General features: G+C 52.0%; 49 protein-coding genes and 1 tRNA gene. 47 read left to right on the forward strand and 3 right to left on the reverse strand.

All coding sequences use genetic code 11. From position 1 onward, the window contains the following. Window positions 1-183: 183 nt before the first annotated feature. Window positions 184-257 (reverse strand) — tRNA-Gly (locus NOS26_RS05280). A gap of 146 nt (window positions 258-403) precedes the next feature. On the opposite strand from NOS26_RS05280, the gene NOS26_RS05285 reads away from it, so the two are divergent. From NOS26_RS05285 to NOS26_RS05295, 3 genes are all read left to right on the forward strand, one after another. Further along, entirely contained in the window at window positions 404-1,051 is a 648-nt protein-coding gene (locus tag NOS26_RS05285) for a cupin domain-containing protein (RefSeq protein ID WP_014015716.1), read from the forward strand. 35 nt (window positions 1,052-1,086) lie between these two features. Next, the gene (locus tag NOS26_RS05290) at window positions 1,087-2,418 is read left to right on the forward strand and encodes an anaerobic nitric oxide reductase flavorubredoxin (RefSeq protein WP_014015717.1); all 1,332 of its coding nucleotides are present in this window, start codon (window positions 1,087-1,089) and stop codon (window positions 2,416-2,418) included. 110 nt (window positions 2,419-2,528) lie between these two features. Then, window positions 2,529-3,758, forward strand: a complete 1,230-nt coding sequence (locus NOS26_RS05295; protein WP_072982264.1) for a [Fe-Fe] hydrogenase large subunit C-terminal domain-containing protein — start codon at window positions 2,529-2,531, stop codon at window positions 3,756-3,758. A 131-nt stretch (window positions 3,759-3,889) separates the two neighbouring features. Here NOS26_RS05295 and NOS26_RS05300 read toward each other — a convergent pair whose 3' ends face one another. Further along, a complete protein-coding gene (locus tag NOS26_RS05300) occupies window positions 3,890-4,552 on the reverse strand; it encodes a uracil-DNA glycosylase (protein ID WP_074787079.1) in 663 nt (220 codons plus the stop codon). Between the two features lie 109 nt (window positions 4,553-4,661). On the opposite strand from NOS26_RS05300, the gene NOS26_RS05305 reads away from it, so the two are divergent. The 3 genes from NOS26_RS05305 to NOS26_RS05315 are packed head-to-tail and all read left to right on the forward strand — an operon-like array spanning window position 4,662 to window position 7,602. Continuing rightward, window positions 4,662-5,456 carry a carbon-nitrogen family hydrolase gene (locus NOS26_RS05305; RefSeq protein WP_074787081.1) on the forward strand — a complete coding sequence of 265 codons (795 nt, stop codon included), beginning with the start codon at window positions 4,662-4,664 and terminating at the stop codon, window positions 5,454-5,456. A 1-nt stretch (window position 5,457) separates the two neighbouring features. Continuing rightward, on the forward strand, window positions 5,458-6,405 hold the full coding sequence (locus tag NOS26_RS05310) for an AEC family transporter (protein ID WP_014015721.1): 948 nt from the start codon (window positions 5,458-5,460) through the stop codon (window positions 6,403-6,405). Between the two features lie 18 nt (window positions 6,406-6,423). Beyond that, window positions 6,424-7,602, forward strand: a complete 1,179-nt coding sequence (locus NOS26_RS05315) for an amidohydrolase (protein ID WP_255917366.1) — start codon at window positions 6,424-6,426, stop codon at window positions 7,600-7,602. Window positions 7,603-7,695: 93 nt separating this feature from the next. On the opposite strand, the gene gdhA is transcribed toward NOS26_RS05315, so the two are convergent. Beyond that, a complete protein-coding gene (gene gdhA / locus NOS26_RS05320; protein WP_014015723.1) occupies window positions 7,696-9,045 on the reverse strand; it encodes an NADP-specific glutamate dehydrogenase in 1,350 nt (449 codons plus the stop codon). Window positions 9,046-9,498: 453 nt separating this feature from the next. Between gdhA and NOS26_RS05325 the strand changes: the two genes are divergently transcribed. The 41 genes from NOS26_RS05325 (at window position 9,499) to rplQ (ending at window position 43,351) form a co-directional block, all read left to right on the forward strand. Continuing rightward, window positions 9,499-11,412, forward strand: coding sequence for a fructose-bisphosphatase class III (locus NOS26_RS05325; RefSeq protein ID WP_014015724.1), 1,914 nt, complete (start codon window positions 9,499-9,501; stop codon window positions 11,410-11,412). 146 nt (window positions 11,413-11,558) lie between these two features. After that, on the forward strand, window positions 11,559-12,674 hold the full coding sequence (nhaA, locus tag NOS26_RS05330; RefSeq protein ID WP_014015725.1) for a Na+/H+ antiporter NhaA: 1,116 nt from the start codon (window positions 11,559-11,561) through the stop codon (window positions 12,672-12,674). 804 nt (window positions 12,675-13,478) lie between these two features. Then, the gene (gene tyrS, locus NOS26_RS05335; RefSeq protein ID WP_014015726.1) at window positions 13,479-14,735 is read left to right on the forward strand and encodes a tyrosine--tRNA ligase; all 1,257 of its coding nucleotides are present in this window, start codon (window positions 13,479-13,481) and stop codon (window positions 14,733-14,735) included. Between the two features lie 237 nt (window positions 14,736-14,972). Then, window positions 14,973-18,734, forward strand: a complete 3,762-nt coding sequence (rpoB, locus tag NOS26_RS05340; protein WP_027895364.1) for a DNA-directed RNA polymerase subunit beta — start codon at window positions 14,973-14,975, stop codon at window positions 18,732-18,734. A gap of 26 nt (window positions 18,735-18,760) precedes the next feature. Next, on the forward strand, window positions 18,761-23,017 hold the full coding sequence (gene rpoC, locus NOS26_RS05345; RefSeq protein WP_014015728.1) for a DNA-directed RNA polymerase subunit beta': 4,257 nt from the start codon (window positions 18,761-18,763) through the stop codon (window positions 23,015-23,017). A gap of 441 nt (window positions 23,018-23,458) precedes the next feature. Next, window positions 23,459-23,704, forward strand: coding sequence for a ribosomal L7Ae/L30e/S12e/Gadd45 family protein (locus NOS26_RS05350; protein WP_014015729.1), 246 nt, complete (start codon window positions 23,459-23,461; stop codon window positions 23,702-23,704). Between the two features lie 80 nt (window positions 23,705-23,784). Continuing rightward, on the forward strand, window positions 23,785-24,156 hold the full coding sequence (rpsL, locus tag NOS26_RS05355) for a 30S ribosomal protein S12 (RefSeq protein ID WP_014015730.1): 372 nt from the start codon (window positions 23,785-23,787) through the stop codon (window positions 24,154-24,156). 56 nt (window positions 24,157-24,212) lie between these two features. Further along, window positions 24,213-24,683, forward strand: coding sequence for a 30S ribosomal protein S7 (gene rpsG / locus NOS26_RS05360; protein WP_014015731.1), 471 nt, complete (start codon window positions 24,213-24,215; stop codon window positions 24,681-24,683). 39 nt (window positions 24,684-24,722) lie between these two features. After that, window positions 24,723-26,795 carry an elongation factor G gene (gene fusA / locus NOS26_RS05365; RefSeq protein ID WP_014015732.1) on the forward strand — a complete coding sequence of 691 codons (2,073 nt, stop codon included), beginning with the start codon at window positions 24,723-24,725 and terminating at the stop codon, window positions 26,793-26,795. Window positions 26,796-26,826: 31 nt separating this feature from the next. Then, complete coding sequence (tuf, locus tag NOS26_RS05370) at window positions 26,827-28,020, forward strand: elongation factor Tu (RefSeq protein ID WP_014015733.1); 1,194 nt, start codon at window positions 26,827-26,829, stop codon at window positions 28,018-28,020. Between the two features lie 617 nt (window positions 28,021-28,637). Further along, on the forward strand, window positions 28,638-28,949 hold the full coding sequence (gene rpsJ / locus NOS26_RS05375; RefSeq protein WP_014015734.1) for a 30S ribosomal protein S10: 312 nt from the start codon (window positions 28,638-28,640) through the stop codon (window positions 28,947-28,949). Window positions 28,950-28,963: 14 nt separating this feature from the next. Beyond that, window positions 28,964-29,602, forward strand: a complete 639-nt coding sequence (rplC, locus tag NOS26_RS05380) for a 50S ribosomal protein L3 (protein ID WP_014015735.1) — start codon at window positions 28,964-28,966, stop codon at window positions 29,600-29,602. A 30-nt stretch (window positions 29,603-29,632) separates the two neighbouring features. Then, window positions 29,633-30,256, forward strand: coding sequence for a 50S ribosomal protein L4 (rplD, locus tag NOS26_RS05385; protein WP_014015736.1), 624 nt, complete (start codon window positions 29,633-29,635; stop codon window positions 30,254-30,256). After that, complete coding sequence (gene rplW, locus NOS26_RS05390; RefSeq protein WP_014015737.1) at window positions 30,256-30,540, forward strand: 50S ribosomal protein L23; 285 nt, start codon at window positions 30,256-30,258, stop codon at window positions 30,538-30,540. Before rplD ends, rplW begins: the two co-directional genes overlap by 1 nt. A 30-nt stretch (window positions 30,541-30,570) precedes the next feature. Next, entirely contained in the window at window positions 30,571-31,398 is an 828-nt protein-coding gene (gene rplB / locus NOS26_RS05395; RefSeq protein WP_014015738.1) for a 50S ribosomal protein L2, read from the forward strand. Between the two features lie 24 nt (window positions 31,399-31,422). Then, on the forward strand, window positions 31,423-31,698 hold the full coding sequence (gene rpsS / locus NOS26_RS05400) for a 30S ribosomal protein S19 (protein ID WP_014015739.1): 276 nt from the start codon (window positions 31,423-31,425) through the stop codon (window positions 31,696-31,698). A gap of 13 nt (window positions 31,699-31,711) precedes the next feature. After that, window positions 31,712-32,047, forward strand: coding sequence for a 50S ribosomal protein L22 (rplV, locus tag NOS26_RS05405; protein WP_014015740.1), 336 nt, complete (start codon window positions 31,712-31,714; stop codon window positions 32,045-32,047). Window positions 32,048-32,060: 13 nt separating this feature from the next. Next, window positions 32,061-32,729: a 30S ribosomal protein S3 gene (gene rpsC / locus NOS26_RS05410; protein ID WP_014015741.1), complete on the forward strand. Its 669-nt coding sequence runs from the start codon at window positions 32,061-32,063 to the stop codon at window positions 32,727-32,729. Continuing rightward, on the forward strand, window positions 32,729-33,154 hold the full coding sequence (rplP, locus tag NOS26_RS05415) for a 50S ribosomal protein L16 (protein ID WP_014015742.1): 426 nt from the start codon (window positions 32,729-32,731) through the stop codon (window positions 33,152-33,154). The genes rpsC and rplP overlap by 1 nt, the downstream gene beginning before the upstream one ends. A 1-nt stretch (window position 33,155) precedes the next feature. Next, on the forward strand, window positions 33,156-33,356 hold the full coding sequence (gene rpmC / locus NOS26_RS05420) for a 50S ribosomal protein L29 (protein ID WP_014015743.1): 201 nt from the start codon (window positions 33,156-33,158) through the stop codon (window positions 33,354-33,356). Between the two features lie 43 nt (window positions 33,357-33,399). Continuing rightward, complete coding sequence (rpsQ, locus tag NOS26_RS05425) at window positions 33,400-33,654, forward strand: 30S ribosomal protein S17 (protein WP_014015744.1); 255 nt, start codon at window positions 33,400-33,402, stop codon at window positions 33,652-33,654. 25 nt (window positions 33,655-33,679) lie between these two features. Further along, entirely contained in the window at window positions 33,680-34,048 is a 369-nt protein-coding gene (gene rplN / locus NOS26_RS05430) for a 50S ribosomal protein L14 (RefSeq protein WP_014015745.1), read from the forward strand. Between the two features lie 25 nt (window positions 34,049-34,073). Next, window positions 34,074-34,382, forward strand: a complete 309-nt coding sequence (rplX, locus tag NOS26_RS05435; RefSeq protein ID WP_173364624.1) for a 50S ribosomal protein L24 — start codon at window positions 34,074-34,076, stop codon at window positions 34,380-34,382. Window positions 34,383-34,403: 21 nt separating this feature from the next. Next, entirely contained in the window at window positions 34,404-34,943 is a 540-nt protein-coding gene (gene rplE, locus NOS26_RS05440) for a 50S ribosomal protein L5 (protein WP_014015747.1), read from the forward strand. A gap of 18 nt (window positions 34,944-34,961) precedes the next feature. Next, window positions 34,962-35,231: a 30S ribosomal protein S14 gene (gene rpsN, locus NOS26_RS05445; RefSeq protein WP_014015748.1), complete on the forward strand. Its 270-nt coding sequence runs from the start codon at window positions 34,962-34,964 to the stop codon at window positions 35,229-35,231. Window positions 35,232-35,262: 31 nt separating this feature from the next. Next, a complete protein-coding gene (rpsH, locus tag NOS26_RS05450; RefSeq protein ID WP_014015749.1) occupies window positions 35,263-35,655 on the forward strand; it encodes a 30S ribosomal protein S8 in 393 nt (130 codons plus the stop codon). Between the two features lie 20 nt (window positions 35,656-35,675). After that, entirely contained in the window at window positions 35,676-36,218 is a 543-nt protein-coding gene (gene rplF, locus NOS26_RS05455) for a 50S ribosomal protein L6 (protein ID WP_014015750.1), read from the forward strand. Window positions 36,219-36,248: 30 nt separating this feature from the next. Then, window positions 36,249-36,611 carry a 50S ribosomal protein L18 gene (rplR, locus tag NOS26_RS05460; RefSeq protein ID WP_014015751.1) on the forward strand — a complete coding sequence of 121 codons (363 nt, stop codon included), beginning with the start codon at window positions 36,249-36,251 and terminating at the stop codon, window positions 36,609-36,611. An 18-nt stretch (window positions 36,612-36,629) separates the two neighbouring features. After that, entirely contained in the window at window positions 36,630-37,130 is a 501-nt protein-coding gene (rpsE, locus tag NOS26_RS05465) for a 30S ribosomal protein S5 (RefSeq protein ID WP_014015752.1), read from the forward strand. Between the two features lie 18 nt (window positions 37,131-37,148). After that, a complete protein-coding gene (gene rpmD / locus NOS26_RS05470; RefSeq protein ID WP_014015753.1) occupies window positions 37,149-37,328 on the forward strand; it encodes a 50S ribosomal protein L30 in 180 nt (59 codons plus the stop codon). A 21-nt stretch (window positions 37,329-37,349) separates the two neighbouring features. Next, on the forward strand, window positions 37,350-37,814 hold the full coding sequence (gene rplO / locus NOS26_RS05475; protein WP_014015754.1) for a 50S ribosomal protein L15: 465 nt from the start codon (window positions 37,350-37,352) through the stop codon (window positions 37,812-37,814). Between the two features lie 12 nt (window positions 37,815-37,826). Further along, the gene (gene secY / locus NOS26_RS05480) at window positions 37,827-39,089 is read left to right on the forward strand and encodes a preprotein translocase subunit SecY (RefSeq protein ID WP_014015755.1); all 1,263 of its coding nucleotides are present in this window, start codon (window positions 37,827-37,829) and stop codon (window positions 39,087-39,089) included. A 16-nt stretch (window positions 39,090-39,105) separates the two neighbouring features. Then, entirely contained in the window at window positions 39,106-39,756 is a 651-nt protein-coding gene (locus NOS26_RS05485; protein ID WP_014015756.1) for an adenylate kinase, read from the forward strand. 2 nt (window positions 39,757-39,758) lie between these two features. Beyond that, complete coding sequence (map, locus tag NOS26_RS05490) at window positions 39,759-40,511, forward strand: type I methionyl aminopeptidase (RefSeq protein WP_014015757.1); 753 nt, start codon at window positions 39,759-39,761, stop codon at window positions 40,509-40,511. Between the two features lie 2 nt (window positions 40,512-40,513). Continuing rightward, on the forward strand, window positions 40,514-40,783 hold the full coding sequence (locus tag NOS26_RS05495) for a KOW domain-containing RNA-binding protein (protein WP_014015758.1): 270 nt from the start codon (window positions 40,514-40,516) through the stop codon (window positions 40,781-40,783). A gap of 14 nt (window positions 40,784-40,797) precedes the next feature. Further along, the gene (gene infA / locus NOS26_RS05500; RefSeq protein ID WP_014015759.1) at window positions 40,798-41,016 is read left to right on the forward strand and encodes a translation initiation factor IF-1; all 219 of its coding nucleotides are present in this window, start codon (window positions 40,798-40,800) and stop codon (window positions 41,014-41,016) included. 23 nt (window positions 41,017-41,039) lie between these two features. Then, window positions 41,040-41,153 carry a 50S ribosomal protein L36 gene (gene rpmJ, locus NOS26_RS05505; protein WP_007391661.1) on the forward strand — a complete coding sequence of 38 codons (114 nt, stop codon included), beginning with the start codon at window positions 41,040-41,042 and terminating at the stop codon, window positions 41,151-41,153. Window positions 41,154-41,175: 22 nt separating this feature from the next. Next, window positions 41,176-41,544 (forward strand): 30S ribosomal protein S13, encoded by a 369-nt coding sequence (gene rpsM / locus NOS26_RS05510; RefSeq protein WP_014015760.1) that lies wholly within the window; start codon window positions 41,176-41,178, stop codon window positions 41,542-41,544. Between the two features lie 28 nt (window positions 41,545-41,572). Continuing rightward, window positions 41,573-41,962: a 30S ribosomal protein S11 gene (gene rpsK / locus NOS26_RS05515; protein WP_014015761.1), complete on the forward strand. Its 390-nt coding sequence runs from the start codon at window positions 41,573-41,575 to the stop codon at window positions 41,960-41,962. A 52-nt stretch (window positions 41,963-42,014) separates the two neighbouring features. After that, complete coding sequence (locus NOS26_RS05520; RefSeq protein WP_014015762.1) at window positions 42,015-42,995, forward strand: DNA-directed RNA polymerase subunit alpha; 981 nt, start codon at window positions 42,015-42,017, stop codon at window positions 42,993-42,995. Between the two features lie 17 nt (window positions 42,996-43,012). Continuing rightward, on the forward strand, window positions 43,013-43,351 hold the full coding sequence (gene rplQ / locus NOS26_RS05525) for a 50S ribosomal protein L17 (protein WP_014015763.1): 339 nt from the start codon (window positions 43,013-43,015) through the stop codon (window positions 43,349-43,351). Window positions 43,352-43,397: the final 46 nt, after the last annotated feature.

Here is a 43,397-nt window from a genome sequence, read left to right on the forward strand (position 1 = left end):
TTCAGTGGCTAGCGGCTAGTAGCTTGTAGAGGCTGGCTTCAAGGCTCTCATAATAGGAGAGCTGGCCGCCGGAGGCGGTCTGAGAGGTTGCTGTTAAATTTAAAACCATCCGCTAACAACTAACTGCGAGCCACTAACAACTTAAAAGGGCTTGTCGTCGTGCGACAAGCCCTTTTCATCTTTTGGAGCGGATGAAGGGGATCGAACCCTCGTACCAAGCTTGGGAAGCTCGTATTCTACCACTGAATTACACCCGCATGAACTTTTACTTGTCCATTTTACCAGTATTCCGCAGTTTTGTAAAGGTTTTTCTTTTAGCGTATATTTTTTTTAATGTGTTGGAATTGCAACAGCTCTTTCATCGGTATGACGGTATACTAAGGCCATGAAAGGGAGGGATACCATGAAAGAACGAAAAGGTTGTGTTTTTTCTATCAGCCAGGACAATGAACCCGTTGCAGGCTGCACGATTTCTAAGGACGTAGTCCATCAGGCTGACTGCCAGGTCCTTTATTTTTCCCTGGCTGCTCAGACGGACATCAGTCCTGAAACGTATGACCAGGTCAAGATACTTTATGTCACCGCTGGGATGCTGTGCCTCTATGGTCCGGAAGGCGAACGGGAAGTTCCGCAAGGCCAGGTTTACATCGCCCGGCCCGGTATCCCTGTCGGCATGAAGAGCCTTCACGGGGCTGTTTATGTAGAAATTACGGTTAAGGAGGAAACTCTTATGAATATCGATACAGGAAAACTCTTTTCCCTGGCCGGTCTCGTACCTTGCCAGGACGGGAAAATCATCAATCGCGACATCATCCAGTCGCCTAAAGTCAAATTCGTCGTCATGAGTTTCGGTGCCGGTACGGGCCTTTCGGAACATGCCGCACCGGGCGAAGCGCTGATCTTCGCTTTGGAAGGGAAAGCCGTCATCCGCTATGAAGGGGAAGATCATGAAATCAAGGCCGGCGAAAACTTTGCCTTCGCTAAAAACGGCCGCCATGCCATCACTGCCGATGGGCCCTTCAAAATGGCTTTGCTGCTGACATTAGAATAATTTAAATAGAAGATTAAGAAGAGGAGAGAATCATCATGGGTAAAAAAATTACAAACAAAGTAACTTGGGTAGGTAAAATCGACTGGGAATTGAACGAATTTCACGGCCACGAATATTCCACAGAAAAGGGTTCTTCGTATAACTCTTATTTGATCCGCGATGAAAAGACGGTCCTCATGGATACGGTCTGGAAACCTTTCGACGATGAATTTGTCGCCAACTTGAAAAAAGAAATCGACCTCAAAGACATCGACTATATCGTCATGAACCACAACGAAAATGACCACAGCGGCGCGTTGCCGGCACTGATGCGGGAAATCCCGGATACGCCGATTTACTGCACCAAGAAAGGGGAAGCCATCCTGCGCGGCCTCTATCATCAGGACTGGAACTTCGTCAACGTCAAGACCGGCGATACCCTGGATCTGGGCGGCAGCCAGCTCGTCTTCATCGAAGCCGCCATGCTCCACTGGCCGGACACGATGTTCACCTATATGACCGGTGAAAACATCCTTTTCAGCAACGACGGTTTTGGTCAGCACTATGCCAGCGAAAGAATGTACAACGACTGCGTCGACCAGGCTGAACTCTATCAGGAAGCCATGAAATACTATGCCAACATCCTCAACCTCTACAGCCCCATGGTTACGCGGAAAATCGACGAAATCCTCAAGATGGATGTTCCGGTCAGCATGATTTGCCCGAGCCACGGTGTCATCTGGCGCAAAGATCCCCTGAAAATCGTCGCGAAATACCAGGAATGGGCCAAAGCCTACCAGGAAAACCAGATTACCATCATCTACGATACGATGTGGAATTCCACGCGCCGCATGGCTGAATGCATCGCCGAAGGCCTGCGCGAAACGGACCCGACGCTGACGGTGAAACTCTTCAACTCCGCTGTCGACGACAAGAACGACATCGTTACAGAAGTCTTCAAATCGAAAGCCATCCTCGTCGGTTCGCCGACCATCAACTACGGCTTCCTCTTCTCCATCGGCGGTATCATGGAAATGATCCGCGGCCTGAAATTCAAGAATAAGAAAGCCGCTGCTTTCGGCAGCTACGGCTGGAGCGGCGAAGCAGTCAAACAGATTACGGCTCTCCTTCAGGGCGCTGGCTTCGACGTCGTCAACGACGGCCTGCGCTGCCAGTGGAATCCGGACCAGGCTACGCAGGATACGTGCCGTCAATACGGCCGGGATTTTGCAGCTGCCGTCAGCGCTTCCGAAGCCAAAGAAGATGAAGTACCGACTGAACTGGGCGATTACAACAACGACGAACAGATCGGCCAGGCTGCTAAAGAACATTTCAAAGATTGGGAAAAAGACGCTCGCGAAGGCGTCAAAGGCGGCTTTGCTGGCTAAGTTGTTTCCTGTATTTGTATTTTAATGCTGTTGCGATGACAAAAAATCTGCTACAATGGAAGTGCATCAATCCGTTATAGCAGATTTTTTTTGTAGAGGAGGCTGTTTTCATGAAAACATTAGATGAATTATATCAGCAGATGCTCAAGCGGGCTGCGGAAGGCAAACCGGTCGGTGTCGATGGCGACCCGAAATTGATTGACTGTCTGGCTCATCCCGATGACCATCCCCTGATCTGGCGGGTCAAACCCTGTCTCTGTCCGCCTGATGAACCGCATCACTGCCAGGAAGCCTGCGATTGGGGCGCCATTACGTCTGGTCCCGACGGCATTGCCATCGACGACAGCCAGTGCGTCGGCTGCCAGGCCTGTGTCGATGCTTGTAAGCTCGATACCCTGAAGACACGGAAAGACATCATCCCTGTCGTTCAGGAACTGCATGATTACGACGGCCCTATTTACGCCATGGTCGCCCCTGCCGTATCCGGCCAGTTCGGTCCCGATATTACCATGGGGAAATTGCGGACGGCTTTCAAGCGCCTGGGCTTTACGGGCATGCTGGAAGTCGCTGTCTTTGCCGATATCCTGACCTTGAAAGAAGCTCTGGAATTTGACAAGAACATCAATAGCGAAGATCAGTTCCAGCTCACCAGCTGCTGCTGCCCCATGTGGATCGCCATGATCAAGAAACTCTATCACCAGCTCCTGCCTAACGTGCCTGGCTCTGTTTCGCCCATGATTGCCGGCGGCCGCACGGTGAAAGCCCTTCATCCCAAAGCCAAGACCGTCTTCATCGGACCCTGCCTGGCTAAGAAAGCCGAACGGAAAGAACCGGACCTGGTCGGTGCTGTCGATTACGTCCTGACCTATCAGGAACTGCGCGACCTCTTTTCCGTCACCAATATCGACCTGGCATCCCTGCCGGAAGATAATCTGCCTCACGCTTCGGAAGCGGGCATCAGCTATGCCTATGCCGGCGGCGTCTCCGAAGCCGTCACGGAAACGGTCCATCAGCTGAATCCGGACCGCCAAGTCGATATCAAGACCCGCAAAGCCGATGGCGTTCCAGCTTGCAAAGCTATGATCAACGATATCCTGGCCGGCAACCGCGACGGAAACTTCTTTGAAGGTATGGGCTGCATGGGCGGCTGCGTCGGCGGTCCTCGGGCTATCATCAAGAAAGAAGAAGGCAAAGCCAATGTCCAGGCCTATGGGAAACAAGCGGTCTACAAGACGCCGATGGAAAATCCGTATGTCATCGAACTCTTGAAAAAATTAGGCTTCCCGACGGTCGAAGAATTCCTCGAACGGAGCCACCTGTACGATCGTAAGTTTGACTAAATCGTTTTTTGTTCATAGTTCATCGTTCATCGCGATGGATTGATATTTTTAATTTATAGTTTGTAGCCACTAACAACTTTAAAGGGGCTGTCGCACGTGCGACAGCCCCTTTTTTCACGGCCTGCGGCCGCCTACAGATGCCGGGTCTCTTTCAGTGCCGCATATTCTGTCAGGAGGTCCGGCTTTTCCGGGCTCTGGTAGATATAGTCGGGCATGGCGGCCTTGGCTTTTTCTACGGCGGCTTTGAAGTCGTAGTAGACCTGCCATTTCGATTCGACCAGTTCGTGGCCGGTCTGGCGCAGGAGGAAGGCCGGGTGATACGTCGGCATGATGTCATAGCCGCGCCATGTGAACCACTTGCCGCGGTTGCGCATGATACTGGCGGCACGGCCGTAGAAATATTGGAAAGCGACTTTGCCCAGGCAGACGATGACCTTCGGCTGGACCAGCTCGATTTCTTTGACTAAATGGATATCTGCGCAGTGACGCCCTTCTTCCAGCGTCGGCGTGCGGTTGTTCTTGGGACGGCATTTGACGATGTTGGTGACGTAGACGTGGTCCCGCGTGAGGCCGACGCTCCACAAGGCCTTGTCCAGGAGCTGCCCCGACGGGCCGACCAGGGGAACGCCGTATTCATCTTCCACACCGCCAGGTCCTTCGCCGACGAACATCAGCGGCGAAGCGCAGTCGCCGGAATAGCGCGTCGGCCCGCGGTTGCCTTCATCTCGCAAGTGACAGGACGTACAGTTCATGAGCCCTGCCAGCCAATCCTTCATCTTTTCATTTTCTTCCATAATACCCCTTCTTTTTGTACATGTTAATTTTACTATAGCAAGAAGGATGATTCTTTTCAAGTCTATGGTATAATAAAACTAATATATATGCTAACAGGGGGGGAGTACCGTGAAAATTTCGCTCATCCAATTTCCCATCGTCACCGGCGACAGGCTGGCCAATTTCGCCCAGGTCCGCAGCCATGTCCATACGGCAGCTGCGGCTGGTTCCGACTTGGCCGTCTTGCCGGAACTATGGGATTTATCGTTCTATCCGCCTGATGTCTTCGACCTGGCCGATGAAGGCGGCCGTCAGGGACGGGAGTTTTTACAGGACCTGGCCGCTTCCTGCCATATCCAGCTTGTCGGCGGGTCCCTGGTCCGGCGCCAGCAGGGAAAATTATACAATACGACGTATATTATCGACGAAGAGGGGAACCTCGTTTCATCGTATGACAAATGCCACTTATTTACGCCTGGTGGGGAAGAGAAAGTCTTCACGCCGGGAGACCATTTGAATACCTTCTTTTTAGGCGATGTGCCGATGGCATCCATCACTTGTTATGACCTGCGTTTCGGTGAATGGGTCCGCATGGCTGCCCTGGCCGGTGCCAAGATCCTCTTTGTCCCGGCCGCCTGGCCTCATCCCCGCCTGGCTCATTGGCAGATCCTCAATCGGGCCCGGGCCATTGAGAACCAGCTTTTCGTCGTCGCCGTCAACAGCTGCGGTACCTGTGGGGATTACCACTTCTGCGGCCATTCCATGATCATCGACCCGTGGGGCGAAGTCCTGGCCGAAGGCGGTGACGGGGAAGTCGTTGTCACCGGGGAAATCGACTTGTCCGTCATCGACGACATCCGCAGCCGCATCAACGTCTTTCGCGACCGGCGGCCGGAATTATACCAGTTAGAAGGGAAGCGGTAACGTGGAAGGGGTATTGCACGGGTTACAAGGGATTTTTGAGGTGTTGTTCATCATCTCTATCGGTTTCATCTTGGCTAAGAAGGGCTGGTTCGGCCCGGACATGAGCGCCGTCTTTACCAAGCTGGTCATGAAGATAAGCCTGCCCTTATACATGCTCTGCCAGCTGGAAAAGGATTTCACCCACGATTCGCTGATCCGCATTGCGCCGGACCTGCTCCTGCCCTTTGCCTCCATCCTTTTGGCCTATGCCGTCGGCCGCGTGGCAGCCAAAGTCCTGCACATCCGACAGGAACGGCAAGGCGTCTTCATTACGTGTTTCTTCATTGCCAATACCATCTTCATCGGACTGCCCGTCAACCTGGCCCTGTTCGGGACGCAGAGCGTGCCGTCAGTTATGCTCTACTACATGGCCAATACGACGATGTTCTGGACCCTCGGCGTCTACCACATCGTCAACGACAGCCTGGGCGGCAAGGGGAGTATGCCCCTGTTTTCCCTGCAGACCCTGAAGAAAGTCTTTTCGCCGCCTCTCCTGGGCTTTTTAGCCGGCCTGGCCCTGATCATGGCCAATATCAAGCTGCCCGATTTCCTGCTGACGTCGTTCCAATACGTCGGCAATATGGCGACGCCACTGTCGCTCATGGTCATCGGCATTGAAATGACGGGCATCTCTTTGGCTTCGGTCCGTTGGGACCGGGATATCATCGGCGCCCTCGTCGGCCGCTTCCTGGTCTGTCCGGCCTGCGTCCTGGTATTGCTGCCCTTCATCCCGGTCACGCCTATGTCGGCCCAGGTCTTCACCATGCAGGCCAGCATGCCGGCCATGACTCAGATGACGGTCGTCGCCAAATCCGTCGGTGCCGATGTCCGCTATTCGACGGAAGTCAGTTTCATCACCGTCGTCATGGGCATCATTGTCATCCCTTTATATATGTTCATCATTGGATAGAAGGAGTTTTTTTAGATTATGAATACACTCGAAGATTTGAAAAAAGCCTTGAAGGCCCATGAAGCCCAGGCTTTTCAGCTCAATTATACCATTGCTGACGATCCGGAATTATCCGGCGAAGAATACCATGCCTGCCAGCATTACGTCGATTTGTGCCGTTCCCTGGGCATGGAAGTGGAAGAACAGTTCACCGGTCAGCACACGGCCTTCCGCGCCGTTGCCCATCGGGCTGATAAGCCTGTCTTCAAGATGGCTCTCCTGGCCGAATACGATGCCCTGCCCGGCGTCGGTCACGGCTGCGGCCATTCGGCCAACGGTGCTATGAGTTTCCTGGCAGCGGCTGCTTTGAAAGATTTGGCCGATTTGCCTGTCGACGTCGACCTCATCGGGACGCCGGACGAAGAACTGCGCGGCGGCAAGGTCATCATGTGCGACCAGGGCGTCTTCAAGGATTATGATTTCGCCGTCATGGTCCACATTTCACCGACGAAGACCAATGCCAATTCCCATTTCCTGGCTCTTGACGACTACCGCGTCGCCTTCCACGGCCAGACAGCCCATGCCGCCGGTGAACCCTGGAATGGCCGTAATGCCCTGAACGGGGCCATGCTGGCCCTTCACGCCATCGATATGCTGCGCCAGCACGTCCGTCCGGAAACACGCATCGGCTCGTATATCGTCAACGGCGGCATGGCTTCCAATGTCGTTCCCGATTACGCCGAAATCGAATGCTGTATCCGCCACAGCGAACGGGAATACCTCGATACGGTCGTAGCCAAAGTCATGAACTGCTTCAAAGGTGCGGCCATTGCCACGGAAACGACGTACGATGTCAGCCAGATGGGCTGCAAATTCGACAACATGGTCTGGAACGAAGCGGCGACAAAGGCATCGGAACAAGTCCTTCAGGCCATGGATATCCCCTATGAATATCCGACAGACTGCGGCAGCTCCGACGTCGGCAACGTCAGCCACCAGTGCCCGGCCGTCCACGTCCACCTGGCCTTAGGCGACGTCCCCATGCCGGAACACTCGACGGATATCGCCAATGCCGTCAAAGCCAGGACCATCGAACCAACTATCGTCAAAGGCGCCGAAATCATGGGCCGCCTGGCCCTCCTCTTTGCTCAGGACAGCGCCCTGCGCCAGCAGATGAAAGACGAGTTTATGTCGAATGGCCTTTCCTGTAACCACTAGCCACTAGCCACTAACCACTAACCACTTAAAAGGAGCTGTCGCGATGCGACAGCTCCTTTTTTCACGCTCTATATATTCAGTTTCAGGTATAACTTAGAAGACACCTTGTGCCAGCATTGCATCGGCGACGCGTTCGAACCCGGCGATGTTTGCACCGGCTACGAGGTTGTAGCCCAGGCCGTTGCGGGCAGCTGCGTCTTTGCAGTTCTGGTAAATCGTGTTCATGATTTCATGGAGACGGTCGTCGACTTCTTTGGCAGTCCATACCAGGCGTTCGCTGTTCTGGCTCATTTCCAGGGCCGATGTAGCGACACCGCCGGCGTTGACGGCTTTCGACGGAGCGACGATGATGTCTTTCTGGTCGAGTAAGAATTTCAAAGCATCGTTGGTCGTCGGCATATTGGCGACTTCGATGTAGTAGCGGATCTTGTTGGCGGCAATCTGTTTAGCCTGTTCCAGATGGACGTCGTTCTGCATAGCCGACGGCATGATGATGTCGACTTTGCGGCCCCACGGTTTTTCACCCGGGAAGAATTCGACGCCGAATTTATCAGCATAGTCCTGGACGCGGTTGCGGCCGCTGTTGCGCATTTCGAGGAGGTAGTCGATTTTTTCCTGCGTAGCGACGCCGTCCGGGTCATAGATGTAGCCGTCCGGACCGGACAGGGTAACGACTTTGGCGCCGAGTTCCGTAGCTTTCTTGCAGATGCCCCAGGTTACGTTGCCGAAGCCGGCAGCGGCAATGGTCTTGCCTTTGATGTCCTGGCCGTCATCTTTGAGGACGTTTTCCAGATAGTAGACAGCGCCGTAGCCCGTAGCTTCCGGACGGATGCGGGAACCACCGAAGCTGAAGCCTTTGCCCGTGAGGACGCCGTTTTCGAAGCAGCCTTTCAAACGGCGGTATTCACCGAAGAGGTAGCCGATTTCACGGCCGCCGACGCCCATGTCCCCGGCCGGTACGTCGATATCGGGACCGATGTAGCGATAGAGGGCCTGCATGTAGCTCTGGCAGAAACGCATGATTTCGGCGTCGGACTTGCCTGTCGGGTCGAAGTCAGCACCGCCTTTAGCACCGCCGATGGGCAGGCCGGTCAAGGCGTTCTTGAAGATCTGTTCAAAGCCCAGGAATTTGATGATGCCTGAGTATACGTTTTTCTGGAAACGGAGGCCGCCTTTGTAGGGCCCGATAGCGCCGTTGAACTGGAAGCGGTAGCCCGTATTGGTGTGGTATTCGCCTTTATCGTCCTGCCAGACGACGCGGAATGTGAATTGCCGTTCCGGTTCGACAAGACGGTTGAGGAGGTCGAACTTTTCATATTCCGGGTGGCGTTCAACGACGGGGTCCAGGGAGCTCAAGACTTCTTCGACGGTCTGGACAAATTCCGGTTCGTTTGCGTGTTTCGTACGTACATTTTCGATAACAGATTCCAAATACTTATTCATATGTAATCACCTCATTTAAAATTAATTATACCTAAAACTGATTTCTACAATTACATAATAGCATGTTTTTCTGCCCTTGAAAATACCACAATGAGGAAAAGATTTTTCCATGCTGGCACCGCATTGCCGTTATGTGAAAAAGGACATCAAAATTCAAGGATTTTTATGGCACAGGATAAACGTTATAGTAGGTTAAAAGGACATATTCGTTAAAAATAATTGCAATATGAATCAAAATCATGGTATAAATAGAACTATACTGATTAAAGATGAAAAGGGAAAATCATGTGTTGTCTTCTGCTAAAAGGGTAATTGTATATGCGGAATGAACAAAATAGAGCCAAAGTTGGTAAAAAGCAGAAAAAGAATCTAGCCACTCTGACAATGATGATATACAATAGAAATTAAATAAGCCATACTATATATACTATATAAGAAAGCGAGGTACGCAACATGGAAACGTACGATACTTATTCTCCCGAATATCTGCGCTATTTGGAGCTCTTGTCCAAGGAGTATCCGACACAGGCTGCGACGTTTACGGAAATCATCAACCTGCAGGCGATTGTCAATCTGCCCAAGGGGACGGAACACTTCATGAGTGACCTGCACGGCGAATATGAAGCCTTTTATCACATCCTGAACAACTGCTCCGGCGTCATCCGGGAAAAAGTAGAAATGATTTTTTCTGACAAGATGAGCAAGGCCGAACAAGATGACTTATTGACGCTCATTTACTATCCGAAAGAAAAACTGAACATGCTATACCGAGAAGGCAAGGTCAACGATGACTGGGCCCGGACGACGCTGGAACGGATGATTGACCTGGCCAAGCTCTTGTCTTCGAAGTACACGCGGTCGAAGGTCCGTAAAGCCATGCCGGAAGTCTTCCGCTTCGTCATCGATGAACTCTTGCATGCCCAGCCCGATGAAGACCAGAATCAGCTGGTCTACCATATGAAAATCCTCGATACCATCTTAGAAACGGGCAGTACGCGGCAATTCATCTACGCTTTGGCCAATCTCATCAAACGCCTGGCTGTCGATCACTTGCACATCATCGGCGATATTTACGACCGCGGCGCTCATGCCGATAAGATCATGGATACCCTCATGCACCATCATTCCCTGGACATCCAGTGGGGCAACCACGACGTCCTTTGGATGGGGGCCGCTGCCGGCAATGCCGCCTGCATCGCCAATGTCCTGCGCAATAACATCCGTTACCATAATATGGAAATATTAGAAAGCGGTTATGGCATCAGCCTGCGCCCCTTTGCCCTGTTCGCCTTGGATACGTATAAACAGGACGACGGCATGGAACCGATGGTCAAGGCCATCAACGTCATCGTGGCTAAACTGGAAGGCCAGACGATTTACCGTCATCCCGACTATAATATGGACGACCGCCTGTTGTTCCATAAAATCGATTGGGAAAAAGGCGTCATCACCCTCGGTGGCAAGACGTATGAACTGAAGACCAAAGATTTCCCGACCGTCAACCCGCAGGACCCGTATACACTGTCGCCGGAAGAACATCAGCTCATGAATGACATCCAGGTTGAATTTACCGAAAGCGAACGCCTTCAGCGCCATATACGCTTCCTCTACAGCCACGGTTCTTTATACCGCTGCATGAATAACAACCTCTTGTTCCACGGCGGCCTGCCCCTTAATGAAGACGGCAGTTTCAAGGAAATCTACCTCGACGGCAAGCCGTATAAGGGCAAGGCATTCATGGATAAAGCGGAACACCTCATCCGCCGGGCTTACGACCAGCGCGATACGGACAGCCTGGATTATATGTGGTATCTCTGGTGCGGTGCTGATTCTCCCGTATCCGGCCGTATCGTCAAGACTTTTGAACGGAGTTACATCATCGATGAATCGACGTGGAAAGAGCCGCAGAATGCTTACTACCGCCTGAATCGCGATAAAGATGAATGTATCAAGATCCTTCACGAATTTGGCATCGACTCGCCCCAAGGCCACATCATCAATGGCCATACGCCGGTCAAGGTCAAGAAAGGCGAAAGCCCAATCCGTGCGGAAGGCAAGGAAATCTGCATCGACGGCGGTTTCTGCAAAGCTTATCAGGGCTCTACGGGCATTGCCGGTTACACGCTCATCTTCAACTCCCATGGTATCCGCATCAAATCCCACTATCCCTTTGAAGACGTCTATCAGGCCCTCATGAACAATGTCGACATCGATTCCGAATCGACACAGGTCGAATTGGAACCGAAGCGGGTCATGATCGGCGACACGGATAACGGTAAGAAACTCCTGCAGATGATCCGCGACTTGAAGGCTCTCTTGGAAGCCTATCGTCAAGGCGTCATCCTTGAACGTCGCCCGAATCCGTAGGGGCCGTCCCAAAAGGCGGCCCGCCAATCCCGTAGGGGCCGTCCCCAAGGGCGGCCTGCCAATCCCGTAGGGGCCGTCCCAAAGGGCGGCCTGCCAATCCCGTAGGGGCCGTCCCAAAGGGCGGCCCGCCCAATCAAGGAGGAAATATGAAACGAGAATCGTTAAGCGGACTGTTACTCATCGCCTGTGCCATCCTGGCCATGGCCATCTCTAATTCTCCCTTCGGTCCCGTTTATGACCACTGGCTCCAGGCCCCGCTGCCGGCAGGGACACATATGTCTCTGCTGCACTGGATCAACGACGCCGTCATGGCTGTCTTTTTCTTCGTCGTCGGTGCCGAAGTGAAGCGGGAGTTCCTCTACGGAGAACTGAAATCCCGGTCGGCAGCGATGCTGCCCATGGCCGCTGCCTTAGGCGGCATGCTGGCGCCAGCGGCTATTTATAGTGTCTTTAATGCCGGCCTGCCGACGGCGGGCGGCTGGGGAATCCCCATGGCGACGGACATCGCCTTTTCCCTGGGCGTCCTGTCCCTGGCGGCTCCCAGAGCGCCGCGGAGCCTCGTCGTCTTCCTGACGGCCCTGGCCATCGTCGATGACCTCGGCGGCATCGTCGTCATCGCTGTCTTTTATGCCGGGGCCCTCAACGCCCCGGCCCTGGCTGGAGGCCTCGTTGTCTGGCTGCTGATGCTGGCAGCCTGCCGCCGGAATTGGCAGCAGCCCTGGCTTTACGCAGCCGGTGGCATCCTCATCTGGCTGGCCTTTTTCTACGGCGGCATCCATCCGACCATGGCCGGTGTCCTGACGGGCTTTGCCATGCCGGCAGTGCCTGGAAAGGATGGGCGGGAAGGCCTGCTGCTGCGGGCGGAACACGCCTTGACGCCGGTTTCGGCTTTCCTCATCATGCCCATCTTCGCCTTGGCCAATGCCGGTATCCGCCTCGACCTGAGCGGCTTGTCCGGCCTGTTATCCGCACCGGGCCTGGGGATTTTTGCCGGGCTCGTCCTGGGTAAGCCTTTAGGTATCGGCCTGGCTGTCTGGGTATTGGTATCCTTGAAAAAGGCATCTCTCCCAGACGGATTGACGATGCGCCACTTCTGGGCCGTCGGCCTCGTAGCCGGCATCGGCTTCACCATGTCCCTGTTCATCGCCGGCCTGGCCTTTCCTGCAAGTCCTGTCCTGATGACGGCCAAAACGGCCATCATCGCTGCGTCCCTCACAGCAGCCGTACTGGGCGGCTTCATCGTGAACCGGATCAGCCAGTAGCCTCTCGGACTCCAATGCGGCGGTGACGCCGCGATGAGCTCAAACTGACAACGACGCTTCGGGAAACCCTCAGCGCGTAGCGGGCCGCCTTCCCAGGACGGCCCCTACGGAATCGCAGCCAGGCGATAAAAGAATCCACGGCCTATGGCCTCGTGTGTAGGGGCCGACCCGGCTAGGGCAGCCCGCTGCGACCAGGTGGCCATATGCTCAAGGGGCTAATGTGGCATGGTTTTGCGAACGGCGACCTGTGACCGGCCGTTTATCTCGGATTCAGATGCGGCGGTGACGCCGCGATGAGCTCAAACTGACAACGACGCTTCGGGAAACCCTCAGCGCGTAGCGGGCCGCCTTCCCAGGACGGCCCCTACGGAATCGCAGCCAGGCGATAAAAGAATCCACGGCCTATGGCCTCGTGCGTAGGGGCCGACCCGGCTAGGGCGGCCCGCTGCGACCAGTTGGCCATATACTCAAGGGGCTAATGTGGCATGGCTTTGCGAACGGCGACAAACGGCACCTTAAAATTTAAATCCATCTGCTAACAACTAACAACGTAAGGGACTGTCGCACGAAGGCTTCTACTATTATGCGAGGTCCCTTTTACTTTATAGTTTGTAGTACGGAGTTTGTAGTTTGTAGAAGCTGGTTTTAAATTTTTTACTATTTGCTGCAAACTAAAAACTACAAACTTAAAACTCAAAAAGGCGCTGCCTTCATGCGACAAGCCCTTACGCACATTGACGTAACCCGTTCAGGTCGCTATAATGGAGTGTAACTTATCATTTTTTATATAAAGGAGCGAATTCGATGAATATCATTGATGAATTGTCTTGGCGCGGTGCCGTCAATCAGATGACAGATGAAGAAGGGTTGCGGAAGCTTACGGAAGAAAAGAGCATTTCCCTCTATTGCGGTGTCGACCCGACAGGCGACAGCATGCATATCGGCCACTTGATTCCCTTTATGATGCTCAAACGCTTTGCCAACGCCGGCCATCATCCTTATGTCGTCATCGGCGGCGGCACCGGTGCTATCGGGGACCCGAGCGGCCGCAAGACGGAACGCCAGCTCCAGACTCTCGATAAAATCAAGGCCAATGCCGAAAAATTGAAAGCCCAGTTCATGCATCTCTTCGGCGATTCGGAAAACATCACTTTTGTCAATAACTACGACTGGCTCAGCCAGATCAGTCTTCTCGACTTCCTCCGCGATTACGGCAAATTGTTCAGCGTCAACATCATGCTCAGCAAAGAAGTCGTCGCCAGCCGCCTGGAAGCCGGTATTTCCTTTACGGAATTTTCCTACCAGATTCTCCAGTCCATCGATTTTGAACACCTCTTCGCTCACAACGATGTCCAGCTGCAGATCGGCGGCGCCGACCAGTGGGGCAACATCACGGCTGGTATCGACACGATCCGCAAGATCCACGGCAGCGAAGCCAAAGCCTATGGCCTGACCATTCCCCTCATGCTGAAATCGGACGGCACCAAGTTCGGCAAGACTGCCGGCGGCGCTGTCTGGCTCGACCCGGAAAAGACGTCGCCTTTTGAATTTTATCAGTTCTGGCTCAACCAGGACGATGCGGACGTCGTCAAATACTTGAAATACTTCACCTTCCTCAGCAAGGAAGAAATCGACGCCCTGGCTGAATCGGTCGAAAAAGAACCGGAAAAACGCCTGGCCCAGCGCCGCCTGGCTGAAGAAGTCACAAAATTCGTCCACAGCCCGGAAGCTTTGAAAGAAGCTCAGAACATCACGGAAGCCCTGTATCACGGAAGCATTGCTGATCTGTCGGAACACGAATTGGAACAGGCCTTCGGCAAGATGCCGACAGTAGACGTTTCCAACGAAGAAAAAGACGTCGTCAACTGGCTCGTCGATTCCCAGATTTATAAATCGAAGCGCCAGGCCCGCGAAGACATCACCCACGGTGCGGTCACCATCAACGGCGTCAAAGTGACGGCTCTCGACGAAATCGTCAAACCCCATAAGAACTCCAATGGCAAATTCGTCATCGTCCGCAAGGGGAAGAAGAAATACACCCTGGCCCGGGTCCATCAGTAATTGGAAATTTTAGGAATTTGTTAAAATTAAATATTGACAGAAGCAACTTCATATGCTATAATAACTCATTGCAAAATGTTCAATTGATATTATGAGATACATGGAGGAAGCGCTTCCGGTGAGCAAAAAATTAAGCAAGGTTCAAATCGTCTGAGAGCCTTGCTTTTTTGTCGCTTTACACAGCGCTGTACAACGCTATCATAATGGTTTACTTTTTATAAGGGGTGAAGAATCAGCATGTTCAAACCTGTACAAGTAGGGAAAAGGACTCGATACACGTATGCTAAGATTAACGAGGTCTTGAAAATGCCTCATTTGTTGGATTTACAGAATAAATCCTACGAATGGTTCCTGGAAAAGGGACTGAAAGATATCTTCAAAGACATTTCTCCCATCGAAGATGCATCGGGTAACCTGTCTTTATCCTTCGAGGATTTTAAGTTAGGGGAACCGAAGTACGACATTCGTGAATGTAAGGAACGCGATACGACATACGCCGCACCGCTCCGTGTCCAGATCCGTCTTGTCAACCACGAAACAGGTGAAATCAAGGACCAGGAAGTATTCATGGGTGACTTCCCACTGATTACCGATACAGGTACCTTCATTATCAATGGGGCAGAACGCGTTATCGTCAGCCAGCTCGTCCGTTCTCCTGGCGTCTACTATGGCCGCGAAATCGACCCGATGGGCATCCGCCTGTACAATTCAACGGTCATCCCGAACCGCGGGGCCTGGATCGAATTGGAAACCGATGCCAATGACATCGTCTATGCCCGCATCGACCGCAACCGCAAAATCCCTGTTACGGTACTCATCCGTGCCCTGGGCTGGTCGTCCAACGCCGATATCCTGCAGCTCTTCTTCGACGATAAGCGCCTGAAGGCTACGTTTGAAAAAGACACGACAGAAAATCAGGACGAAGCCCTCGTTGAAATCTATAAGAAACTTCGCCCCGGTGAACCGCCGACTGTCGAAAGCGCCCGCAATCTCTTTGAAGGTCTGTTCTTCGACCCGCGCCGTTATGATATGGCCCGCGTCGGCCGTTATAAAGCCGGCAAGAAACTCGGCTGGGAACGCCGTCTCTTCGGCCTGACCCTTCACGAACCGATCGTCAATCCGGAAACAGGGGAAGTCATCGTCGATGCCCATACGGAAATCGGCTCGGCTGAAGTCGAAAAGATCCGCGAAAGCGGTGTCTTCCACCGTGAAATTGCTGATGGCGCTCCGGCTGGTGATGGCGGCGGCTTCGTCGAAGCTTTCGTCGAAAAGCCCGACGGCTCGGTCTATAAGATTATCTGCAACAACAGCGACCTTCCCTATGACCATCGCACCATTACCCGCGAAGACATCATCGCCCACATCAGCTATCTCCTCAACCTCATGGACGGCTTCGGCACTGTCGACGACATCGACCATCTGGGCAACCGCCGCCTGCGCTGCGTCGGCGAACTCCTGCAGAACCAGTTCCGCATCGGCCTGACCCGTATGGAACGCGTCGTCCGCGAACGCATGACCATCCAGGATGCCGAAAGCATTACGCCCCAGGTCCTGATCAACATCCGTCCTGTCGTCGCTGCTATTAAAGAATTTTTCGGTTCCAGCCAGTTGTCCCAGTTCATGGACCAGACCAACCCGCTGGCCGAAATCACACATAAACGCCGTCTGAGCGCCCTTGGCCCTGGCGGTTTGTCCCGTGAACGTGCAGGCTTCGAAGTCCGCGACGTCCATCACTCCCACTACGGCCGTATGTGCCCGGTAGAAACGCCTGAAGGCCCGAACATCGGCTTGATCTCGTCCCTGGCCTGCTTCGGGAAAGTCAACGAATTTGGCTTCATCGAAGCTCCGTACCGCCGCGTCGATAAAGAAACGGGCGTCGTCACGGAAGAGGTCCACTACATCACGGCTGACGAAGAAGAACAGTACGTCATCGCCCAGGCTAACGAACCGCTGACCGAAGACGGCCATTTCGTCCACGAACGCGTTGCCTGCCGTCACGGTGAAGATACCCGCGAATTCCGGGCTGACCGCGTCGACTTCATGGACGTATCGCCTAAGGAAGTTGTCTCCGTCGGTACTTCCATGATCCCCTTCCTGGAAAACGATGATGCTAACCGTGCCCTCATGGGTGCGAACATGCAGCGCCAGGCTGTGCCTTTGCTGCGCACACAGGCTCCGCTCGTCGGCACCGGCATGGAATACAAGACGGCTTGTGACTCCGGCGTCTGCGTCCTGGCTAAACACAGCGGCGTCGTATCCCGCGTTACGGGCGACACGATCCAGGTCCGCACGGATTCCGGTTCTGTCGATACGTATAAACTCATCAAATTCGTCCGCTCCAACCAGAGTACCTGCATCAACCAGCGTCCCTTGGTCTATAAGAACGAAAGGGTCGTAGAAGGCCAGGCCCTGGCTGACGGCATGGCTACCGATGGCGGCGAATTGGCTCTCGGTTACAATATCCTCGTAGCCTATATGCCTTGGGAAGGCTATAACTACGAAGACGCCGTTCTCCTCAGTGAAGAACTCCCGAAGAACGACCTCTACACATCCATCCACATCGAAGAATACGAATGTGATGCCCGCGATACGAAACTGGGCTCGGAAGAAATTACCCGCGAAATCCCCAACGTCAGTGAAGAAAGCACGAAGAACCTCGACGAAAACGGCATCATCATGATCGGTGCCGACGTCTTCCCGGGCGACGTCCTGGTCGGTAAAGTCACGCCGAAGGGCGAAACGGAACTGACACCGGAAGAACGCCTCCTGCGCGCCATCTTCGGCGACAAAGAACGCGAAGTCCGCGATACATCGCTGCGCGTACCTCATGGCGAATCGGGTAAAGTCGTCAACGTCCGTATCTTCTCCCGTGAAAACAACGATGAACTGCCGCCTGGCGTAAACCGCCTGGTCCGCGTCTACATCGCCCAGAAACGTAAGATCCACGAAGGCGATAAGATGGCTGGTCGTCATGGGAACAAGGGTGTCGTTTCCCGCGTCATGCGCCAGGAAGACATGCCGTTCCTGCCCGATGGCACGCCGGTACAGATCGTCTTGAACCCCTTGGGCGTACCGTCTCGTATGAATATCGGTCAGATTTTGGAAACCCACCTTGGCTGGGCTGTCCATGAATTGGGCAAACAGATCAAGGAAATGGATCCGGGTCTGGAAGAAAAACTGCGCGCTGCCGGTTATGATTTCGATAAATATGGCATGCCGAAACCGGATGTCGCCGGTATCCACATTGCAACACCGGTCTTCGATGGCGCTCAGGCTGAAGACGTCTTTGAAGCCCTGAAGATCGCCGGCCTGCCGGAAGACGGTAAATCCGTCCTCTATGATGGCCGTACAGGGGAACCGATGGACCGCCGCGTCACGGTTGGTTACACGTACTTCCTCAAACTGCATCACCTTGTCGACGACAAGATCCATGCTCGTTCGACCGGCCCGTACTCCCTGGTTACGCAGCAGCCGCTCGGTGGTAAAGCCCAGTTCGGCGGCCAGCGTTTCGGTGAAATGGAAGTCTGGGCTCTGGAAGCGTATGGCGCAGCCTATACCCTCCAGGAAATGCTGACTGTCAAGTCTGACGATGTCGTCGGCCGTGTCAAGGCTTACGAAAAGATCGTCAAAGGTGAAAATATTCCTGAACCGGGCGTACCGGAATCGTTCAAGGTCCTCCTCAAAGAACTCCAGGCTATCGGCCTCGACGTCCAGATCCTGAACGAAGACGGTGAAGAAGTCGTCATCAAGGAACTCGACGATGACGATGAAACGGAACCGGAACAGACCGATGAACTCCGCCGCGTCATGGAAGGTGAAAATGGTCCGGATACCCCGGCTGCACCGGCTGAAGACGCTCCTGCCGAAGGAGAAGAAGGCGAAGAACAGGAACCCGTCGCCAACGGCGATGAAGATGACATCATGAGCGCTATGAGCCTCGATGCCGTCGCTGAAGCTGAACAGGCCGACGATGATGATATTACTGAAGATGATGAATAACGAGTCGATAGAAGGGAGCGGTATTAGTGCTTGATGTGAATGAATTCGATTCCATGCGGATTGGTCTTGCTTCGCCGGAAAAGATCCTCGAATGGTCCCACGGGGAAGTCAAGAAACCAGAAACGATCAATTACCGTACATTGAAACCGGAACGGGATGGGTTGTTCTGCGAACGCATTTTTGGGCCGACAAAGGACTGGGAATGTCACTGCGGCAAATACAAACGTATCCGGTATAAAGGTGTCGTCTGCGACCGCTGCGGCGTCGAAGTCACGCGCGCCAAAGTCCGTCGTGAACGGATGGGCCATATTAAACTGGCTACACCGGTATCTCATATTTGGTATTTTAAAGGCATCCCCAGCCGGATGGGCCTGATCCTCGATATTTCTCCCCGTTCGCTGGAAAAAGTCTTGTACTTCGCCTCGTACATCGTCCTCGATCCGGGCGATACGCCGCTCTCCAAGCAGCAGCTGATGACGGAAACGGAATATCGTCAGTACCTGGATATGTACGGCGATAAATTCCGCGTCGGCATGGGCGCTGCAGCTGTCAAGGAACTGCTGCAGGGCCTGGACCTGGACCAGTTGGACAAACAGCTCCGCGATGAACTCCGCGATTCGTCGGGCCAGCGCCGCGTCCGCGCTATCCGCCGCCTGGAAGTCGTCGAAGCCTTCCGTCACTCCGGCAACAAACCGGAATGGATGATCATGGACGTCATCCCGGTCATCCCGCCGGAACTGCGCCCGATGGTCCAGCTCGACGGCGGCCGCTTCGCTACGTCTGACCTGAACGATCTCTATCGCCGGGTCATCAACCGTAACAACCGCTTGAGCCGCCTCCTGGAACTGGGAGCGCCGGATATCATCGTCCGCAACGAAAAACGTATGCTCCAGGAAGCCGTCGACGCCCTCATCGATAACGGCCGCCGCGGCCGTCCGGTCACGGGCCCGGGCAACCGTCCCCTCAAATCCCTGTCGGACATGCTGAAAGGGAAACAGGGCCGTTTCCGTCAGAACTTGCTCGGTAAACGTGTCGACTACTCCGGCCGTTCGGTTATCGTCGTCGGTCCGGAAATGAAGATGCACCAGTGTGGCCTGCCGAAAGAAATGGCCCTGGAACTCTTCAAGCCTTTCGTCATGAAGAAACTTGTCGAAAAGGGCATTGCTACCAATATCAAGAACGCCAAGAAGAAAGTCGAACGCGTGAACACGGAAGTATGGGACGTCCTGGAAGACGTTATCAAGGAACATCCTGTTCTCTTGAACCGTGCCCCGACACTGCATCGTCTGGGTATCCAGGCTTTCGAACCGATCCTCTGGGAAGGCCGCGCCATCAAGCTTCATCCGCTGGTCTGCACGGCATTCAACGCCGACTTCGACGGTGACCAGATGGCCTGCCATCTGCCCTTGTCCGTAGAAGCCCAGTCCGAAGCCCGGACGCTCATGCTCTCGTCGCACAACATCCTGGCTCCGAAAGACGGCAAACCGGTTGCTGTCCCGACACAGGACATGGTCCTCGGTGCTTATTACCTGACGTTGGTCAAACCGGCCGCCAAGGGCGAAGGCAAGATCTTCTCCAACTACGACGAAGTCATGCTCGCTTACGATGCCAAGGTCATCGACATCGAAGCCCTGATCAAGGTCCGCATCCCCGGCCACGGCCTCATCGAAACGACGGCAGGCAAACTGCTCTACAACTATCAGATCTACGAACCACTGCGCCTCTTCCATACGGATAAGGTCATGGTCTTCACGGATCCGAAAGATACGGTCTTTGCTTACGAAAACGGCCTCATCGACTGGTCCCACTTCGTCAAGATCAAAGACGAAGACGGCCATATCCATGACTATGGCTTCTCGCAGCTGAAAGAAAAATTCGGCGTCGACCTCACGGCTACGCGTCCCTTGCCGAAACGCAAGATCGACGAAGCCGCTGTCGCTGAATTCAAGAAAGATAAAGAATATGTCGACGTCAACTGCCTGGGCGTCCTCATGAGCAAGAAACAGATCGGCAAACTCGTCGATGCCTGCTTCCACCTCGTCGGCAACACCAAGACGGCAGAACTGTTGGACAAGATCAAGGCCATCGGCTACCATTACGCCCGCCAGGCCGGTATGTCCATCGCTATTTCGGACATTCAGATCCCGGCAGAAAAATGGGATATCCTCAATGAAGCCGACAAGAAAGTCCAGAATGCCTATGCCATGTACCAGCGCGGTTTGATTACCGAAAACGAACGCTATAACAAGAGCGTCGAAATCTGGACAAAGGCTACCAACGATGTTACGGATGTCATGATGGATAACATGGACCCGTTCAACTCAATCTTCATGATGGCTGACTCCGGTGCTCGAGGCAGCCGCGACCAGATTCGTCAGGTTGCCGGCATGCGTGGCTTGATGGCTGACCCGTCGGGCCGTATCATCGACTTGCCGATCAAGGCGAACTTCCGCGAAGGCCTGTCCGTACTGGACTACTTCACTTCGTCTCACGGCGCCCGTAAAGGCTTGGCCGATACGGCACTGCGTACAGCTGACTCGGGTTATCTGACCCGTCGTCTCGTCGACGTTTCCCAGGACGTCATCGTCCGCGAAGATGACTGCGACGTATTCGGCATCGACCTCGTCCGCGAACGTGCCCGTCTGGCAAGCTCTTGCCGCCAGGCTGTCAACCTCTTGCGCGACAAGCTCATCGGCCGCGTCCTGGCCCGCGATATTGCGGATCCGGAAACAGGCGACATCGTCTTCCCGGCAGAACATCTCCTGACCAACGACGATATGGATACGGTCATCGAACACCAGATCCCGAAACTCTATCTCCGCGGCAGCCAGATGGACATCAACGATGACCTGAACCACACCAATGTCATCGAAACGGTCTCCCTCGGCGCACCGGAAGAAGGTTTCCGTGCAGCTATCCGCAAATCCATGGCGGAAAACATGCTCGGCAAGACCGTCGAAAAGGCCGTCATCGATTCCAACGGCATTGAAATCTGCGCCAAAGGCACGCCGCTCACGGAAGATGCCATCGACCGCATCCTCAACAGCGACGTCGATGAAGTCAAGGTCCGCAACAACGACATCCGCGGCGTCGAAGTCACGGCTATCGTCGAAGACAGCGGCAACGGCGTCATCGAATCGCTGGAAGACCGCATCGAAGGCCGTACGGCTGCTGAAACCCTGGTCAATCCGGAAACGGGTGAAGTCATCGTGGCCCTCAACGAAGAAATCATGGCTGACCAGGCCAAAGAAATCGCAAAATATTATGATAAAGTCCGGATCCGCAGCGTCCTCACCTGCCGCAGCCGTTATGGCGTCTGCGCTAAGTGCTATGGCCGTGACCTCGGTACGGGCGGCAAGGTAAATGTCGGCGAATCGGTCGGCACCATCGCTGCTCAGTCCATCGGCGAACCGGGCACACAGCTGACCATGCGTACCTTCCATACAGGCGGTGTCGCAACGGCCGGCGATATTACCCAGGGTCTTCCTCGTGTCGAAGAATTGTTTGAAGCCCGTAAGCCGAAGGGCAATGCTATCGTCACGGAAATCAGTGGGACCGTATCGATTACGGAAAAAGAAGACCACCACGATATCAATATCGTCCACGTTACGTCCAAGGACGGCGAAGAACGGAGCTACACCATTCCCTTCGGCTCGCACCTCGTCGTACACGAAGGCGATGTCATCGAAAAGGGCAGCCGTATCACGGCTGGCTCCATCAACCCCCACGACATCCTGCACATCCAGGGCGTCGAAGCTACCCAGCGGTACCTCGTATACGAAGTACAGAAGGTATACAAATCTCAGGGTGTTGGTATCAACGATAAGCATATCGAAGTCATCGTACGCCAGATGCTGCGCAAGATGAAGATCGAAGACGCCGGCGATGCCGATGTATTGCCGGGCGATTACATTGACGTCAATATCTTTGAAGATATGAACAAGCGCATCGTCAGCAACGGCGGCAAGCCGGCTATCGGCAAACCGATGCTCCTCGGTATCACTAAGGCCGCACTGGCAACGGATTCCTTCCTGTCGGCTGCATCCTTCCAGGAAACGACCCGTGTCCTGACCGATGCCGCTATCAAAGGCAAGATCGACCCGCTCCTGGGCCTCAAAGAAAACGTCATCATCGGTAAACTCATCCCGGCTGGTACGGGTATGAGCCGTTACCGCAAGATCAAGGTCGTAAAGACCGTCCCGTCTATCAGCTATGAAGACGAAGAAGGCAACCCCGTAGAAGCACCGGAAGGTGCCGATACGACACCGGAAGCCGGACATTAAGAGAGTAAAAAAGGCGCTGTCCCATGAAGACAGCGCCTTTTTTGTTGTTAGTAGTTCGTAGGGGCCGCCCAAAGGCCTTTTTGGCCCGTCAGGTGCTGACCAGTGGAAGGCGCAAGACGGCTGCCAAAACGGACAGCAGTGGCTGGCGGCCCGGCTCTCCTGGTAGGAGAGCTGTCAGCGAAGCTGACTGAGAGGTTGTTTTTTCACGAGGCTTGCTGTATCTCATGGCGGGCCGCCCTTTGGGACGGCCCCTACGCCTTGTGGTTCACGAACCACGAACCACGAACCACGAGCCACTAGGTACCGTGTAATAAAAGATGTACTGATTACGCAGTTTTTACCCAAAAACTCATTGACATATCATATTCGTGATGATAAAATATCTAAGTGTCGCAATGAATGCATTGCGTCTAAATTGCAAGACGTAAGGAGTGAGGTTTCGTGAGCTTGGAACTAGCTGCCAGTGTCCGCAAGACCGTGGGCGCGAAGCAAACCCTGAAAGCAATGAAACGAAACGAAGTCACACAGCTGTACATCGCCAATGATTGCGATGCACAGGTCGTAGCGCCGCTCATAGCAGAAGCCGAAGGCGCTCACATCCCCGTCGACCGCGCTTACACCATGACCGAATTGGGCATGGCCTGCCACATCAAGGTAAAAGCTGCAGCCGTAGGCTTGTTAAAATAATTTTCGGTAACATCATCTCATGAGCTCTGCTCGTTGATGATTACATTATAAATCTAATTGTTTGGAGAGGAGGTGCCCAAATGCCAACAATCAGCCAATTGGTTCGTAAAGGACGTCAGGTTGCCGTAACTAAATCGACAGCACCGGCTTTGAAAAACTGCCCGCAGAAACGCGGTGTCTGCACTCGTGTATACACAGCTACCCCGAAAAAACCTAACTCGGCTCTGCGTAAAGTTGCCCGTGTTCGCTTGACGAACTCCATCGAAGTAACTGCTTATATTCCCGGCATTGGTCACAATTTACAGGAACACAGTGTTGTATTAATCAGAGGCGGTCGTGTCAAAGACCTTCCTGGTGTACGTTATCACATCGTCCGCGGTGCCTTGGATACAGCTGGCGTAGCAGATCGTCAGCAGTCCCGTTCTAAATACGGCGCTAAGAAAGGCAAATAAGATTTGCCATTTAAGATGAACAAGATGACTTACATAGCATAGAGGAGGAATTAGACATGCCAAGAAAAGGCCCCGTGCCGAAGCGTGATGTGCTGCCGGATCCGGTGTACCATTCCAAATTGGTAACGCGCTTCATCAACAAAGTTATGTTGGACGGCAAAAAAGGTGTCGCTGAAACCATCGTTTATGATGCTTTCGACATCATCCGTTCTAAAATGAATAAAGATCCTTTGGAAGTATTCGAACAGGCTCTCAACAACGTTATGCCTGTCCTGGAAGTCCGTGCCCGCCGCGTCGGTGGTGCTAACTACCAGGTTCCTGTCGAAGTACGTGCAGACCGTCGCCTGTCCCTCGGTATCCGCTGGACTGTCGGCTATGCCCGTAAACGCGGCGAACGCACGATGAAAGAAAAGCTCGCTGGCGAATTGATGGACGCCTTCAACAATACAGGCGCTGCTATCAAGAAAAAGGAAGATACTCATAAAATGGCTGAAGCTAACAAAGCTTTCGCTCATTATCGTTGGTAATTTACGATATTTATTATTTTTTGAGGAGTGGAAAAAACCGTGCCAAGAGAATTTTCTTTGGAAAAAACGAGAAATATTGGCATCATGGCTCACATCGATGCTGGTAAAACCACGACAACAGAACGTATCCTGTTCTACACCGGCCGCGTCCACAAGATCGGCGAAGTTCATGATGGCGCTGCTACCATGGACTGGATGGCTCAGGAACAGGAACGTGGTATCACGATTACATCGGCTGCTACGACGGCTCACTGGAAAGGATACCGCATCAACATCATCGATACTCCGGGGCACGTTGACTTCACCGTTGAAGTTGAACGCTCGCTGCGCGTACTCGACGGCTCTGTTGCTGTTTTCTCCGCAAAGGGCGGCGTAGAACCGCAGTCGGAAACGGTATGGCGTCAGGCTGAACATTACCATGTTCCCCGTATCGCATTCGTCAACAAGATGGATACGACCGGTGCTGACTTCCTGAACGTTGTCGACATGATGAAAGATCGTCTTCAGGCAAATGCCGTTGCTATTCAGCTCCCAATCGGTGCTGAAGCAACCTTCCGCGGCATCATCGACCTCATTACCATGAAAGCAGAAGTCTATGACGATGCTCTCGGTAAAGAAATCGAAGTTGTCGACATCCCGGAAGACGAATTAGAAGAAGCTAAAAAATATCATGACATCATGGTTGAAGCTGTTTGCGATACCGATGAAGACCTCATGATGAAATACCTCGAAGGTGAAGAAATCACCATCGACGAATTGAAAGCAGCCATCCGTAAAGGCGTCTGCACGAACAAATTGTTCCCGGTCCTCTGCGGTTCTGCTTACAAGAACAAAGGGATCCAGATGCTCCTCGACGCTGTCGTCGATTACATGCCGAGCCCGTTGGATATTCCTCCGGTCAAAGGCACTAACCCCGACACAGACGAAGAAGAAACTCGTGAAGCTGATGACAATGCACCGCTTTCCGCATTGGCATTTAAGATCATGGCTGACCCCTTTGTCGGCAAACTGGCATTCTTCCGCGTTTACTCCGGCACGTTACAGGCCGGTACCTATGTCTACAACTCGACAAAAGGTAAAAAAGAACGTGTTGGCCGTATCCTCCGGATGCACGCTAACCACCGCGAAGAAGTACAGGAAGCTTACACGGGCGACATCGGCGGCATCGTCGGTCTGAAAGATACGACCACAGGCGATACGCTGTGCGATGAAAAACACCCGATTATCCTCGAAAAGATGGAATTCCCGGATCCGGTTATTTCCGTAGCCGTTGAACCGAAGACCAAAGCTGACCAGGAAAAAATGGGCATCGCCCTGGCTCGTCTGGCTGAAGAAGACCCGACGTTCAAAGTCAAGACCGATGCTGAAACCGGCCAGACCATCATCTCCGGCATGGGCGAACTCCATTTGGATATCATCGTCGACCGCATGTCCCGCGAATTTAAAGTAGACTGCAACGTCGGCAAACCGCAGGTTGCTTACCGCGAAACCATCCGCAAAGATGTCAAGTCTCGTGGTTTCTTCAAGCGTCAGTCCGGCGGCCGTGGTCAGTATGGTGACTGCTGGCTCGAACTCATTCCGCAGGAACAGGGCAAAGGCTACGAATTTGAAAACAAAGTCGTTGGCGGCGCTATTCCTAAGGAATACATCGGCTCCGTTGAAGCTGGTGTCAAAGAAGCAATGGAAACAGGCGTTTTGGCAGGTTTCCCGATGGTCGATATCAAAGTCGTCGTATACGACGGTTCTTACCATGAAGTCGACTCCTCGGAAATGGCCTTCAAGATCGCTGGCTCTATGGGCTTCAAAGAAGGTGCCCGCAAGGCAGACCCGGTTCTCCTCGAACCGTACACGAAAGTCGAAGTTGTCGTTCCTGAAGAATACATGGGCGACGTCATCGGCGACCTCAACTCCCGCCGTGGTCGTGTCGAAGGTATGGAAATGCGCTCCGGTGCAGAACATATCAACGCATTCGTACCGCTGGCAGAAATGTTTGGCTATGCAACGGATTTGCGTTCCCGTACGCAGGGCCGTGGCGTTTATACGATGACATTCGACCACTACGAAGAAGTTCCGAAGAACGTAGCCGAAAAAGTCATCAGCGAAAAAGGCTAATATAATTTAATTTACACTGGAGGAACAGCAAATGGCTAAAGAACATTACGAAAGAACCAAACCGCATGTTAACATTGGCACGATCGGTCACGTCGACCACGGCAAAACTACTTTGACAGCTGCCATCACCAAAGTTTTGGCTGAAAAAGGCTACGCTAAATTCGAAGACTATGCTGATATCGACAAGGCTCCGGAAGAACGTGAACGTGGTATTACAATCAACACGGCACACGTTGAATATGAAACAGACAAACGTCATTATGCACACGTTGACTGCCCGGGCCATGCTGACTATGTCAAGAACATGATCACCGGTGCTGCTCAGATGGACGGCGCTATCCTCGTCGTTTCCGCTGCTGACGGCCCGATGCCCCAGACTCGTGAACACATCCTCTTGGCCCGCCAGGTTGGTGTACCGGCTATCGTCGTATACCTCAACAAAGCTGACCAGGTTGACGATCCGGAACTCATCGAACTCGTTGAAATGGAAGTTCGTGATCTCCTCAGCTCCTACGATTTCCCCGGCGACGAAGTTCCTATCGTAGTTGGCTCCGCTCTCAAAGCCCTCGAAGGCGACGAAAGCGAAATCGGCAAACCGTCCATCCTCAAATTGATGGATGCTGTTGACGAATACATCCCGACTCCGCAGCGCCCGACTGACCAGCCGTTCCTCATGCCTGTCGAAGACGTCTTCACCATCACAGGCCGCGGTACTGTTGCTACAGGCCGTGTTGAACGTGGCGAACTCAAAGTTGGCGACGCAGTTGAAATCGTCGGCCTCGCTGACGAACCGAAAGATACGGTTGTTACGGGCGTTGAAATGTTCCGTAAGATCCTCGACCGCGCTGAAGCAGGCGACAACATCGGTGCTCTTCTCCGTGGTGTAGACCGTAAAGAAATCGAACGTGGCCAGGTTCTCGCTAAACCGGGTACCATTCATCCGCACACGAAATTCAAAGCTCAGGTTTACGTCTTGACGAAAGACGAAGGCGGCCGTCACACCCCGTTCTTCAACGGCTATCGTCCGCAGTTCTACTTCCGTACGACTGACGTAACTGGCGTCATCCAGCTCCCGGAAGGCACTGAAATGTGCATGCCTGGCGATAACGTCAAAATGGATGTTGAACTCATCACTCCGATCGCTATCGAAGCAGGCCTCCGCTTCGCTATCCGCGAAGGCGGCCGTACGGTAGGCGCTGGCGTCGTTTCCGAAATCGAAGGCTAAAATATTGTTTGATGGTTGACTATCAACTTCAAAGTTGAAAAAGAGGCTGTCGCATATGCGACGGCCTCTTTTTTGCGTGCCTTTATGCACAAGGTCACAGACCGTGAAAGATTTATCGCCTGGCTGCGATTTCGTAGGGGTCGCCCAAAGGGCGACCCGCTTGATTCTGAGGGAATCACGGTTACAGTGACGTGGAGCACCAAAGCCTCGCCTCATAGGAGAGGTGGCCCGAAGGGCCGGAGAGGTTGACCTCTCAGTCAGCTGCGCTGACAGCTCTCCTAACAGGAGAGCCGGGCCGCCCTCTGGGACGGCCCCTACGCACGAATCACAGCCTGCGGCCTGCGAACTGCGGGCGCCATGTGAAGCAGCTGCAAGCTGCTTCACTTTATCATGATGTAACGACATGGGTCCCATGTGAAATCTGTTCGATTATTTCTCAAAAACCTTGAAAAATCCTTGCATCATGCGGTTTTTTGTAGTAAACTAAGTAAGTACGCGACAACAGGGAAATACGCCCTGAAACGCGCTAAACTATGATATAAGATGTTGCCCGCCTTGCGGGGAAACTCTTATGGAGCAGTCTATTCAAGGAAATAGACGTTAGGAGGAATTAAGTAATGGCAAAACAGGAAAGAATTCGTATTCGCCTCAAAGCTTACGATCACAAAACGCTTGATCAGAGCGCGGCGAAAATCGTCGACACGGCGAAACGTACCGGTGCTATGGTATCCGGACCGATTCCGCTTCCGACAGAAAAGAACATCTTCACGATTCTTCGTTCTCCCCATGTCAACAAAGACTCTCGTGAACAGTTCGAACTCCGTACGCACAAACGCTTGATCGACATTCTCGAAGCATCCAACAAGACCGTTGATGCCTTGACAAGACTCGATCTGCCGGCAGGCGTAGACATCGAAATCAAATTATAGGAGGAGGTGCGATTATGTCTAAAGCTATTTTGGGTAAAAAATTAGGTATGACTCAGGTCTTTACTGAAGAAGGCGCAGTCGTCCCTGTAACCGTCGTCGAAGCTTCCCCGAACGTAGTTGTACGTGTCAAGACCGTTGATACGGACGGATACAACTCCATTCAGCTCGGCTATGGTGAAATCAAAGAAAAACATCTGACAAAACCCGTTAAGGGTCAATTCGACAAAGCAGGCGTTGCTCCTGTTAAGTATCTTCGCGAATTCCGTTTGACAGATACGCCGGAATATACGGTAGGCCAAACTCTGGCAGCTGATATTTTCGCAAGCGGCGATCTCGTCGACGTAATTGGCACCAGCAAGGGTAAAGGTTTTGCAGGTACCATCAAACGTCACGGTTTCCACCGCGGACCGATGGGTCACGGCTCCAAATCTCATCGTGAACCCGGTTCTCTCGGACCTATGACCAGTGGTGGCGGCGGTAAAGTCGTCAAAGGTAAAAAACTTCCTGGACAAATGGGTGGCAATCAGGCAACCGTTCTTCATCTCTCCATCGTCAAAGTCGACATGGACAAGAACCTGATCCTGGTTAAAGGTGGTATCCCGGGCGCCAAAGGCAGCCTCGTCATGATTCGCGATACTGTAAAACCCCGCTAATAGTTGTCTAAGGAAGGAGGATAAAATATAATGCCAAAAGTAAGCACGTATAATATTACCGGCGCACAGACCGGTGAAATCGAATTGAACGATAGCGTATTTGGCGTTGAAGTGAACGAAGCCGTTATGCGTCAGGCCGTTCTCCGTCAGCTCGCCAACCAGCGCTTGGGCACACATTCCACCAAAACTCGCGGCCTCGTTCGCGGTGGTGGCAGAAAGCCTTGGAAACAAAAAGGAACCGGCCGGGCCCGTGTAGGCAGCAGCCGCAGCCCGTTGTGGGTTGGTGGCGGCACCATCTGGGGTCCCCATCCGCGCTCTTACGCACAGAAAATGCCGCGTAAAGCTCGTCGCCTCGCCGTTAAATCCGCTTTGAGCGATAAAGTCAATACAAACGAATTGTTCGTCCTCGACGAAATCAATCTCGCAGCTCCGAAGACGAAAGAAGTCGTCGCACTCATCAACAACTTCAAATTCGCTGGTGAAAAAGTCCTTTTCATCACCGACAACGATGAAGTCGTAGAACGCTGCGCACGCAACATCAAAGGCGTTAAAGCCATTTCCACTACTGGCGTCAACATCTTTGACCTGCTCCACTACACGAAATTGTTCGTTACGAAGAGCGCTGTAGCTAAGATTGAGGAGGTGCTCGCATAATGAACATGCATGATCTCTTGCTGAAACCGGTCATCACTGAAAAAACAACGATGATGATGTCTGATGGCAAATACACATTCAAAGTACCGCTCCGTGCTAATAAAGTTGAAATCCGTAAAGCTGTTGAAGCCGTCTTCGGCGTCAAAGTTAAAAGCGTAGCAACACTTCGCACGATGGGCAAATTCAAGCGCATGGGCAAGTACATCGGCAAGCGCCCGGATTACAAGAAAGCCATCGTAACCCTTCAGGAAGGCGAAACCATCGAATTCTTCGAAGGAGCTTAAGGAATTAACGAATAAGGAGGAGGCACTACAATGGCCATTAAATCATTTAAACCGTACTCCGCTAGCCGCCGTTTCATGACTGTTTCGACATTCGAAGAAATCACGGCGTCTAAACCGGAAAAATCCTTATTGGCTAAAGTAACCAATAAGGGCGGTCGTAATAACAGCGGCCGTATGACTGTCCGCCATCAGGGCGGTGGTCACAAACGCCGTTACCGTTTGATCGACTTCAAACGTATTAAAGATAACATCCCGGCAAAAGTTGCGACGATCGAATACGATCCGAACCGCTCTGCTAACATCGCTCTTCTGTTCTACGCAGATGGCGAAAAGAAATACATCATCGCTCCGAACGGCCTGAAAGTCGGCGACGTTCTCTACAGCGGTCCTGAATCGGATATCAAGATCGGCAACGCATTGCCGCTCCAGAACATCCCCCTCGGTACGCTCGTACACAACGTCGAACTGAAAATCGGCAAAGGCGGCCAGATGGTCCGCTCCGCTGGTGAATCGGCTCAGCTCATGGCTAAAGAAGGCAACTATGCACTGCTCCGCCTTCCGTCGGGCGAACTTCGTCAGGTACACGTACGCTGCCGCGCTACGATCGGCGTAGTCAGCAACACGGACTATGAAAACATCACCATCGGTAAAGCCGGCCGTTCCCGCTGGAAAGGCATCCGTCCGGGCAACCGTGGTGTCGTCATGAACCCGTGCGATCATCCGCATGGCGGCGGCGAAGGTAAAGCTCCTGTTGGTCGTAAACGTCCGGTTACTCCTTGGGGTAAACCTGCTTATGGCGTTAAGACTCGCGACGCTAAGAAAGCTTCCAATAAATTCATTGTGAAGAGACGTAAATAAGTGTTGAGGAAAGGAGATAACTAAGTGTCCAGATCCATTAAAAAGGGCCCATTCGTAGCACACCATCTCTTGAAGAAAATCGACGCTATGAACGAAGCCAACGAAAAGAAAGTAATCAAAACCTGGTCCCGTGCATCGATGATCCTGCCGAGCTTCGTCGGCCACACCATCGCTGTACACGACGGCCGTAAACATGTACCTGTCTATATCACGGAAGATATGGTAGGTCATAAATTAGGCGAATTTGCACCGACTCGTACATTCAAGGGTCATGCTAAAGCCGAAAAAGTAACTAAATAAGGGGGTAACTTAAATGGCAGTAAAAGCTGTTACGAAACACATTCGCATTGCTCCCCGTAAAATTCGGATTGTTGCTGACTTGGTTCGGGGCAAAAACGTCGGCGAAGCTTTCGCTATCTTGAAATTCACTCCGAAAGTGGGTTCCCGTGTAGTTGAAAAAACTTTGCGCAGTGCCGTTGCTAATGCGGAACATAACAATGATATGGACGTTGCAAAATTGTTCATTTCTGAAATCTTTGTTGACCAGGATTCCACGATGAAACGTATTCATCCGCGCAGCCGTGGACAGGCCTTCAAAATTCTCAAACATTCCAGTCATCTGACGGTTGTTGTTGACGAAAAAGCATAAGGAGGGAAATGGAGTGGGTCAGAAAGTTAATGCCCATGGATTCCGCGTCGGCGTTTCCAAACCTTGGGACGCAAAATGGTATGCAGAAAAAGATTACGCTGCACTTTTGAACGAAGACGTTAAGATCCGTGAATTCTTAAAGAAACAGTTATACATCGCAGGTGTTTCCCGTATCGAAATCGAACGCTCTGCAAAACGTATCAAATTGATTATCCATACCGCAAAACCGGGCATGGTCATCGGCCGTGGCGGTGCAGGTATTGAAGATATTAAAAAAGCGTTGAAAGCCTTCACCACTAAGACTGTCGACGTAAACATCGCAGAAATCAAACAGGCCGAAATGGATGCAACTCTCGTTGCTGAAAACGTTGCCGGCCAGCTCGAACGCCGTATCGGCTTCCGCCGCGCTATGAAACAGTGCGTTGGCCGTACCATGCGTATGGGCGCTAAAGGTATCAAGATCATGTGCTCCGGCCGTCTCGGCGGTGCTGAAATCGCTCGCAGCGAAAGCCTTCGCGACGGTTCCATCCCCCTGCATACGCTCCGTGCTGACATCGACTATGGCTTTGCAGAAGCTCATACGACCTATGGCTGCATCGGCGTCAAATGCTGGATCTACAAAGGTGAAATCCTCCCGGAAGCTAAGAAAGCTCCGAAGAAACGCGAAGGGAGTGAAGCATAATGTTAATTCCAAAACGTGTTAAATATCGTAAACAGTTCCGTGGCCGCATGAAAGGCCAGGCACATCGCGGTAATAAAGTAGCTCATGGTGATTTCGGCCTCGTCGCTCTCGAACCGTCGTGGATCACGAACCGCCAGATCGAAGCTGCCCGTATTGCTATGACCCGTTATATCAAACGTGGTGGTAAAGTTTGGATCAAAATCTTCCCGGATAAACCGATCACGGCTAAACCGGCTGGTACTCGTATGGGTTCCGGTAAAGGCGCTCCTGAATACTGGGTTGCCGTTGCTAAACCGGGCCGCGTACTCTTTGAAATGGGCGGCGTAAGCGAAGAAGTTGCTCGTGAAGCAATGCGTCTTGCTGGCCATAAGCTGCCGATTAAAACGAAGTTTGTTGTTAAAGGTCAGGAATTAGGTGGTGAATAAAATGAAGGTTAAAGAAATCCGTGCGCTGAGCGCTGCCGAAATGGATGAAAAAGTGGTTAGCCTGAAAGAAGAATTGTTTAACCTCCGTTTTCAACATGCGACCGGCCAATTAGAAAATCCAATGCGTATCCGCGAAGTCAAGAAGACAATCGCTCGCATCAAAACGGTACAGCGTGAAGCAGAACTGAAAGCGCAGGCGTAAGAAGCGTCCATAATTGGAATCTAAAAGGAGGTCACAAGCACAGATGGAAAGAAATGAACGGAAAATCCGCGTAGGTAAAGTTGTCAGCGATAAAATGGACAAAACCGTTGTCGTTGCTGTAGAATATAAGACACAGCACAAGCTGTACAAAAAACCGATTATCTCGACGGTAAAATTCAAAGCCCACGATGAAAACAACGAATGCCATGTTGGCGACGTAGTCCGCATCGAAGAAACTCGTCCGCTGTCCAAACAGAAACACTGGAGAGTAGTGACAATCGTAGAAAAAGCTAAATAAGCTTCATTAATTAGGAGGTTAAGCCATGATTCAGCAAGAAACTGTGTTGAATGTTGCCGATAACACTGGCGCCAAGAAAATCTTGTGCATCCAGGTCATGGGTGGCTCGTATCGTAAATATGGCAACATTGGTGATATCATTACCGCATCTGTTAAAGATGCATCACCCGGTGGCGTTGTCAAGAAAGGCGACGTAGTCAAAGCTGTTATCGTTCGTTCCAAGAAAGGTTTGCGCCGTGCAGACGGTTCTTACATCCGCTTCGACGAAAACGCAGCTGTCGTAATCAATAATGATAAAAGCCCGAAAGGTACTCGTATTTTTGGGCCCGTTGCCAGAGAACTGCGTGAAAAAGATTTCATGAAGATCATCTCCCTGGCTCCGGAAGTATTATAAGGAGGAGGTGTTCTCAATGGGTAAAATGCACGTTAAAACAGGCGATACGGTCATCGTCATCGCTGGTAAAGAAAAAGGCAAAAAAGGCAAGGTCATCGCAACGTATCCGAAAAAAGACCGTGTCGTAGTTGAAGGCCTTAACCTGGTTAAGCGCCACACGAAACCGAGTCAGAACAATCCTCAAGGCGGCATTATCACTAAGGAAGCAGCAATCCACGTTTCCAACGTAATGCTCGTAGATCCTGAAAGCGGCAAACCGACCCGTGTCAAAATGGTCCAGCAGGCCGATGGCACCAAAGTCCGTACAGCCGTAAAGAGCGGTAAAGCTATCTAATAAGAAGGGAGGCCCTTGAGAGTGTCCAGATTAAAAGACAAATACCTTTCCGAAGTCGTAAAAGGCTTGCAGGAAAAATACAATTATAAAAACGTAATGCAGATTCCGAAGGTTACCAAAGTTGTTATCAACATGGCCGTTGGCGAAGCTGTTACCAACTCCAAAGCCTTGGACGCTGCTGTCAATGATATGACCATCATTTCCGGTCAGAAACCGATCATCACGAAAGCTAAGAAATCCATCGCAGCTTTCAAAATCCGTGAAGGCATGAACCTCGGCTGCAAAGTTACCCTGCGCGGCGAACGGATGTATGAATTCCTCGACAAACTGATGAACTTGACACTGCCCCGCGTCCGTGACTTCCACGGCGTCAGTGCCACCGGTTTCGACGGCCGCGGCAACTATACCCTCGGCCTGAAAGAACAGCTTATCTTCCCGGAAATCGAATACGATAAGGTTGATAAAGCTCGCGGCATGGACATCACCATCGTTACCACAGCTACGACCGACGAAGAAGGCCGTGACATGCTGAAAATGATGGGCATGCCTTTTGAAAAGTAATAGAGGAGGATAACATACATGGCAAAGAAATCGATGCTCGAACGTGAAAAGAAACGTGAAAAAATGGTTGCCAAATACGCTAAGCTCCGCGCTGAACTCAAAGCAAAAGGCGACTATGAAGCACTTTCTCAGCTGCCGGCTAACGCATCTCCGGTCCGTCTGCACAACCGTTGCAAAGTAACCGGCCGTCCTCACGGTTATATGCGTAAATTCGGCATCTGCCGCATCACATTCCGTGAACTGGCTTACAAAGGTCAGATCCCTGGCGTTAAAAAAGCCAGCTGGTAACACGTATTCCATGGAGGGAGGTTTTTAGATTATGGCAATGACCGATCCGATTGCGGATATGCTCACAAGAATCCGTAATGCTAACTCGGCATATCACGAAAAAGTAGAAATCCCTGCTTCGAAGATGAAAGCTGCAGTGCTCGACATCCTCAAAGAAGAAGGTTTCGTCAAAAACTACGAATCCGTAAACGAAGGCAAAACGCTGAAAGTTACGTTGAAATATGGTTCTAATAAAGAAAAAGTAATTACCGGCATCAAGAGAATTTCCAAACCGGGCCTGCGCGTATACGCTGGCAAAGAAGAACTCCCGCGCGTTCTCGGTGGTTTGGGGATCGCAGTAATTTCCACGTCCCAGGGCGTCATGAGCGACAAAAAAGCTCGTAAACTCGGCTTGGGCGGCGAAGTTATCGCTTACGTCTGGTAAATCGTTTTGGAGGTGTCAATATGTCCCGAGTAGGTAGAATGCCTATTGATATCCCGGCAGGCGTAAATGTAAACCTCGATGGCCACGTAATTACCGTTAAAGGCCCGAAAGGCGAACTCACACGTACGCTCCACCAGGATATGAAAATCACAGTGGCTGACAACGTCATCACTGTAGAACGTCCGTCTGACGATAAAAATCACCGTGCACTGCACGGCCTCACCCGTGCCCTTATTGCCAACATGGTAAAAGGTGTTTCGGAAGGCTTCAAAAAAGAACTGGAAATCGTTGGCGTTGGTTACAGAGCACAGATGAAAGGTAAGAAACTTGCCTTGACTCTTGGCTTCTCCCATCCCCTCGAACTCGATGCTCCGGCTGGTGTCACCATCGAATGCCCGAGCGCTACGCAGATCACCATTTCCGGTGCTGATAACGAAGTTGTCGGCGAATTTGCTGCTAAAGTCCGCGGCTACCGCCTGCCTGAACCGTACAAGGGCAAAGGTATCCGTTATGTTGGCGAACATGTCCGTCGTAAAGCCGGTAAAGCTGGTACGAAGAAATAATTAACCTTTAATTAGAAAGGAGTGAATTCCTTGAAGAAGAGTAAAAACACAATCCGTTTGAAACGGCATTGGCGTTTACGCAAGAACATCAACGGCACGGCAGAACGTCCGCGTCTCAACGTTTTCCGCAGCCTTAACAATATCTACGCTCAGGTCATCGATGACCAGAACGGCGTAACTTTGGTTTCCGCAAGCTCTTTGGACAAAGAAATCAAAGGTCAGAACGTCAGCGGCGGCAACGCCGAAGGCGCAAAATTAGTCGGTGCTTTAGTTGCAAAACGGGCTATCGAAAAAGGTATCACGACGGTTGTCTTCGACCGTGGCGGTTACATTTATCACGGCCGTGTTGCAGCTCTCGCTGAAGCAGCTCGTGAAGCTGGCTTGAAATTCTAATCAAGGAGGAAATAACACATGGCAAAAGTTGACCATGCAGGTCTCGAATTACAGGAAAATGTAGTATTCATCAACCGCGTTGCTAAGGTAGTTAAAGGCGGCCGCCGTTTTTCCTTCAGTGCCCTCGTTGTTGTCGGTGACGGCAACGGCAATGTCGGCGCAGGTTTAGGTAAAGCTGGCGAAGTTCCTGAAGCAATCCGTAAAGGCGTTGAAGACGCTAAGAAACATATGATTTCCGTTCCTCTCAAGAACGGCTCCATCCCCCACACGATCACAGGTATCTTCGGTGCAGGCAAAGTATTCCTGAAACCGGCTGCTGAAGGTACTGGCGTCATCGCTGGCGGTCCGGTCCGTGCCGTATTGGAACTGGCAGGCGTCCGCAACATCCTCACCAAATCGATCGGTTCTTCCAACCCGAACAACATGGTTCAGGCAACCCTCGAAGGCTTGAGCCGCTTGAAGGATGTCAACAAAGTTGCTGAACTCCGTGGCAAAACTGTAGAAGAAATTTACGGTTAATAAGGAGGATATGACAAGATGGCTCAGGTTAAAGTTACTCTCGTAAAGAGTTTGGCAGGCCGTCCTGGTGACCAGCGCGCAACCATCGTTGCCCTCGGTCTCCACAAGACGAACTCCAGCGTAGTAAAAGAAGTTACCCCGCAGATCAAAGGGATGCTTCACAAAGTAGAACACTTAGTAAAAGTAGAAGAAATCTAATATAGAAGGAGGTGCGCTGAATTGAAACTTCATGAAATGAGTATTGTTCCTGGTTCCAAGAAAAAACGCAACCGCGTCGGCCGCGGCATCGGCTCCGGCAATGGCAAAACGGCTGGCAAAGGTATGAAAGGTCAGCTCTCCCGTAGCGGTGGCGGCAAGCGCCCGGGCTTCGAAGGCGGCCAGATGCCGTTGTATCGTTTGCTCCCGAAACGCGGCTTCAAAAACATTTGGGCTAAAGAATATGCAGAAGTTAACGTTTCTGTACTCAACCGCTTTGAAGATGGCACGACTGTCGATCCCGTCGCTCTCGTTGAAGCTGGCATCCTCAAGAATGTCCGCGATGGCGTCCGCATCCTCGGCAACGGTGAACTCGAAAAGAAACTCACTGTCGTAGCTAACGGCTTCACGAAATCCGCTAAGGCTAAAATCGAAGCAGCTGGCGGCAAGGTTGTAGTACCGGGAGAAGAACCGGTAGCTGAACAGTAGGGGTGATTTGCGGTGTTAGAAAACATCCAAAACGTACTGAACGTCCCGGAATTTCGGAAACGGGCAGTCTTCACCCTCATCATGTTCGTCATTTTCAGACTTGGCGTTCACATCCCCGTACCGGGCGTTGATTCGTCAGTCATTGAAAACCTCTTCAGCAGCGGCAACTTGTTCGGTCTTCTGGACTTGTTCGCCGGCGGGGCACTGAGTAAGTTCTCCGTCCTGGCCATGAGCATCACGCCGTACATCAACGCGTCGATCATCATGCAGCTGCTGACAGCCGTCGTCCCGACCTTTGAACAATGGGCAAAGGACAATCAGGAAGGCCGCGATAAGATCCAAAAGGTCACGCGGTACGGTACGGTTGTCCTGGCGTTGATCCAGGCTTTCGCCATGAGCTATGCGCTGAAAGTCAACAATGCCCTCATCGTCGACAGCTGGGCCATGGTCGTCATGGTCTCGCTGATCCTCACGGCAGGCACGTGTTTCCTCATGTGGCTCGGTGACCAGATCACAGCTGGTGGGATCGGCAACGGCATTTCTCTCATCATCTTCGCGGGTATCGTAGCGCGTTTCCCTCAAGGGTGCATGACGATTTACAAGTATATCCAGGCTGGTTCGATCAACATCTTCCAGGCCTTGCTTTTTGCTGTTATCGCCTTGTTCATGATCGTCGTGGTCATCGAAGTCACCCAGGGTCAGCGCCGCGTCACGGTACAGTATGCGAAACGTATCGTCGGCCGTAAGATGTATGGCGGTCACTCGACACACATTCCGCTGAAAGTCAACCAGGCTGGCGTCATTCCCATCATCTTTGCTTCGTCTGTACTGATGTTCCCGATTACCATCGCACAGTTCGTACAGAATGACACGATCCAGTGGGTCGCAAGCTTCTTTGCATGGGGCACGGTGACCAACACCGTCATGTACGCACTCCTGATTATGTTCTTCACATATTTCTACACGGCTATTTCGCTGAACATCCCGCAGCTTACGGAAAATATGCAGAAATACGGCGGCTTCATCCCTGGCATCCGACCGGGTCAGCCGACGGCCATGTATATCGATCGCATCATGACGAGGATCACCCTCGCCGGTGCCTTCTTCCTGGCCTTCATTGCCATCCTGCCGAACTTCATCGGCTGGATCACGGGCATCGAAGGGGTCTACTTCGGCGGTACAGCCATCCTCATCGTCGTCGGTGTTGCCATCGACACGATGAAACAGGCAGAATCCTTAGTTTTGAATAGACAATATCAAGGATTTATGAAATAATAAGGGGGTAGTTTGAGTGTATATTCTTTTAATGGGCCCTCCGGGTGCTGGTAAAGGTACCCAGGCTGAACGATTGATTGAAAAATATGGTATTCCCCAGATTTCGACAGGCGACATGTTCCGGGCGGCTGTAAAAGAACAGACCCCGCTCGGCCTCGAAGCCAAGAAGTACATGGATAACGGCCAGCTCGTACCGGACGCTGTTACCGTTGGCATCGTCAAAGAACGCCTTGCCAAAGATGATTGCAAAAAAGGCTTCATCCTCGACGGTTTCCCGCGCACGACCAGCCAGGCTGTATCCCTCGATGCTATCCTCCGGGATTTAGGCATCAAACTCGATGGCGTCATCAACATCGCCGTCCCCGATGAAGAACTCATCAAACGGACGACGGGCCGTCAGATCTGCCGCTCCTGTGGTGCGACATACCATGTCACATTCAAACCGTCCAAGGTGAAGAACGTCTGCGATAAATGCGGCGGTGAATTGTATCAGCGCGATGACGACAAAGTCGAAACCGTCAAGAAACGCTTGAGCGTCTACGCTGCACAGACGAAACCGCTCATCGACTACTATAAGAATTCCAATCTCTACATCGAAATCGATGGCAAACAGAGCATGGAAGATGTCTACAAAGACATCGTCGCTAGTCTTGAAAAGAGTAAATAAGCATGATTATTTTAAAATCGAAACGGGAAATTGAGTATATTCGCGAAGCTGGCCGCATTACTGCTAACGCACTTCAACTCATGAAGAAACTGGCTCAGCCTGGCATTACGACAGGCGAACTCGACCAGCGCTGTGAAGAATACATCCGCAGCTGCGGCGCTTTTCCGAGCTGCAAAGGCTACTACGGGTTCCCGGCAACCATTTGCGCCAGCGTAAATGAAGAAGTCGTCCACGGCATCCCGGGCCACCGCAAGCTCAAAGATGGCGATATAATCAGCATTGATTTAGTAGTAAACAAGAATGGCTACCATGGCGATTCGACGGTAACGATTCCTGTCGGCCACGTTCGTCCGGCGACCCTCAAGCTCTTGAAGGTCACCGAAGAAAGCCTTTATAAGGGCATCGAACAGGCCGTAGCCGGAAATCACCTCGGCGACATCGGCCACGCAGTCCAGTCTTATGCCGAATCCTTCGGATACGGCGTCGTCCGCGACTACGTCGGCCACGGCATCGGCACGGATATGCATGAAGATCCGGAAGTGCCGAACTATGGCATGGCCGGTCACGGCGAACTGCTGGAACCGGGCATGGTCCTGGCCATTGAACCGATGATCAATATGGGCACCGAAAAGGTCCGCCAGCTGAAGAACGGCTGGACCGTCGTCACGCGTGACGGCAAACCGGCAGCCCACTTCGAACATACAGTAGCCATCACGGAAAACGGTCCTGAAATTCTGACGTTACCGGAAGAGTAAGTATGGAACGGACTCAGATGATACCTGTCTGCACGGTCGTAGAAAGCCTGGCAGGCAGGGATAAAGGCCACTTGTATGTTGTTGTCGGCAGTCTGGCTTATCCCTACGTATGGATTGCTGACGGTAGAAAGTACAACCTGGATAAGCCGAAGAAAAAGAATTGCCGGCATCTCCGGATATTGGGAACGAGCGTATCCACTGGAAGCGCTGGTCCCGCGAGAATCAGCAATGAATGGATACGGTCCGTCTTGAACCGGGCTGTGAAGAATTGACCAGGGAGGTTACTATGTCGAAGGTAGATGTCATTGAAGTAGAAGGCGTCGTCGTTGAAGCTTTGCCAAACGCCATGTTCAAAGTCAAGCTTGAAAACGATCACATCGTGCTGGCTCATGTCTCCGGTAAAATGCGGATGAATTTCATTCGTATCCTTCCGGGCGACCGGGTCACACTTGAATTGACACCGTATGATCTGAATCGCGGTCGTATCACGTACCGCTTTAAGTAAGAGTATTACGCAGGAGGTTAACGATGAAGGTAAAACCGTCAGTAAAAAAGATTTGCGAAAAATGCAAAATTATCAAACGTAAAGGCCGCGTCATGGTCATTTGCGAAAATCCGAAACATAAACAGAAACAGGGTTAATAAACAGGAGGTGAATGAATAGATGGCACGTATAGCCGGTGTGGATTTACCACGTGATAAACGAGTTGAAATTGGTTTGACTTACATTTTAGGTATTGGTCTTTCTTCTTCCCAGAAAATTCTGGCTAAGACTGGCGTAAACCCGGATACCCGCGTTCGCGACCTGACAGAAGACGAAGTACAGAAGATTCGTGAAGTCATCGGTTCTGAATATAAAGTTGAAGGCGACCTTCGCCGTGAAACAGCACTCAACATCAAACGCCTGATCGAAGTTAATTCGTATCGCGGCAAACGTCATCGTGCAGGTCTTCCGGTCCGCGGTCAGCGCACCAAGACGAACGCACGTACCCGTAAAGGCCCGAGAAAAGCTGTAGCAGGTAAGAAGAAATAAGATTCTTTAAGTAAGGAGGGAAACGATTTTGGCTAAGAACGTAAGAAGCAACAAAAGAAAAGAAAAGAAACATGTAGAATCGGGCGCAGCACATATCCGTTCTACTTTCAATAACACGATCGTTACGATCACTGACGCAAAAGGCAATGCATTGTCCTGGGCAAGTGCCGGCGGCCTCGGTTTCCGTGGTTCCCGTAAGAGCACTCCGTTCGCTGCACAGATGGCTGCTGAACAGGCTGCTAAAGCTGCTATGGAACATGGCCTCCGTCAGGTAGAAGTTTTCGTAAAAGGCCCGGGCTCCGGCCGTGAAGCTGCTATCCGCGCATTGCAGGCTGCAGGTCTTGAAGTCAACTCCATCAAAGACGTAACTCCTATTCCGCATAACGGCTGCCGTCCGCCGAAACGGAGACGCGTATAATCGTAGATAATTAACCAAGGTGTTTTGATTCTGAAATAGGAGGATTTTCCTAATGATCGATGATAACAAGTTTAAAGTTAAAACCGTCGAAATCAATGAAGACGGTACCTATGGAAAATTCGTATGTGAACCTCTCGATCGGGGTTACGGAATCACATTGGGTAATAGTTTGCGGCGTGTCCTCCTGGCATCTCTGGATGGCGTAGCAATCACTTCGATTAAAATCGATGGTGTGCTCCATGAATTTTCGACCATCCCCGGCGTCCGGGAAGATGTTTCGGAAATCATCCTCAACCTCAAACAGGTGCGGATGAAATTCTTGGATGATGATATTGACGCACTCGATATCACCGTCGATATCTCTGGTGAATGTGAATTCACTGCAAACGATCTTAACGTAAACTCAGACATTGAAATTTTAAACCCGGATCTTCATATTGCCACATTGGATACGGATGCCAACATCCGCATGCAGTGCCACATTGAACGCGGCAAAGGGTATGTTCCTTCTACGAAGAACAAGAAAGAAACGGATATGATCGGGGTCATCCCCATCGATTCCATCTTTTCGCCTATTGTGCGCACCAACTACGAAGTAGGCAATATCCGGGTCGGCAACGAAATGGATTACGATTCGTTGACGCTTGAAGTGACGACGGATGGCAGCATCACTGCTGAAAACGCCGTCGCCAAAGCTGCATCCATTATGATCAGCTATTTGAACTACTTCCAGGACATCGCCACCGACGCCAAAGTCAACGACACATTGGCTGAATTTACCAACAAAGATGGCGAAGAACCGGAAGTACCGGAAGAACCGGACCTCAACGACATCAAGATTGATGTCCTCGACCTCTCCGTACGCGCTTCGAATTGCCTGAAACGTGCAAATATCTACACCTTAGGCGACCTCGTAGAACGGACGGAAGACGACTTGTCCAAGATTCGCAACCTCGGCAAGAAGTCTGTCGATGAAATCATTGAAAAGTTGCAAAAAGAAGGTTACGATTTAAAATCGAGTAACGAAGAATAGTTCGAGGAGGATGAACGATGGCTTATAGAAAGTTGGGACGAGACAGCTCCGCACGTAAAGCTTTGCTGCGCAGCATTGTCACCTCTTTATTCCAGCATGAACGCATTGAAACGACAGAAGCAAAGGCAAAAGAACTTCGCAAAGTCGCTGATAAAATGCTTACCCTCGCAAAACGCGGCGATCTCCACGCTCGCCGTCAGGTCTTGGCATACATGATGGATGAAGATGTTGTCAAAAAACTGTTTGACGAAATTGCACCGAAATACAAAGATCGTCAGGGCGGTTATACTCGCATCATCAAAACTGGCGTTCGTCAGGGCGATGCTGCTCCGATGGTAATCATCGAATTAGTATAAGCTTGTAAGAAAAAAGGGGCTGTCGCATGTGCGACAGCCCCTTTTG

Origin of the sequence: Megasphaera sp. SC8-1 (genome assembly GCF_024436295.1) — a bacterium.
GTDB classification, from domain to species: domain Bacteria; phylum Bacillota; class Negativicutes; order Veillonellales; family Megasphaeraceae; genus Megasphaera; species Megasphaera elsdenii.

Excerpts from the sequence above, each read along its gene's own strand:
- infA (WP_014015759.1), top strand. The coding sequence starts at position 40,798 with ATGTCGAAGGTAGATGTCATTGAAGTAGAAGGCGTCGTCGTTGAAGCT.
- gdhA (WP_014015723.1), bottom strand. The coding sequence starts at position 9,045 with ATGAATAAGTATTTGGAATCTGTTATCGAAAATGTACGTACGAAACAC.
- rplF (WP_014015750.1), top strand. The coding sequence starts at position 35,676 with ATGTCCCGAGTAGGTAGAATGCCTATTGATATCCCGGCAGGCGTAAAT.
- rpmC (WP_014015743.1), top strand. The coding sequence starts at position 33,156 with ATGAAGGTTAAAGAAATCCGTGCGCTGAGCGCTGCCGAAATGGATGAA.
- rpsN (WP_014015748.1), top strand. The coding sequence starts at position 34,962 with ATGGCAAAGAAATCGATGCTCGAACGTGAAAAGAAACGTGAAAAAATG.
- rpsG (WP_014015731.1), top strand. The coding sequence starts at position 24,213 with ATGCCAAGAAAAGGCCCCGTGCCGAAGCGTGATGTGCTGCCGGATCCG.
- rplW (WP_014015737.1), top strand. The coding sequence starts at position 30,256 with ATGAACATGCATGATCTCTTGCTGAAACCGGTCATCACTGAAAAAACA.
- tyrS (WP_014015726.1), top strand. The coding sequence starts at position 13,479 with ATGAATATCATTGATGAATTGTCTTGGCGCGGTGCCGTCAATCAGATG.
- rpmD (WP_014015753.1), top strand. The coding sequence starts at position 37,149 with ATGGCTCAGGTTAAAGTTACTCTCGTAAAGAGTTTGGCAGGCCGTCCT.
- tuf (WP_014015733.1), top strand. The coding sequence starts at position 26,827 with ATGGCTAAAGAACATTACGAAAGAACCAAACCGCATGTTAACATTGGC.
- nhaA (WP_014015725.1), top strand. The coding sequence starts at position 11,559 with ATGAAACGAGAATCGTTAAGCGGACTGTTACTCATCGCCTGTGCCATC.
- rplD (WP_014015736.1), top strand. The coding sequence starts at position 29,633 with ATGCCAAAAGTAAGCACGTATAATATTACCGGCGCACAGACCGGTGAA.
- rplV (WP_014015740.1), top strand. The coding sequence starts at position 31,712 with ATGGCAGTAAAAGCTGTTACGAAACACATTCGCATTGCTCCCCGTAAA.
- NOS26_RS05520 (WP_014015762.1), top strand. The coding sequence starts at position 42,015 with ATGATCGATGATAACAAGTTTAAAGTTAAAACCGTCGAAATCAATGAA.
- NOS26_RS05325 (WP_014015724.1), top strand. The coding sequence starts at position 9,499 with ATGGAAACGTACGATACTTATTCTCCCGAATATCTGCGCTATTTGGAG.
- NOS26_RS05285 (WP_014015716.1), top strand. The coding sequence starts at position 404 with ATGAAAGAACGAAAAGGTTGTGTTTTTTCTATCAGCCAGGACAATGAA.
- rpsH (WP_014015749.1), top strand. The coding sequence starts at position 35,263 with ATGGCAATGACCGATCCGATTGCGGATATGCTCACAAGAATCCGTAAT.
- rpsM (WP_014015760.1), top strand. The coding sequence starts at position 41,176 with ATGGCACGTATAGCCGGTGTGGATTTACCACGTGATAAACGAGTTGAA.
- rplP (WP_014015742.1), top strand. The coding sequence starts at position 32,729 with ATGTTAATTCCAAAACGTGTTAAATATCGTAAACAGTTCCGTGGCCGC.
- NOS26_RS05295 (WP_072982264.1), top strand. The coding sequence starts at position 2,529 with ATGAAAACATTAGATGAATTATATCAGCAGATGCTCAAGCGGGCTGCG.
- rplX (WP_173364624.1), top strand. The coding sequence starts at position 34,074 with ATGCACGTTAAAACAGGCGATACGGTCATCGTCATCGCTGGTAAAGAA.
- rplB (WP_014015738.1), top strand. The coding sequence starts at position 30,571 with ATGGCCATTAAATCATTTAAACCGTACTCCGCTAGCCGCCGTTTCATG.
- NOS26_RS05300 (WP_074787079.1), bottom strand. The coding sequence starts at position 4,552 with ATGGAAGAAAATGAAAAGATGAAGGATTGGCTGGCAGGGCTCATGAAC.
- rpsL (WP_014015730.1), top strand. The coding sequence starts at position 23,785 with ATGCCAACAATCAGCCAATTGGTTCGTAAAGGACGTCAGGTTGCCGTA.
- rplN (WP_014015745.1), top strand. The coding sequence starts at position 33,680 with ATGATTCAGCAAGAAACTGTGTTGAATGTTGCCGATAACACTGGCGCC.
- NOS26_RS05495 (WP_014015758.1), top strand. The coding sequence starts at position 40,514 with ATGGAACGGACTCAGATGATACCTGTCTGCACGGTCGTAGAAAGCCTG.
- rpsJ (WP_014015734.1), top strand. The coding sequence starts at position 28,638 with ATGGCAAAACAGGAAAGAATTCGTATTCGCCTCAAAGCTTACGATCAC.
- NOS26_RS05315 (WP_255917366.1), top strand. The coding sequence starts at position 6,424 with ATGAATACACTCGAAGATTTGAAAAAAGCCTTGAAGGCCCATGAAGCC.
- rpsE (WP_014015752.1), top strand. The coding sequence starts at position 36,630 with ATGGCAAAAGTTGACCATGCAGGTCTCGAATTACAGGAAAATGTAGTA.
- rplC (WP_014015735.1), top strand. The coding sequence starts at position 28,964 with ATGTCTAAAGCTATTTTGGGTAAAAAATTAGGTATGACTCAGGTCTTT.
- rpoB (WP_027895364.1), top strand. The coding sequence starts at position 14,973 with ATGTTCAAACCTGTACAAGTAGGGAAAAGGACTCGATACACGTATGCT.
- NOS26_RS05290 (WP_014015717.1), top strand. The coding sequence starts at position 1,087 with ATGGGTAAAAAAATTACAAACAAAGTAACTTGGGTAGGTAAAATCGAC.
- rplQ (WP_014015763.1), top strand. The coding sequence starts at position 43,013 with ATGGCTTATAGAAAGTTGGGACGAGACAGCTCCGCACGTAAAGCTTTG.
- rpmJ (WP_007391661.1), top strand. The coding sequence starts at position 41,040 with ATGAAGGTAAAACCGTCAGTAAAAAAGATTTGCGAAAAATGCAAAATT.
- map (WP_014015757.1), top strand. The coding sequence starts at position 39,759 with ATGATTATTTTAAAATCGAAACGGGAAATTGAGTATATTCGCGAAGCT.
- rpsQ (WP_014015744.1), top strand. The coding sequence starts at position 33,400 with ATGGAAAGAAATGAACGGAAAATCCGCGTAGGTAAAGTTGTCAGCGAT.